Source organism: Arthrobacter sp. NPDC057013 (assembly GCF_042674585.1).
In the GTDB taxonomy this organism is placed as follows: Bacteria; Actinomycetota; Actinomycetes; order Actinomycetales; family Micrococcaceae; genus Arthrobacter.
In genome coordinates this window covers 235080-292750 of the sequence record NZ_JBHUSE010000002.1, presented here as the reverse complement: position 1 = coordinate 292750, position 57671 = coordinate 235080, and the positions used below count along the sequence as shown (strand labels likewise).

At 67.0% G+C, this 57671-nt stretch carries 55 protein-coding genes and 1 tRNA gene (1 of these 56 only partly in view); 40 read left to right on the top strand and 16 right to left on the bottom strand.

Annotation, left to right across the window (positions count from 1 at the left end):
- The 6 genes from ACFTSA_RS05295 to ACFTSA_RS05270 all read left to right on the top strand — a co-directional run.
- Positions 1-527, top strand: partial view of an ABC transporter permease gene (locus ACFTSA_RS05295; protein ID WP_377950154.1) — the 3' portion only. Its footprint begins 307 nt before the window's first position; the window shows 527 of its 834 coding nt (coding positions 308-834); the start codon falls outside the window, past its left edge; its stop codon occupies positions 525-527.
- Positions 528-591: 64 nt separating this feature from the next.
- Positions 592-1155 carry a hypothetical protein gene (locus tag ACFTSA_RS05290; RefSeq protein WP_377950152.1) on the top strand — a complete coding sequence of 188 codons (564 nt, stop codon included), beginning with the start codon at positions 592-594 and terminating at the stop codon, positions 1153-1155.
- 10 nt (positions 1156-1165) lie between these two features.
- A complete protein-coding gene (locus tag ACFTSA_RS05285) occupies positions 1166-1999 on the top strand; it encodes an exodeoxyribonuclease III (RefSeq protein ID WP_377950151.1) in 834 nt (277 codons plus the stop codon).
- 18 nt (positions 2000-2017) lie between these two features.
- Positions 2018-3106: a tryptophan--tRNA ligase gene (gene trpS / locus ACFTSA_RS05280; RefSeq protein WP_377950150.1), complete on the top strand. Its 1089-nt coding sequence runs from the start codon at positions 2018-2020 to the stop codon at positions 3104-3106.
- Positions 3107-3110: 4 nt separating this feature from the next.
- Positions 3111-3719, top strand: coding sequence for a 2'-5' RNA ligase family protein (locus ACFTSA_RS05275; protein ID WP_377950233.1), 609 nt, complete (start codon positions 3111-3113; stop codon positions 3717-3719).
- An 88-nt stretch (positions 3720-3807) separates the two neighbouring features.
- The gene (locus ACFTSA_RS05270; RefSeq protein WP_377950231.1) at positions 3808-4821 is read left to right on the top strand and encodes a YihY/virulence factor BrkB family protein; all 1014 of its coding nucleotides are present in this window, start codon (positions 3808-3810) and stop codon (positions 4819-4821) included.
- On the opposite strand, the gene ACFTSA_RS05265 is transcribed toward ACFTSA_RS05270, so the two are convergent.
- The 5 genes from ACFTSA_RS05265 to sdhC all read right to left on the bottom strand — a co-directional run bounded on the left by ACFTSA_RS05265 (position 4778) and on the right by sdhC (position 9212).
- On the bottom strand, positions 4778-5548 hold the full coding sequence (locus ACFTSA_RS05265) for an alpha/beta hydrolase family protein (protein ID WP_377950148.1): 771 nt from the start codon (positions 5546-5548) through the stop codon (positions 4778-4780). The two genes, ACFTSA_RS05270 and ACFTSA_RS05265, sit on opposite strands and share 44 nt — an antisense overlap.
- A 96-nt stretch (positions 5549-5644) precedes the next feature.
- Positions 5645-6427 carry a succinate dehydrogenase iron-sulfur subunit gene (locus ACFTSA_RS05260; RefSeq protein WP_354261993.1) on the bottom strand — a complete coding sequence of 261 codons (783 nt, stop codon included), beginning with the start codon at positions 6425-6427 and terminating at the stop codon, positions 5645-5647.
- 1 nt (position 6428) lies between these two features.
- A complete protein-coding gene (gene sdhA, locus ACFTSA_RS05255) occupies positions 6429-8231 on the bottom strand; it encodes a succinate dehydrogenase flavoprotein subunit (protein WP_377950147.1) in 1803 nt (600 codons plus the stop codon).
- Between the two features lie 105 nt (positions 8232-8336).
- Positions 8337-8828, bottom strand: coding sequence for a succinate dehydrogenase hydrophobic membrane anchor subunit (locus ACFTSA_RS05250; protein WP_377950146.1), 492 nt, complete (start codon positions 8826-8828; stop codon positions 8337-8339).
- 3 nt (positions 8829-8831) lie between these two features.
- Positions 8832-9212, bottom strand: a complete 381-nt coding sequence (sdhC, locus tag ACFTSA_RS05245; RefSeq protein ID WP_076798412.1) for a succinate dehydrogenase, cytochrome b556 subunit — start codon at positions 9210-9212, stop codon at positions 8832-8834.
- 257 nt (positions 9213-9469) lie between these two features.
- Between sdhC and ACFTSA_RS05240 the strand changes: the two genes are divergently transcribed.
- From ACFTSA_RS05240 to ACFTSA_RS05125, 24 genes are all read left to right on the top strand, one after another.
- On the top strand, positions 9470-10603 hold the full coding sequence (locus ACFTSA_RS05240) for a mannose-1-phosphate guanylyltransferase (RefSeq protein ID WP_377950145.1): 1134 nt from the start codon (positions 9470-9472) through the stop codon (positions 10601-10603).
- A 100-nt stretch (positions 10604-10703) separates the two neighbouring features.
- Entirely contained in the window at positions 10704-11903 is a 1200-nt protein-coding gene (locus ACFTSA_RS05235; protein WP_377950143.1) for an amidohydrolase, read from the top strand.
- A 124-nt stretch (positions 11904-12027) separates the two neighbouring features.
- Positions 12028-12462: a MarR family winged helix-turn-helix transcriptional regulator gene (locus ACFTSA_RS05230; RefSeq protein WP_377950141.1), complete on the top strand. Its 435-nt coding sequence runs from the start codon at positions 12028-12030 to the stop codon at positions 12460-12462.
- 60 nt (positions 12463-12522) lie between these two features.
- A complete protein-coding gene (locus ACFTSA_RS05225) occupies positions 12523-12954 on the top strand; it encodes an organic hydroperoxide resistance protein (protein ID WP_377950140.1) in 432 nt (143 codons plus the stop codon).
- Positions 12951-13979 carry an NADP-dependent oxidoreductase gene (locus ACFTSA_RS05220; RefSeq protein ID WP_377950139.1) on the top strand — a complete coding sequence of 343 codons (1029 nt, stop codon included), beginning with the start codon at positions 12951-12953 and terminating at the stop codon, positions 13977-13979. Before ACFTSA_RS05225 ends, ACFTSA_RS05220 begins: the two co-directional genes overlap by 4 nt.
- A 325-nt stretch (positions 13980-14304) precedes the next feature.
- A complete protein-coding gene (locus ACFTSA_RS05215) occupies positions 14305-15414 on the top strand; it encodes a BMP family protein (protein ID WP_377950230.1) in 1110 nt (369 codons plus the stop codon).
- Between the two features lie 167 nt (positions 15415-15581).
- Positions 15582-17195 carry an ABC transporter ATP-binding protein gene (locus ACFTSA_RS05210; protein WP_377950138.1) on the top strand — a complete coding sequence of 538 codons (1614 nt, stop codon included), beginning with the start codon at positions 15582-15584 and terminating at the stop codon, positions 17193-17195.
- On the top strand, positions 17188-18570 hold the full coding sequence (locus tag ACFTSA_RS05205) for an ABC transporter permease (RefSeq protein ID WP_377950137.1): 1383 nt from the start codon (positions 17188-17190) through the stop codon (positions 18568-18570). The genes ACFTSA_RS05210 and ACFTSA_RS05205 overlap by 8 nt, the downstream gene beginning before the upstream one ends.
- Positions 18567-19910, top strand: a complete 1344-nt coding sequence (locus tag ACFTSA_RS05200) for an ABC transporter permease (RefSeq protein ID WP_377950136.1) — start codon at positions 18567-18569, stop codon at positions 19908-19910. The genes ACFTSA_RS05205 and ACFTSA_RS05200 overlap by 4 nt, the downstream gene beginning before the upstream one ends.
- Positions 19907-20329: a cytidine deaminase gene (locus ACFTSA_RS05195; protein ID WP_377950134.1), complete on the top strand. Its 423-nt coding sequence runs from the start codon at positions 19907-19909 to the stop codon at positions 20327-20329. The genes ACFTSA_RS05200 and ACFTSA_RS05195 overlap by 4 nt, the downstream gene beginning before the upstream one ends.
- On the top strand, positions 20326-21639 hold the full coding sequence (locus ACFTSA_RS05190; RefSeq protein WP_377950132.1) for a thymidine phosphorylase: 1314 nt from the start codon (positions 20326-20328) through the stop codon (positions 21637-21639). Before ACFTSA_RS05195 ends, ACFTSA_RS05190 begins: the two co-directional genes overlap by 4 nt.
- A 2-nt stretch (positions 21640-21641) precedes the next feature.
- The gene (locus ACFTSA_RS05185; RefSeq protein ID WP_377950131.1) at positions 21642-22259 is read left to right on the top strand and encodes a DedA family protein; all 618 of its coding nucleotides are present in this window, start codon (positions 21642-21644) and stop codon (positions 22257-22259) included.
- 102 nt (positions 22260-22361) lie between these two features.
- The gene (locus ACFTSA_RS05180; RefSeq protein WP_377950129.1) at positions 22362-23057 is read left to right on the top strand and encodes a DedA family protein; all 696 of its coding nucleotides are present in this window, start codon (positions 22362-22364) and stop codon (positions 23055-23057) included.
- A gap of 100 nt (positions 23058-23157) precedes the next feature.
- Entirely contained in the window at positions 23158-24303 is a 1146-nt protein-coding gene (locus ACFTSA_RS05175; RefSeq protein WP_377950127.1) for an adenosine deaminase, read from the top strand.
- Positions 24304-24385: 82 nt separating this feature from the next.
- Positions 24386-24976 carry a MazG nucleotide pyrophosphohydrolase domain-containing protein gene (locus ACFTSA_RS05170; protein WP_377950229.1) on the top strand — a complete coding sequence of 197 codons (591 nt, stop codon included), beginning with the start codon at positions 24386-24388 and terminating at the stop codon, positions 24974-24976.
- A 141-nt stretch (positions 24977-25117) separates the two neighbouring features.
- Positions 25118-26398, top strand: coding sequence for a phosphopyruvate hydratase (eno, locus tag ACFTSA_RS05165; protein ID WP_377950126.1), 1281 nt, complete (start codon positions 25118-25120; stop codon positions 26396-26398).
- Positions 26399-26485: 87 nt separating this feature from the next.
- A complete protein-coding gene (locus ACFTSA_RS05160; protein WP_377950124.1) occupies positions 26486-27244 on the top strand; it encodes a septum formation initiator family protein in 759 nt (252 codons plus the stop codon).
- 73 nt (positions 27245-27317) lie between these two features.
- A complete protein-coding gene (locus tag ACFTSA_RS05155; RefSeq protein ID WP_377950123.1) occupies positions 27318-28007 on the top strand; it encodes a DUF501 domain-containing protein in 690 nt (229 codons plus the stop codon).
- Positions 28004-28960: an exopolyphosphatase gene (locus ACFTSA_RS05150; protein WP_377950122.1), complete on the top strand. Its 957-nt coding sequence runs from the start codon at positions 28004-28006 to the stop codon at positions 28958-28960. Before ACFTSA_RS05155 ends, ACFTSA_RS05150 begins: the two co-directional genes overlap by 4 nt.
- An 18-nt stretch (positions 28961-28978) precedes the next feature.
- Entirely contained in the window at positions 28979-30388 is a 1410-nt protein-coding gene (locus ACFTSA_RS05145; protein ID WP_377950120.1) for a S8 family serine peptidase, read from the top strand.
- A 34-nt stretch (positions 30389-30422) separates the two neighbouring features.
- Entirely contained in the window at positions 30423-31889 is a 1467-nt protein-coding gene (locus ACFTSA_RS05140; RefSeq protein ID WP_377950118.1) for an NAD(P)/FAD-dependent oxidoreductase, read from the top strand.
- Positions 31890-32087: 198 nt separating this feature from the next.
- Complete coding sequence (locus ACFTSA_RS05135; protein WP_377950116.1) at positions 32088-33038, top strand: N-acetyltransferase; 951 nt, start codon at positions 32088-32090, stop codon at positions 33036-33038.
- A gap of 20 nt (positions 33039-33058) precedes the next feature.
- Positions 33059-33132, top strand: a tRNA-Leu gene (locus ACFTSA_RS05130).
- A 172-nt stretch (positions 33133-33304) separates the two neighbouring features.
- On the top strand, positions 33305-34654 hold the full coding sequence (locus tag ACFTSA_RS05125; RefSeq protein ID WP_377950114.1) for an ABC transporter substrate-binding protein: 1350 nt from the start codon (positions 33305-33307) through the stop codon (positions 34652-34654).
- Between the two features lie 65 nt (positions 34655-34719).
- On the opposite strand, the gene ACFTSA_RS05120 is transcribed toward ACFTSA_RS05125, so the two are convergent.
- The 4 genes from ACFTSA_RS05120 to ACFTSA_RS05105 are packed head-to-tail and all read right to left on the bottom strand — an operon-like array spanning position 34720 to position 38833.
- A complete protein-coding gene (locus ACFTSA_RS05120) occupies positions 34720-35490 on the bottom strand; it encodes an ABC transporter ATP-binding protein (protein WP_377950113.1) in 771 nt (256 codons plus the stop codon).
- The gene (locus tag ACFTSA_RS05115) at positions 35487-36563 is read right to left on the bottom strand and encodes an ABC transporter ATP-binding protein (RefSeq protein ID WP_377950111.1); all 1077 of its coding nucleotides are present in this window, start codon (positions 36561-36563) and stop codon (positions 35487-35489) included. Before ACFTSA_RS05115 ends, ACFTSA_RS05120 begins: the two co-directional genes overlap by 4 nt.
- Complete coding sequence (locus ACFTSA_RS05110; protein ID WP_377950109.1) at positions 36560-37528, bottom strand: branched-chain amino acid ABC transporter permease; 969 nt, start codon at positions 37526-37528, stop codon at positions 36560-36562. Before ACFTSA_RS05110 ends, ACFTSA_RS05115 begins: the two co-directional genes overlap by 4 nt.
- A 9-nt stretch (positions 37529-37537) precedes the next feature.
- Positions 37538-38833 (bottom strand): branched-chain amino acid ABC transporter permease, encoded by a 1296-nt coding sequence (locus ACFTSA_RS05105; protein WP_377950228.1) that lies wholly within the window; start codon positions 38831-38833, stop codon positions 37538-37540.
- Positions 38834-39182: 349 nt separating this feature from the next.
- On the opposite strand from ACFTSA_RS05105, the gene ACFTSA_RS05100 reads away from it, so the two are divergent.
- A complete protein-coding gene (locus ACFTSA_RS05100; RefSeq protein WP_377950108.1) occupies positions 39183-40133 on the top strand; it encodes a Bax inhibitor-1/YccA family protein in 951 nt (316 codons plus the stop codon).
- A 173-nt stretch (positions 40134-40306) separates the two neighbouring features.
- Here ACFTSA_RS05100 and ACFTSA_RS05095 read toward each other — a convergent pair whose 3' ends face one another.
- The 4 genes from ACFTSA_RS05095 to ACFTSA_RS05080 are packed head-to-tail and all read right to left on the bottom strand — an operon-like array spanning position 40307 to position 44831.
- Positions 40307-41545: an acetyl-CoA C-acetyltransferase gene (locus tag ACFTSA_RS05095; protein ID WP_377950106.1), complete on the bottom strand. Its 1239-nt coding sequence runs from the start codon at positions 41543-41545 to the stop codon at positions 40307-40309.
- 36 nt (positions 41546-41581) lie between these two features.
- Positions 41582-42739: a galactokinase gene (gene galK, locus ACFTSA_RS05090; protein ID WP_377950104.1), complete on the bottom strand. Its 1158-nt coding sequence runs from the start codon at positions 42737-42739 to the stop codon at positions 41582-41584.
- Positions 42736-43914 (bottom strand): galactose-1-phosphate uridylyltransferase, encoded by a 1179-nt coding sequence (gene galT, locus ACFTSA_RS05085; RefSeq protein WP_377950102.1) that lies wholly within the window; start codon positions 43912-43914, stop codon positions 42736-42738. Before galT ends, galK begins: the two co-directional genes overlap by 4 nt.
- Positions 43911-44831 (bottom strand): DeoR/GlpR family DNA-binding transcription regulator, encoded by a 921-nt coding sequence (locus ACFTSA_RS05080; RefSeq protein WP_377950100.1) that lies wholly within the window; start codon positions 44829-44831, stop codon positions 43911-43913. The genes galT and ACFTSA_RS05080 overlap by 4 nt, the downstream gene beginning before the upstream one ends.
- 231 nt (positions 44832-45062) lie before the next feature.
- Here ACFTSA_RS05080 and ACFTSA_RS05075 point away from each other — a divergent pair, with 231 nt between their 5' ends.
- Genes ACFTSA_RS05075 through ACFTSA_RS05060 form a run of 4 tightly spaced genes read left to right on the top strand, consistent with a single transcriptional unit; the run spans position 45063 to position 49351 of the window.
- Positions 45063-46016 (top strand): aldose 1-epimerase family protein, encoded by a 954-nt coding sequence (locus ACFTSA_RS05075; protein ID WP_377950098.1) that lies wholly within the window; start codon positions 45063-45065, stop codon positions 46014-46016.
- Between the two features lie 51 nt (positions 46017-46067).
- Complete coding sequence (locus tag ACFTSA_RS05070; RefSeq protein WP_377950096.1) at positions 46068-47471, top strand: AI-2E family transporter; 1404 nt, start codon at positions 46068-46070, stop codon at positions 47469-47471.
- Positions 47472-47474: 3 nt separating this feature from the next.
- The gene (gene ilvA / locus ACFTSA_RS05065) at positions 47475-48713 is read left to right on the top strand and encodes a threonine ammonia-lyase (RefSeq protein ID WP_377950094.1); all 1239 of its coding nucleotides are present in this window, start codon (positions 47475-47477) and stop codon (positions 48711-48713) included.
- An 8-nt stretch (positions 48714-48721) separates the two neighbouring features.
- Complete coding sequence (locus ACFTSA_RS05060; protein WP_377950092.1) at positions 48722-49351, top strand: rhomboid family intramembrane serine protease; 630 nt, start codon at positions 48722-48724, stop codon at positions 49349-49351.
- Positions 49352-49440: 89 nt separating this feature from the next.
- Here the strand turns inward: ACFTSA_RS05060 and greA are convergent, their stop codons facing one another.
- Both greA and ACFTSA_RS05050 read right to left on the bottom strand, forming a co-directional pair.
- A complete protein-coding gene (greA, locus tag ACFTSA_RS05055; protein ID WP_377950090.1) occupies positions 49441-49935 on the bottom strand; it encodes a transcription elongation factor GreA in 495 nt (164 codons plus the stop codon).
- Positions 49936-50140: 205 nt separating this feature from the next.
- Entirely contained in the window at positions 50141-50614 is a 474-nt protein-coding gene (locus tag ACFTSA_RS05050) for a DUF4307 domain-containing protein (protein ID WP_377950088.1), read from the bottom strand.
- Positions 50615-50695: 81 nt separating this feature from the next.
- Between ACFTSA_RS05050 and mca the strand changes: the two genes are divergently transcribed.
- The 3 genes from mca to ACFTSA_RS05035 all read left to right on the top strand — a co-directional run bounded on the left by mca (position 50696) and on the right by ACFTSA_RS05035 (position 54210).
- Positions 50696-51601 carry a mycothiol conjugate amidase Mca gene (gene mca, locus ACFTSA_RS05045; protein WP_377950086.1) on the top strand — a complete coding sequence of 302 codons (906 nt, stop codon included), beginning with the start codon at positions 50696-50698 and terminating at the stop codon, positions 51599-51601.
- 154 nt (positions 51602-51755) lie between these two features.
- Positions 51756-52034: a hypothetical protein gene (locus ACFTSA_RS05040; RefSeq protein WP_377950084.1), complete on the top strand. Its 279-nt coding sequence runs from the start codon at positions 51756-51758 to the stop codon at positions 52032-52034.
- Positions 51997-54210 (top strand): thioredoxin domain-containing protein, encoded by a 2214-nt coding sequence (locus ACFTSA_RS05035; RefSeq protein WP_377950227.1) that lies wholly within the window; start codon positions 51997-51999, stop codon positions 54208-54210. The genes ACFTSA_RS05040 and ACFTSA_RS05035 overlap by 38 nt, the downstream gene beginning before the upstream one ends.
- On the opposite strand, the gene ACFTSA_RS05030 is transcribed toward ACFTSA_RS05035, so the two are convergent.
- A complete protein-coding gene (locus ACFTSA_RS05030) occupies positions 54191-54832 on the bottom strand; it encodes a hemolysin III family protein (protein ID WP_377950226.1) in 642 nt (213 codons plus the stop codon). The genes ACFTSA_RS05035 and ACFTSA_RS05030 overlap by 20 nt on opposite strands.
- A 262-nt stretch (positions 54833-55094) precedes the next feature.
- Here ACFTSA_RS05030 and ACFTSA_RS05025 point away from each other — a divergent pair, with 262 nt between their 5' ends.
- Entirely contained in the window at positions 55095-55856 is a 762-nt protein-coding gene (locus ACFTSA_RS05025; protein ID WP_306926727.1) for an isoprenyl transferase, read from the top strand.
- A 270-nt stretch (positions 55857-56126) separates the two neighbouring features.
- The gene (locus ACFTSA_RS05020) at positions 56127-57563 is read left to right on the top strand and encodes a PhoH family protein (protein WP_377950083.1); all 1437 of its coding nucleotides are present in this window, start codon (positions 56127-56129) and stop codon (positions 57561-57563) included.
- Positions 57564-57671: the final 108 nt, after the last annotated feature.

Genomic DNA, 57671 nt, shown 5'->3' with positions numbered 1-57671 from the left:
CCTGGAACGTCTTCTTCAAAATGAACTTCGCCAGGCTCTACCAGGGGATGCTGTACACCTCGCTCGGGCCGCTGGACGTGGCCATCGGAGAGATCTTCCTGGCTCTGCTGCGCGGACTGCTCTACGCCACCGGGTTCACGGCGGTCATGGGCGTGATGGGCCTGATCACCACCCCGTGGGCGCTGCTGATGATCCCGGCCTCGGTGCTGATCGCGTTCGGATTCGCCAGCTTCGGCATGGGCATCACCAGCTTCATGAAGACCTTCCAGCAGATGGACTGGGTGAACTTCATCATGCTGCCGATGTTCCTCTTCAGCGCCACGTTCTATCCGCTGAGCGTCTACCCCGAGTACATGCAGTGGCTGATCCAGGCCATGCCGCTGTGGCACGGCGTGGAGCTGTTGCGGCAGATCAGCGCCGCGTCCTTCACTCCGGCCACGGCCATCCACGTGGGCTACTACCTGGTGATGATCGTGCTCGGCCTCATGCTCACCACAGGCAGGCTGCGGAGCCTGTTCCTGAAGTAAGCGCTGCTGTTCGCCGCCGGTGGAAGCGTCCTGGGGCGCTCCGGGGATTTGAGAGAATAGCTTCATGCAATCTCTGGGCAGCTCCAAGTCGTCATCCACGCCGGGCCGGGGTGGATTCTCTCTGTTCCGCATCAGCGGCCCGGGCCTGCTGGTCCTGGTCACCGCGTTCCTGGTGGCTGTGATCTTCGCCGCCAACCAGAACGACGTCGTCGGCTGGGTTGTTGCCGTCATCGCGCTGTTCTGGCTGGCGCTGGCCTCCTTCGTGGTCTTCAGCATCCAGCGGGCGGCCAAGAAGGCCGGCGCCAAGATCAACGAGGCGCACAACGCGTTCAACGCCGCCACCGGCCGTGCGCCCTCCACCGTTTCCGCCGACCATGGCGGAACCCGGCTGGTCCGCGAACGCGGCGAGGCGGAGGAGCTCCGCGACATGAAGCTGGATCACTCGTTCAAGATCGTGCAGGTACAGGTGCGCGTGGTGGAGCAGGAGCGGGCCAAGGGTGCAGCCGCGGACCAGGACACCATCCGCCGTGCCCTCGAGACCATTGAGATCACCGCCACCAACGCCCGTGACATGATCAAGTCGTCCGGCGGCTCCGGCGAGCCCGTGACCGGAACCATCATCGACTAGAGTGGAACGGGTGAGCTCGGCATTGAAGAAGGACCACCTTCGCATCGCAACAGTCAACGTCAACGGCCTCCGCGCTGCCTACAAAAAAGGCATGTCGGAGTGGCTCGCGACCCGCGAAGTGGACATCCTGACCCTGCAGGAAGTGCGTGCACCTGACGCGATCGTCCGCCAGCTCATCGGTGAAGGCTGGCACATCCTGCACGCCGAGGCAGAGGCCAAGGGCCGCGCCGGCGTCGCCATCGCCTCCCGCGAGGAGCCCCTGGTCACCCGCGACCACATCGGCGACGACTACTTCGCCACGGCCGGCCGCTGGGTGGAGGCGGACTTTCGGGTCCGCGACGCCGAAGGCAACGCGTCCCAGCTGACCGTCGTGAGCGCTTACGTGCACTCCGGTGAGGCGGGCACCCCCAAGCAGGAGGACAAGTACCGCTTCCTGGACCTCATGAGCACGCGCCTGCCCGAGCTCACCAAGCACAGTGACCACGCCCTGGTCACCGGTGACCTGAATGTCGGCCACACGGAGCTGGACATCAAAAACTGGAAGGGCAACGTCAAGCGTGCCGGCTTCCTGCCGGAGGAGCGTGCCTACTTTGACCGCTTCTTTGGCGAGGAAATCGGCTGGAAGGATGTTCACAGGGGCCTGGCGGGCAACGTCAACGGCCCCTACACCTGGTGGTCGCAGCGCGGCCAGGCGTTCGACAACGACACCGGCTGGCGCATCGACTACCACCTGGCCACCCCCGACCTCGCGGCCGCCGCAGTGCAGGCCGTCGTGGACCGGGCGCCGTCGTGGGACACCCGCTTCTCTGACCATGCCCCGCTGGTAGTCGACTACCGGCTCTAGTTCCAAAGGCTCCGACGAATGACTTCCACTTCCACCGTGTCCGACACCGCAGCTGCGCAGCCTGAGGCAGCCAACGGAACCCAGCCGGCTGCCGGGATCCGGCACCGCATCCTGTCCGGGATGCAGCCGTCCGCCGACTCGCTGCACCTTGGCAACTACCTCGGCGCCCTCGTGAACTGGGTGCGCATGCAGGATGAGTACGACGCCATCTTCTTCATCCCGGACCTGCACGCGATCACCGTTCCCCAGGACCCCGCCGAGCTGGCCCGCCGGACACGCGTCACCGCTGCCCAGTACATCGCCGGCGGCGTGGACGTGGACAAGTGCACGCTGTTCGTCCAGTCCCAGGTGCCCGAACACGCCCAGCTGGCCTGGGTCCTGAACTGCATCACTGGCTTCGGCGAGGCCTCCCGCATGACCCAGTTCAAGGACAAGTCGCTCCGGCAGGGCTCGGACGCTGCCAGCGTCGGCCTGTTCACGTACCCGATCCTGCAGGCCGCAGACATCCTGCTCTACCAGCCGCACGGCGTACCGGTGGGCGAGGACCAGCGCCAGCACGTTGAGCTCAGCCGCGACCTCGCCGCCCGGTTCAACACCCGGTTCGGCAAGACGTTCACTGTTCCCGAGCCCTTCATCCAGAAGGAATCGGCGAAGATCTACGATCTGCAGCTTCCCACGGCCAAGATGTCCAAGTCCGCGGAGTCGCCCAACGGGCTGATCAACCTGCTCGACGACCCCAAGGTCATCGCCAAACGGATCAAGTCCGCCGTGACCGACGCCGAGACGGAGATCCGGTTCGACCGGGAGACAAAGCCCGGCGTGTCGAACCTCCTCACCATCTACTCGGCCATCACGGGGCAGACGGTCGACCAGCTGGTCAAAGCCTACGAGGGCAAGATGTACGGTCATCTCAAGGTGGACCTCGCCGAAGTGGTGACCGAGCGGCTGACGCCGATCCGCGACCGCGCCAACGAACTGCTGGCAGACCCCGCGGAGCTGGACCGGCTGCTGGCCCACGGCGCCGACAAGGCCCGCGCGATCGCCTCCGCCACCCTCCAGGATGTCTATGCCAAGACTGGCTTCCTGCCGTATGCCGGAGCCCGCTAGCGAGATGCCGGCCCCCAAACCCGCCAACAGCGGAGCCAGCAACGGAATGAGCCTCGGGGTCATTCTCGGCTTCCCGCCTGAAATCGCCGAGGAACTGCAGCGGTGGCGGGCATCTTTCGGGGACCCCATGGCCACCGTCATTCCGGCGCACATCACCCTCGTCACCACCACACCCACGCAGGACTGGGAAGCGGCCCGCGACCACGTGCGGCAGGTCGCCCGGACGCAGGCCCCGTTCATGGTGACCATCTCCGGAACGGGGTCCTTCCGGCCCGTCTCCCCGGTGGTCTTCATCAACGTGGAGGACGGCTTCCAGGAGTGCGTCGACCTGCACGAAAAGCTCCAGACCGGACCGCTCGCACGTGAGCTGCCCTTTGCCTACCACCCGCATGTGACCATTGCCCACGACGTCGCCCCCGAAAGCCTTGATGAGGCCGAAACGGTGCTGAAAGACTACAGGGCGACCTTCCCGGTGGTTAGCATGGGACTTTACGAGCACGACACCGGCGGTATTTGGCAGCTACGGGAAGAGCTTGACTTTGGTACCGAACCAGACGATGAACGGGACGCCCTCCGAGCACCAAACGCCAACGGAGCCACCGCTCCCCACTGAGCGGGCACAACTCAAGCTTGAGGTCATCCGCAAGCAGGTGGAGTTGGGCAAGGTCCGCCGGTCCGGGAAGGGGGCGTTTCCCCAGTTCATGGCCCTGGTCCAGTGGCTGCAGGCCAGGCTGAACGCCTTCCGCCCGATGCGGGCCTGGCAGCATTACACGCGGCAACACGGCCCCCTGATGAGCGCGGGCACCGGCTTCAACATGTTCTTCTCCATCACCGGCCTGCTGACCACCGGGTTCTCCATCGCGGGGCTGGCGCTCCGCGGCCAGCCCGCACTCCTGGACCGGATCGTTGCCAGCGTGGCGGAAAGCGCCCCGGGCCTGCTGAAGGTCGACGGCGGCGACGGGCTGGTGGATCCGAAGGACCTCCTGAACCCCGACGGTCTCGGCTGGACGGCAGTGATTGCCGCCGTGGTCACCGTCATCACGTCCCTGGGCTGGATCGCCGGCCTCCGGGAGGGACTCCGCGGTGTGATGATGCTGGGGCCGCTCAAGCTCAACCCCGTGGTCATGAAACTGCACGACGCCGGAACACTGCTGCTGCTCGGCGTCGCCCTGGTCATCAGCTCGGGTGCGTCCCTGGTGTTCGGCACCGCCGCTGGCTGGGCGATGGAGCAGCTCCGTCTGGACGCGGCCGTGGGAGGGCCGGTGGCGGCGCTGATCAAGATCGCCGTGCCGCTGGTCCTGAACTGGATCACGGCGCTCATCATGTTCCGTCTGGCCGGCGGCCTCAAACTTTCCAGGCAGGCGCTGCTGGAAGGAACCATCCTCGCCGGCGTGGGCACTACCGTCCTGCAGGTCTTCAGCACCGAACTGCTGGCCGGCGCCGGGCGCAACCCCATCCTGGCGCCCTTCGCCATCATCATCGGGCTGCTGATCTGGTTCAACCTGGTCAGCCAGGTCTACCTCGTTTCGGCGGCCTGGTCGGCCATCCGCGAGGAGGACCTGAGGACCGCTCCGGCGGCCAAAACCACCGGCTGGGGGTCACGGCAGGTGCAGCCCGGAAAGACTCCGGTGGAGCGGAACCACCCGGCCGAGCGTCCGCGCCCCCCGGGCGTCAGTGTCCGGCATCGAGGTACTGGTCGGCCCACGCCGCGATAATCTTCGCGGCCCGCGCAGCCTGCCCCTTGCCTGTCAGCAGGTGGTCGCTGCCCTCCAGCGAGACGAAGCTCCGCGGATGGCGGGCGGTCTGGAAGATCGTGCTGGCATTCTCGATGCCCACAGTGTTGTCCGTGGGGGAGTGCAGCACCATCAGGGGCTTGTGCAGCCGCCGGATGCAGTCCGTGAGGTCCGCGTTCTCCAGGTCCTCCACGAAGTGCCGGCGGATTTCCACGCGCTTGCCGCCGAGGTCCACTTCGGCGCTGCCCTCGCTCAGGATCCTGTCCAGGGCGGCATCGAAAACATGGGCGACGTGCTTGGGGGAGAAGGGTGCCCCAACGGTCGCAACGGCGTCGACTTCAGCGATTTCGGACGCAGCCGCGAGCACGGCGGCGCCGCCGAAGGAATGCCCCACCAGCAGCGAAATAGCCCGGCCCCCGGCCCTCATGTACTCCGCGGCCCGGACCGTGTCCGCCACCTTGTGGCTGAAGGACCCCGCCGACCACTGGCCCGCGGAGCCGCCGAGGCCCACGTTGTCGAAGCGGAGCATGCCGATCCCGTTGTCCGCCAGCGCCTTGCACATCCGCGACGCCGCGGGGCTGTCCTTGCCCAGGGTGAAGCCATGCGAAAAGACGCCCCAGCCCTTCACCGGGCCTTCCGGCACATCAAGGATCCCGGACAGCAGTTCGCCGGTGGTGCCTTCGAACGAGACTTTTTCGGAGCGGTGCATCTTTTCCTACCTCGGTGGTCGAATACGACGACGGCGCCGCTCACCGTACGTTTCCCGTACGTGGTGAGCGACGCCGTCGTCCGTTACTAAGCGGTGTCAGATCTTGCGGGCCAGGATGGCCTGCTTGACCTCTGCGATGGCCTGCGTGACCTGGATGCCGCGGGGGCATGCCTCCGAGCAGTTGAAGGTGGTGCGGCAGCGCCACACGCCTTCCTTGTCGTTGAGGATCTCCAGGCGCATATCGCCGGCGTCATCACGGGAGTCGAAGATGAACCGGTGGGCGTTCACGATCGCTGCCGGGCCGAAATACTGGCCGTCGGTCCAGAACACGGGGCAGGACGACGTGCACGCGGCGCACAGGATGCACTTGGTGGTGTCGTCGAAGCGCTCACGGTCCTCGGCGGACTGCAGGCGTTCCTTGGTGGGCTCGTGGCCCTTGTTGATGAGGAACGGCATGACCTCGCGGAAGGACTGGAAGAACGGCTCCATGTCCACGATCAGGTCCTTCTCCACCGGCAGGCCCTTGATGGGCTCGACCGTGATGGGCTTGGACGTGTCCAGGTCCTTCAGCAGGGTCTTGCAGGCCAGGCGGTTGCGGCCGTTGATGCGCATGGCATCTGAGCCGCAGACGCCATGGGCACAGGAACGGCGGAACGAGACGCTGCCGTCAATGTCCCACTTGATCTTGTGCAGGGCGTCCAGCACGCGGTCCGTGCCGTACATGGTCAGCTTGAAGTCGTCCCAGCGGGCTTCGGCGGAAACCTCGGGGTCGTAGCGGCGGACGCGCAGCGTGATGTCGAACGTCGGGATTTCCCCGCCGCCGCCAACACCGGCGGGAAGTTCGATCTTGGAGGCTGGTTCAGCAAGTTCAGCGGACATATTAGTACTTCCTCACCATCGGCTCGTAGCGCGTAAAGACAACCGGCTTGGTGGCAAGCCGGACACCGGCGATTGCCTCCTCCGCGGAACCGTCGGCCGGTGCGTGGTCTTCTTTGTACGCCATGGAGTGCTTCATGAATTTTTCGTCGTCACGGTCCGGGAAGTCCTCGCGGAAGTGGCCGCCGCGGGATTCCTCGCGGTGCAGGGCAGCAACCGTCATGACCCGGGCCAGTTCCAGCAGGAATCCGAGCTCAACGGCCTCCAGCAGGTCAAGGTTGAAGCGCTTGCCCTTGTCCTGGACGTTGATGCGCGTGTACCGCTCCTCGAAGGACTCGATGTCCTTCAGAACCTGGTTCAGCGTGTCTGCCGTGCGGAACACCTGCATGTTGGCGTCCATGGTGTCCTGCAGTTCCTTGCGGATAGCGGAGACCTTCTCGGTGCCGTTCGCGTTGCGGGCCACATCCAGCAGCTGGATGGTGAACGCTTCCGGGTTGTCCGGCAGCTCCACGAAGTCAGCCGTCTTGGCGTACTCGGCGGCGGCGATGCCGGCGCGCTTGCCGAACACGTTGATGTCCAGCAGGGAGTTGGTGCCCAGGCGGTTGGAGCCGTGCACGGAAACGCAGGCCACCTCGCCGGCGGCGTAGAGGCCCGGAACCACCGTGTCGTTGTCCTGCAGGACCTCGGTGGTGATGTTCGTCGGGATGCCGCCCATGGCGTAGTGCGCCGTCGGGAAGACGGGGACCGGCTCCGTGTAGGGCTCAACGCCGAGGTAGGTGCGGGCGAATTCGGTGATGTCCGGCAGCTTGGCGTCGATGTGGGCCGGCTCGAGGTGCGTGAGGTCAAGGAGCACGTAGTCCTTGTTCGGTCCGCAGCCGCGGCCTTCGCGGACCTCGTTGGCCATGGAGCGGGCCACGATGTCACGCGGGGCAAGGTCCTTGATGGTGGGGGCGTAGCGCTCCATGAAGCGTTCACCCTCGGAGTTACGCAGGATGGCGCCTTCACCGCGTGCGGCTTCGGACAGCAGGATGCCGAGGCCGGCGAGGCCGGTCGGGTGGAACTGGAAGAACTCCATGTCCTCCAGGGGGATGCCGCGGCGGAACGCGATGCCCATGCCGTCACCGGTCAGGGTGTGGGCGTTGGAGGTGGTCTTGAAGACCTTGCCGGCGCCGCCGGAGGCGAACACCACGGACTTGGCCTGGAAGACGTGCAGCTCGCCGGAGGCGAGGTCGTAGGACACGACGCCGGCGACGCGCTTCTGCTTGAACGGCGTGCCGTCCTCGCGCACGGCGTCTTCCTCGACGGTCAGGAGGTCCAGGACGTAGTACTCGTTGTAGAACTCAACGTTGTGCTTGACGCAGTTTTGGTACAGGGTCTGGAGGATCATGTGGCCCGTGCGGTCGGCGGCGTAGCAGGCACGGCGCACCGGAGCCTTGCCGTGGTCACGGGTGTGGCCGCCGAAGCGGCGCTGGTCGATGCGGCCCTCGGGCGTGCGGTTGAACGGCAGGCCCATCTTCTCGAGGTCCAGCACCGCGTCGATGGCCTCTTTGGCCATGACCTCAGCGGCGTCCTGGTCAACCAGGTAGTCGCCGCCCTTGATGGTGTCGAAGGTGTGCCATTCCCAGTTGTCTTCCTCGACATTGGCCAGGGCTGCACACATGCCGCCCTGCGCCGCACCCGTGTGGGAGCGGGTGGGGTACAGCTTGGTCAGTACTGCTGTTCGCGCACGCTGACCGGACTCGATCGCGGCGCGCATCCCGGCGCCACCGGCACCGACGATGACTACGTCGTACTTATGGACCTGCATACCAGACGCTCTTTCTCTCAAAATTCGCAATAAAACAGCGGGCGGTCAAAGCCGTCTCCGCACAAAATTGCGGCCCGCCAATGGATGGCGGGCCGCCACGGGATGCTACGCGGGGCAGAAGCCGCCGGGCAGCTGGACGCCGTCCACCACAGGGCACGGGTTGAAGGTGAAGATCACCAGGGTGCCGAGGATGATGATGACGGCGGAGGCTGCGTAGAGGACCATCTTGAGCCAGAAGCGGGTGGAGTCCTTCTCGGCGTAGTCGTTGATGATGGTGCGCACACCGTTGGTGCCGTGCAGCATGGCCAGCCACAGCATGGCCAGGTCCCAGAACTGCCAGAATGGATCTGCCCACTTGCCGGCAACGAAGCCGAAGTCGATGGCGTGGATGCCCTCGCCCACCAGGAGGTTCACGATGAGGTGGCCGAAGATCAGCACAACGAGGACCACGCCGGAGAGGCGCATGAACAGCCAGGCCAGCATTTCGAAGTTGCCGCGCGAACTGCCGTTGCGGCGGTACTTCGCGGCGATCTTGCCGGACTCGGGCTTGCCGGCGATCTGTCCACTGCGCGGGGGCTGGATCTCAGTTGCAGACATGGCTTAGTGACCTCCGAGCGCGAGGGACAGGTGGCGGATGGCGAAGGCAACCATGGTGACGACCCACAGGCCCAGCACCACCCAGAGCATCTGGCGCTGGTACTTGGCGCCCTTCTTCCAGAAGTCGACGGCGATGATCCGCAGGCCGTTGAAGGCGTGGAACACGATCGCTGCGACGAGGCCCGTTTCACCCAGGGCCATCAGCGGGTTCTTGTAGGCACCGATTACGGCGGTGTAGGCCTCAGGCGACACCCTCACCAGCGAGGTGTCAAGCACATGGACCAACAAGAAGAAAAAGATCACTACACCCGTAATGCGGTGTCCAACCCAGGACCACATGCCTTCACGGCCGCGGTACAAGGTGCCAGCTGGTTTCGTCGGCACTGAATAAACCTCCCTGAACACAGCGGCGCTGGCGCGGGATCCACGCCGGGGGAAACGCCTGCTGCGAGAGCACTCGTAGCTCAGGCCTAAATCTAGGCTTCGCTCACAGCTTATTCAATTCAGGTGTTCCTTGCCCGCCAGCTACTGTACGGATTTTCGGTTATTTTGAGACGAAGACCACATCCGTTGCCACTGTATCGGCATGCCGGCCGCCGGCGGAAGGCCGTCCTGAGGTGCGTCGGCTAAAGTAGGGCCTGATGAGTAACGACAAAGTGACAAGCCAGGATTCACCTCTCAGCCGTTTTATCGCTGTGATTCCTGCAGGCGGTGTGGGGACCCGCCTCTGGCCTCTGTCACGTGCAGCAGCTCCCAAGTTCCTTCACGACCTGACCGGTTCTGGCAGCACGCTTCTGCGTGCCACCTACGACCGCCTCGAACCGCTGGCCGGAAACCGCGTCCTCGTGGTCACCGGCGTGGCGCACCGCAACGCCGTGTGCAGCCAGCTTCCCGAGGTTGAGGACGGCGACCTTGTGCTCGAGAGCGAGCCCAAGGACTCCGGCGCCGCCATCGGCCTGGCCGCAGCCATCCTGCACCAGCGCGATCCCGACGTCATTATGGGTTCCTTCGCCGCGGACCATGTGATCAGCCCCGACGGGCTCTTCCAGGACACTGTCCGCGAGGCCATCCACACAGCCGCGGCCGGCAAGATCGTGACCATCGGCATCAAGCCGACGCACCCCTCCACGGGGTTTGGCTACATCCGCTCCGGAGGCTCGCTGCGCATTCCAGGAGCCCCCAACGCCCAGGCTGTGGTGGAGTTCGTGGAGAAGCCGGACGAGGACGTTGCCCAGCAGTACGTGGACAGCGGCGACTATGTCTGGAACGCCGGCATGTTCGTGGCGCCCGTCTCCCTCATGCTCAAGCACCTGGAGGCGAACCAGCCTGAGCTGTTCAACGGCCTGCAGGAAATCGCCCAGGCGTGGGACACCCCGCAGCGCGATGAAGTCACCGCCCGGGTCTGGCCCACCCTGCCCAAGATTGCCATTGATTACGCAGTCGCCGAGCCCGCAGCGGCAGCCGGGGACGTCGCCGTCGTACCTGGCTCGTTCCGCTGGGACGACGTCGGTGACTTCGCCTCCGTGGGGCGGCTGAACAGTGCCAAGGAAGTGGACGAGGTGACCGTCCTCGGCGAGGGCGCCCGCGTTTTCACCGAAAACGCCAGCGGCGTGGTGGTCTCGGACACCAAGCGCGTGATCGCGCTGATCGGGATCAAGGACGTCGTCATCGTGGACACCCCGGATGCGCTGCTGGTCACCACCAAGCAGCACTCGCAGCGGGTGAAGCAGGCCGTCGACGCACTGAAGGCGAGCGGCGACACCGACGTCCTCTAGCGGACACCCCTCTTCCAGCGCTGCGCAAACCGGAGACGGCGAACACGTAACGCGGAGAAGGCGATGCCGCTAATTTTTCCGGCCTCGCTAGAGTTGAGGTGTGCGCAATTACACTACTGAAGCTGAGCCCACTGCCCTGGTGGGGCCGTGGCTCGAGCCCCTGCTGCCGGAACTGATCGATTTTCGCCGTGACCTGCATGCGCACCCCGAATTGTCCTTCAGGGAATTTCGGACGACGGACAAGCTGGCCGAGCGGCTCGAGGCTGCCGGCCTCAAGCCCCGCCGGCTCGAGGGCACCGGCCTGACTGTCGACGTCGGCGAGGGGCCGATCGCGACGGCGCTCCGCGGTGACATCGATGCCCTGCCGATCATCGAGGAAACGGGACTCCCGTTCGCCTCGAAGAACCACGGCGTCACCCACGCCTGCGGCCACGACGTGCACACCACCACCATGCTGGGCATCGCCCTGGTGCTGCACCGGATGCACCAGGAGTCCCCGCTGGGCGGGACAGTGCGCATCATCTTCCAGCCCGCCGAGGAAACCATGCCCGGCGGGGCCCACTCCTGCATCGAGCAAGGCGTCCTGGAGGGCGTGCCCCGGATCCTGGCGCTGCACTGCGACCCGCGCATCGAAGTGGGCAAGATCGGCACGCGCATCGGCGCCATCACCTCGGCGTCGGACACCATCCGGATTGAACTCTCCGGCCGCGGCGGGCACACCTCGCGCCCGCACCTGACCGAGGATCTTGTTTTCGCGCTGGCGCAGATTGCCGTGAACGTGCCGGCCGTCCTGTCCCGCCGGGTGGATGTCCGCAGCGGTGTCTCGGTGGTGTGGGGGCACATCTCCGCCGGGTCGGCGCCCAACGCGATCCCCGGCACCGGATACATGGCCGGAACCATGCGCTGCCTGGACCGTGACGCGTGGCACAGCGCCGGCGAACTGCTGGATGAAGTGGTGCACCAGGTAGCCGCTCCCTACGGCGTGGACGTGCGGCTGGAGCACACCCGCGGCGTACCTCCCGTGGTTAACTCGGAGCACGAGACGGCACTGATCGAGGCTGCTGCCCGAGCCGAAATCGGCGAAAGTTCGGTGGTGCTGACGCCGCAGTCCATGGGCGGGGAAGACTTCGCCTGGTTCCTGGCCGAGCTGCCGGGGGCCATGATGCGCCTCGGCACCAAGACCCCCGGCGGGGAAGAGTACGACCTGCACCGCGGCGACTACATCCTGGACGAGCGGGCCCTCGGCTACGGCATCCAGGTCCTCACCGCCGCAGCCCTCCGCACCATCCGGGACCTCTAGGCAACAGCGCGAACCGGCAGCTAATGCCCTCAAATTCCAGGTCTGAGGGCATTACCTGCCAGTTCGCGCTTTCTTTTAGGGCGGTAAGTTGTGCACAATTGAATTGCGCGTTACCGTTGTGCTCATGCCCGATGCTCCCCGTCTTGACCGCCAGGTGTGCTTTGCCCTCTACTCCGCGTCGCGGGCTGCCACCGCCGTCTACCGCCCGCTCCTGGACGACCTCGGCCTCACGTACCCGCAGTACCTCGTCATGCTGGTGCTCTGGGAAAACGAGCCGCGCGGCGTCCGGGAACTTGGGGAGGAGCTTGGGCTGGACTCCGGCACCCTCTCGCCCCTCCTGAAGCGGCTCGAGGCGCTGGGGCTCGTCGAGCGGCGGCGCTCCGCCGAGGACGAGCGCCGGGTTGCCGTGCACCTGACCGATGCCGGCAGCGCCCTCAGCCGCAAGGCCTCCGGCGTGCCGCAGCACCTCGCTGCCGCCGCGGGCCTGAGTCCCGGCGAGCTTGACCAGCTTCGCGAGACCCTCGGCAAGCTCACGGCTGCCCTGCACGATTCGCTCTGAGCAGCGCCCCCCGAACAACCAGACCCAAGCCCGCAGACCTCCCAACCGGAAGGAAATCCATTGAAGACCCTCTACACCGCCGAGGCCCTCGCGTCCGGTGAAGGCCGCGACGGTTCCGCGCGGACCAAGGACGGCAAGCTCGACGTCAACCTCGCCAGCCCGGTGGAGCTGGGCGGCAACGGCGAGGGCACCAACCCGGAACAGCTGTTCGCCGCCGGCTATGCGGCGTGCTTCCACTCAGCCCTCCGCGTGGTGGGCCGGCAGGCCAAGGCCGATCTCACGGACTCCGCCGTCGCAGCCAAGATCCACTTCGGCGCCCTCGAGGACCGCGCCGGCTACGGCCTGGCCGCCGAGCTGGAAATCGCCCTTCCCGCACTGGACCGCAGCACTGCCGAGGCGCTTATGGCCAAGGCGCACACCATATGCCCGTACTCCAACGTGACGCGCGGCAACATGGACGTCGCCCTCACGCTCGTGGAGTTCGCAGCGTGAGCGCCGGGGCAGCAGCCACGTTGCCGGCGACCACCCGGGAGATCCAGCTGGCCTCCCGGCCGCAAGGGCGGCCGGTCCCGGAAAATTTCCGGCTCGCTGAGACGCCCGTCCCGGCCCTCAACGAGGGCCAGGTCCTGGTCCGGAACATGTTCATTTCGGTGGACCCCTACATGCGCGGCCGCATGAATGACGCCAAGTCCTATTCAGCGCCGTTTGCGCTGGACAAAGCGCTCGACGGCGGTGCGGTGGGTGAGGTGATCGCGTCCCGGTCCGATGAACGCAAGGTGGGGGACGTCGTCGTACATCAGCTCGGCTGGCGGGAGCATGCGGTGGTGGACGCGGAGCGGACCACCCCCGCAGACACCAGCCTGGCCCCGGTGTCGGCGTTCCTGGGTGCCTTGGGCATGACCGGACTCACCGCGTACGCCGGCCTGCTGAAGGTCGCGGAGTTCAAGCCCGGGGACGCGGTGTTCGTCTCCGGTGCCGCCGGTGCGGTGGGCTCGCTCGTGGGGCAGATTGCCAAAGCGATGGGGGCCTCAAGGGTGATTGGCAGCGCGGGTACGCCGGAGAAAGTTGCCCGGCTGCTGGACTTGGGCTTTGACGCGGCGTTCAACTACCGTGACGCGCCGGTCGTGGACCAGCTGAAGGCTGCGGCGGGCAGCAACGGCATCGACGTGTACTTCGACAACGTCGGCGGGGACCACCTCGAAGCGGCGCTGTCCGTGCTGAACGTTGGCGGCCGCGTGGCCATGTGCGGCGCCATCGCCCAGTACAACTCGACCGAGCCGCCGGCAGCGCCGCGCAACCTGGCCGTGGCGATCGGCAAGCAGCTCACCCTGCGCGGGTTCCTGGTGGGCGGCCAGCGGCAGCATGCCGCCGAGTTCGCCGGGCGGATGGCCGGCTGGCTGGCCGACGGCACCGTCCGGTACGACGAGACGGTGGTCGACGGCCTGGAGAACGCTCCGCAGGCCTTCATGGACATGCTCGACGGCGGCAACACCGGAAAGATGCTCGTCCGTCTTTAGTGCGTACCGGCAACTCCTGAGCGCGAACTGGCAGCTAATGCCCCGAAATTGCACATTTGAGGGGATTAGCTGCCAGTTCGCGCTGTGCATGGAGGGGCGAGGCTACCCGTAGGTAACAGGTTCTCAACAATCTTCGTTTTCGACGCCGTTGTGTTATTCCGAAGTGGCGCAGGACACTACAGTGGCCTCATAAGCGCGCTTCGGCGCAGTGCTGCGAACCCATCAGTGAAAACAGAATTTCGGTGTGGAGCATTTGAAACAGACACTCATTGAATCTCCTTCGTGGCGCCCTTCTCTTTCATCTGGAGGAAATTTGAAGAACTCAATGCTTGCCAACATCAAGCGCGGTTCGCTTAAGCGTGGTTCGCTGGCCGGCGTGGCTGCCGTCGGGGCAGCTACCCTGGTTCTGACAGGCTGCGGCCCGGCGCCGGAATCCGGCAGCCCCACCGCCACGGCCAGCGACTACACGGGCTGCATCGTGTCCGACTCCGGCGGCTTTGATGACCAGTCATTCAACCAGTCCTCATATGAGGGCCTGAAGAAGACCGAAAAGGACCTTGGCATCAAGGTCAACCAGGTGGAGTCCAAGACCAACAACGACTTCGAGCCGAACCTGCGGGCCATGGTTTCCGCCGGCTGCAACCTGACCATCACCGTCGGATTCCTCCTCGGCGATGCCACGAAGGCCCAGGCCACCGCGAACCCGGACAAGCATTTCGCCATCATTGACTTCGGCTATGACAAGCCGATCGCGAACGTCAAGCCGATCATCTACGACACGGCGCAGGCCGCGTTCATGGCCGGTTACCTCGCCGCCGGCACCACGAAGACCGGCACCGTGGCCACCTTCGGCGGCATCAAGATCCCCACCGTCACCATCTTCATGGACGGCTTTGCCGACGGCGTGAAGTACTACAACGAGAAGAAGGGCAAGAACGTCAAGCTCCTCGGCTGGGACAAGGCCAAGCAGGACGGCAGCTTCACCGGCGACTTCGAGAAGCAGGACAAGGGCAAGCAGCTCACGCAGAACTTCCTCGACCAGGGCGCGGACATCGTGATGCCCGTGGCCGGTCCCGTCGGCAAGGGCGCCGGGGCTGCGCTGAAGGACGCCAAGGCCGCTGGCAAGGACGTCAAGCTCATCTGGGTTGACTCGGACGGATTCCTCACGGCGCCGGACTACAAGAACATCATGCTCTCCTCCGTCATGAAACAGATGGGTGCCGCAGTTGAAACCGTGGTCACGGACGACAAGGACGGCAAATTCACCAGCGACCCCTACGTTGGCACCCTCGCCAACGACGGCGTCCAACTGGCGCCGTTCCATGACTTCGATTCCGCTGTCCCGGCAGAGCTGAAGTCCGAGCTGGACCAGATCAAGAAGGACATTGTCGACGGCAAGCTGAAGGTCGAGTCCGCGGCGAGCCCCAAGGCGTAAGCCGCTCCGCAAGGCGCCACCACCCGGTTGGTCACTGACTGCACGGGAGGTGGCGCTTTTCGTTGGGCCGCTTCGGCTCGTCCCACGGCTGCAGGCACTAGGCTGGTCCTGCAGCCACATATCCTGTCTGGCTATCGCTGCCGGACGCATCGAGATTGGTCAGAGTTTTGAAACTTGAACTCAAGGGGATCACCAAGCGCTTCGGCTCCCTGCTCGCCAATGATCACATAGACGTGGTTGTTGAACCCGGACAAATCCATTGCCTGTTGGGCGAAAACGGTGCCGGCAAGTCCACCCTGATGAATGTCCTTTACGGACTGTACGAGCCCACCGAGGGCGAAATTCTTATCGACGACCAACCTGTGGGCTTCCGCGGTCCCGGCGACGCCATGGCTGCGGGGATCGGCATGGTGCACCAGCACTTCATGCTGGTGCCCGTGTTCACGGTGGCCGAGAACGTAGCGCTGGGGGCCGAGCCAACCAAGGCCGGCGGCTTCCTGAATCTGGATGACACCCGCCGAAAGATCAAGGAGATGTCGGACAAGTACGGGTTCGACGTCGATCCCGACGCCCTCGTCGAGGACCTGCCCGTGGGGGTCCAGCAGCGGGTGGAAATCATCAAGGCACTGGTGCGGGACGCCAGAGTGCTGATCCTGGATGAGCCGACGGCGGTGCTGACGCCGCAGGAGACGGATGAGTTGCTGGACATCATGCGGCAGCTGAAGGCCGGCGGCACATCCATCGTGTTCATTTCGCACAAGCTGCGGGAGGTCAAGGCCGTCTCGGACACCATCACGGTGATCCGCCGCGGCAAGGTGGTGGGGAGCGCCGATCCCGGCGCCTCGACCACCGAACTCGCCTCGATGATGGTGGGCCGGGCCGTGAGCCTGACCCTTGACAAGGCACCCGCGCAGCCGCAAGAGACCACGTTCGAAGTGAAGGACCTCACGGTCATCGCCCCGAGCGGCCACCACACCGTTGACGGCATCAGTTTCAGCATCGCCCGCGGCGAGATTCTCGCGGTCGCCGGTGTACAGGGCAACGGCCAGACCGAGCTCACCGAAGCCATCCTCGGGCTGCAGGAGCGGGTCAGCGGCTCCATCCGGCTGGACGGGAAGGAACTGCTTGGCCGCAGCGTCAAGGAAGTGCTGCAGGCCGGCGTCGGCTTTGTCCCCGAGGACCGCAAGGTAGACGGGCTGGTGGGGACGTTCTCCGTGGCGGAAAACCTGGTGCTCGACCTCTACGACAAGGCCCCCTTCGCCAAGGGGATCAGCATGAGTCCGGCCAGGATCCTGGAGAACGCCAGTTCCCGGATCGGCGAGTTCGACGTCCGCACACCCTCGGCCTTGGCGGCTGCCGGAACCCTCTCCGGCGGCAACCAGCAGAAAGTGGTGATGGCACGGGAACTCTCCCGGCCGCTCCGCCTGTTCATCGCCTCGCAGCCTACCCGCGGCGTGGATGTCGGATCCATCGAGTTCCTGCACCGGCGCATCGTTGCCGAGCGGGACCAGGGCACACCAGTCATGATCATCTCCACCGAACTGGACGAGGTGATGGAACTCGCTGACAGGATCGCTGTGCTCTACAAGGGCAAGCTCGTGGGAATCGTTCCTGCGGGCACCGGGAGGGACGTCCTGGGCCTCATGATGGCGGGCCTCTCTCCCGATGAGGCCGCCACGGACGCGGCTCATGCCGGCCACACACAGCCAGGCGTAGCCACCGCCCGCGCCGACACCGCCCACATCGACACCGCCAGCGCCGCAGGAGGGGACCATGCCTGACCAGGAACACCACGACGGCAAAACCACCGTCGACCACAAGGCCACAGTCCACAAGCCGCACACCCCGAAACCGGCAGACGAGGAAACCGCCGCCGTCGCGTCGCTGGACACCGCAGGCGGGGTCATGGAGCCTTCTGCGGTTCCAGCCTCGGCCCAGAGCGGCAAAATCCCCGGCGGTCCGGAAAGCGTCGCACGACGGATCTTTGCCGGCAGCGGCATGGTGTCCGTTCTTGCCGTGCTGCTGGCCCTCATCCTTGGCGGTTTGCTGATCGCCCTCACCGACAAGCAGGTAGCGACCACCGCCACCTACTTGCTGGCCCGCCCCACCGACTTCCTGTCCGCGGTGTGGAGCGCCGCCACCCGCTCCTACTTGGCCCTGTTCCAGGGCTCAGTCTTCAATCCGCGCGGTTCAGGCCTGGCCGGGCAGTTCGCGCCGCTGATGGAGACACTGACCATCGCCACCCCCCTCATCACCGCGGGCCTCGGCGTGGCCATCGCGTTCCGCGCGGGGCTGTTCAACATCGGCGCCCAGGGCCAGATCATCGTAGCGGGCATCCTCGCCGCGTGGGTCGGATTCGCCCTGCACCTCCCCGTCGGCCTGCACCTGCTCCTCGTGCTCGTGGCTGGCATAATCGGCGGCGCATTTTGGGGCGGCCTGGTGGGGTACCTCAAGGCTCGCACCGGCGCCCACGAGGTCATCATCACCATCATGTTCAACTACATCGCGCTGTACTTCCTGCAGTACCTGCTGAACACCCCGGCCTTCCAGCGGCCCGGGGAGACCAACCCGATCTCCCCCATCCTGGACCCCAACGCCGCCTACCCGCAGATCTTCGGCAGCCAGTACCGCCTCCACCTCGGGTTCCTGCTGGCCATCGCCACCACGGTCTTCGTGTGGTGGCTGCTGAGCCGCTCCACGGTTGGCTTTGAATTCCGCGCGGTGGGCGCCAACCCCAAGGCGGCACAAACCGCCGGCATCAACGTTTCCCGCGCCACGATCCTGGTGATGGCCATCGCCGGCGGCCTCGCCGGCATGTCAGGCGTAGCCCAGGTGGCCGGCACCGAGAAAGTCCTCACCGACGGCGTAGCCGCAACGTACGGGTTCGACGCCATCACTGTGGCGCTGCTGGGACGCTCGACGCCGTGGGGGACTTTCGCGGCAGGCCTGCTGTTTGGCGCCTTCCGCGCCGGGGCCGTGCAGATGCAGATCCAGACCGGCACCCCGATCGATATAGTCCTCGTGGTTCAGTCGCTGATCGTGCTGTTCATTGCGGCCCCGCCGCTGGTACGCGCCGTCTTCGGGCTGAACCCGCGGCGCCGCAAGGCGGCACCCGCCAAGGCCAGGACGGCAGCCACCACCGGAGGCGCAGCATGAGCATCACAGCAACCTCGCCCCAGCCGGGCAAACCCCAGCCTGGCAAGTCTGGGGCGCGAGCCGCGCGGCCGGGAACGGAACGGCGGACTGATATCTCGGAAAAGCCCGTGACGTGGAAGGTCCCGGTCCTGTTGTCCGCCCTGGGCATCGTGGCGTTCATCTTCTTCGGCCTTTTGGGACCCAACCAGACCGCAAGCTTCGGGCTGTCCTCCGGCGGGGACCTGTTCCAGCTGCCGGCCGTCCAGGTGCCCGCGTTCCTGGGCGGCATCATCCTGTCAGTCCTGATGCTCGGACTCGCAGGGTATGCCGTATACCTCAAGGCGAAGGACCGGCCCGCGCCGCGCTGGCTTCCGGTGACCTTCACGGTGCTGTTCCTGGCCGCCTTCCTGATCTGGGTGGTGGGTGGTGCCCGCACACCCAGCATCTCCCTCGCCGGCCTTATCGCAGGCTCGGTGACGCTCGCGGTGCCGCTGGTCTTCGGCTCCCTGTCGGGTGTGTTGTGCGAACGCGTGGGCGTCGTGAACATCGCCATTGAGGGCCAGCTGCTCGGCGGCGCCTTCACCGCGGCACTGGTCGCGTCCATGACCAGAAACCCCTTTGTCGGGTTGCTGGCCGCCGCGGCCGCTGGCGCGCTGGTCTCCATGGTGCTGGCGCTGTTCAGCATCAAGTACCTCGTCAACCAGATCATCGTCGGTGTCGTCCTGAACGTGCTGGTCTCGGGGCTGACCGGCTTCCTGTTCAACACGGTGATGCAGGCCAACAAGGCGCAGTTCAATTCGCCGCCCGGCCTGGACAACATCGACATCCCGGTGCTGTCCAGCATCCCCATCATCGGGCCCGTCCTCTTCAAGCAGTCTGTGGTGGGATATCTGATGTACATCGCGGTCATCGTGGTGTGGGTCGGCCTGTTCAAGACGAAGTGGGGCCTGCGGGTCCGCGCCGTCGGCGAGCACCCGCAAGCAGCCGACACCATGGGCATCAAGGTGAACACCACCCGGTTCTGGAATGTCACCCTGGGCGGGGCCATCGCCGGCATCGGCGGATCGTTCTTCACCCTGGTGGCCATCGACAGCTTCACGGAGGAGATCTCCGGCGGACGCGGCTTCATCGCCCTGGCAGCGCTCATCTTCGGCCGCTGGAACCCGGTCGGCGCTTTCTTCGCAGCCCTGCTGTTCGGTTTCGCGGACAACCTGCAGAGCATCGTGACCATCATCGGCACGCCTGTGCCCAGCCAGTTCATGGCCATGCTGCCGTACCTCGTGACCGTCCTGGCAGTGGCGGGGCTCGTGGGCAGATCCCGGCCGCCGGCGGCCAGCGGCATCCCGTACGTCAAGGGGTGACGCCGTTGCACAGCGACGCCACAGGCATCATCGACTGGAAGGCCCTGGAAGCAGCCGCCGTCGACGCGATGAAGAAAGCCTACGCGCCCTACTCCAAGTTCCCGGTGGGGGCCGCAGCCCTCACCGCTGACGGCAGGATAGTGAGTGGCTGCAACGTGGAAAACGCCAGCTACGGCCTGACGCTGTGCGCTGAATGCGCACTCGTGGGCAACCTGCAGATGACAGGCGGCGGCCTGCTCCGCGCCTTTTACTGCGTGGATGGCGCCGGCAACGTGCTCATGCCCTGCGGACGCTGCCGGCAATTGCTGTACGAGTTCCGGGCGCCCGGCATGGAGCTTATGACCACGCAGGGTATCAAGACCATGGACCAGGTGCTGCCCGACGCATTTGGCCCCGAACACCTGGAGGAAACCCGGTGACCCAGACGACCGAGGCGTTTGACGCCGTCGACATCATCCGCACCAAGCGGGACAGGGGCACGCTGAGCCCCCAGCAGATTGACTGGACCATCGACGCGTACACGCGCGGCGTCATCGCGGACGAGCAGATGGCCGCGCTGAACATGGCCATCCTGCTCAACGGCATGGACCGCGCCGAGATTTCCCGGTGGACCGCGGCCATGATCAACTCGGGGGAGCGGATGGACTTCTCCGGCCTCCGGCGGCCCGACGGCGGTGTGAAAACTACCACCGACAAGCACTCCACGGGCGGGGTGGGGGACAAGATCACCCTGCCGCTGGCGCCGCTCGTCGCCGTATTCGGCGTGGCGGTGCCTCAGCTGTCCGGCCGGGGACTGGGCCACACCGGCGGCACCCTGGACAAACTGGAATCCATTCCGGGCTGGCGGGCGGCGTTGAGCAACGACGAGATGATGGCCCAGCTTCAGGACGTGGGCGCCGTCATCTGCGCCGCCGGTGCCGGGCTCGCCCCCGCGGACAAGAAGCTCTACGCGCTCCGCGATGTCACCGGCACGGTGGAGGCCATCCCGCTGATTGCCTCGTCGATCATGAGCAAGAAGATCGCCGAGGGCACCGGATCACTCGTGCTGGACGTGAAGGTGGGCAGCGGGGCGTTCATGAAGGACGAGGCCGGCGCACGCGAACTGGCCGAGACCATGGTGGCCCTCGGCAAGGATGCCGGGGTGGAAACCGTGGCCCTGCTGACCAACATGGGCACCCCGCTCGGGCTCACCGCGGGCAACGCCATCGAGGTGGCCGAATCCGTTGAGGTCCTCGCCGGCGGCGGCCCGGAGGACGTCGTTGAGCTGACGGTGCGGCTGGCCGAGGAGATGCTGCACTGCGCCGGTGTTTCCGACGCCGACCCCGCCGCCGCGCTCAAGGACGGCCGGGCGATGGACGTCTGGAACCGGATGATCGCGGCGCAGGGCGGCGACCCCCGCGCCAAGCTGCCAGCGGCTAAGGAATCGGAAACCATCTACGTGCCCGCCGATGGGGTCCTCGTGGAGCTCGACGCGTTCGCCGTGGGCGTCGCGGCCTGGCGCCTCGGCGCCGGCCGGGCCCGGAAGGAAGATCCGGTGCAGGCAGGTGCGGGCGTCCGACTGCACGCCAAGCCGGGAGCCACCGTGCGTGCCGGCGAGCCGCTAATGACCCTGCTGACGGACAGCCCGGAGAAGTTTGCCCGGGCCAAGGAGGCGCTGGAGCACGCCGTCACCATCGCGCCGGAGGGTTCCAGGCCCGCGCAGCAGCTCATCATCGACCGCATCGCCTGACCGTGCAGGCCATCAATGACTTTATCCTGGCTGCCGCCGGCCAGCCGTGGGTCCTGTTCATAGTCCTCGCCTGCTGCGTCATCGATGGCTTCTTCCCGCCCATCCCCAGCGAATCGGTGGTGGTGGGCCTGGCCGCCGTCGCCGCGACGGCGGACGTTCCCAACCCGTGGCTGCTCGCGGCAGTGGCCGGCCTGGGCGCCTTCACCGGCGACAATGCCGCCTATCTCATCGGGCGCGGTGTGGGCACGCAGCGCTGGGGGTGGATGCGCGGGCCGCGGATGCAGCGGGCCTTCCGATGGGCGGGACGCGAGCTGCGCAAGCGGCCGGCGTCGCTGATCCTCGTGGCGCGGTTCGTCCCCATCGGCAGGGTGGCAGTCAACCTGACCGCGGGAGCCACGCATTATTCGCACGCGCGCTTCATCGGGCTGACTGTGCTTTCCGCCACCCTCTGGGCCTCTTATTCCGTAGCCATCGGGCTGTTCTTCGGCCAGTGGTTCGAGCAGAACCACCTGCTGGGGGCCGTGATTGCCATTGTTTGCGCCATTGTGCTGGGCATACTGGTGGACCTCGGCATCAACAGGCTCCGGGGCCGCCTTCAGGATCCGTTGGAGGAACGTTGACTTTCCATTCAAGGCGTAGCGGACTATCCTCCCGCCATGCGACACTAAAGAGCGATTTGCGTCACTTCCCGTCTTGTTATAGTCCCTAGGAGCAACCCCCGCGTGGAGTTTATTAATGAGGCCGTGCTCCATGCAGCGGGTCAGTGGTGGATTTATCCCGTTCTGCTCATGTTCTTCTTCGTTGACGGGTTCGCCATGGTGGTCCCCAGCGAGACGCTCATCGTTGCGCTCGCGGCCTTCTCCCGGCACAGCGGCGAGCCCAACCTCTGGATCCTGGGCCTGACTGCCCTCACCGGCGCCATGGCCGGCGACAACATGGCCTACATGCTGGGCCGGAAGATTGGCCTGGAGCGCTGGAAGTGGATGCGCCGGCCCAGGGTGCAGAAGGTCTTCGGCTGGGCGCGGTACGAACTGGAGAAGCGCGGGGCGGTGCTGATCTTCACGGCGCGCTACATCCCGTGGGGGCGCGTGGCGGTGAACTACGTCGCCGGCACCACCGGATACCCGCACCGCAGGTTCTTCCTGCTGGATGCCTTCGCCTGCTTCACATGGGTCGGTTATTCGCTCGGCATCGGCCTCGTGGCGAGCTCCTTCCCGTGGCTGCACCACAATCCGCTGCTGGGCGCCGGCATCGCGGTCGTGTTCGCCATCATCCTGGGCATCATCATCGACCACGCCCTCCGCTGGTGGCATAAGCGGCTCGGCCGCAACGATGCCGCGCCGGCGGCCAGCGCGCCGGACAGCAGCCCGGCGCCGGAAACCGGCGACGTTCCGGAACAGCGTAGTCGGGTAGCTTAGCGCTGCGGCCCGCCACGGGCACTGGGCGGCCTTCCCGACCGCCCGTCGCCACGCAGCGCGCTCGTTGGCATTGCCGCCGGTCCAACCCTAGAGTTGGTACGTGACTGAGCCAATCGTTGACGCCGCCCCTGCCCTTGACTTCGACCTGAAGAGCCTGCCCAAGGTATCCCTTCACGACCACCTGGACGGCGGCCTGCGCCCGGCCACCATCATCGAGCTGGCGGAGGCCGTGGGACACACCCTCCCGTCGACCGACCCGACCGCACTGGGCGAATGGTTCCGCGAATCCGCCGACTCCGGCTCGCTGGTCCGCTACCTTGAGACGTTCGACCACACGGTCGCGGTCATGCAAACCAAGGAAGGGCTGTTCCGCGTCGCCAAGGAGTTCGTGGAGGACCTGGCGGACGACGGCGTGGTGTACGGCGAAGTGCGCTGGGCACCTGAGCAGCACCTCCAGAAGGGGCTGACGCTGGACGAGGTTGTCGAGGCAGTCCAGGAAGGCCTCGAAGCCGGCGTGGAGGCTGTGGCCGAGACCGGCCGCGAAATCCAGGTGGGCCAGCTGATCACGGCCATGCGCCACGCCGACCGCGGCCAGGAAATCGCCGAACTCGCCGTCCGGCACCGCGACAAGGGCGCCGTGGGGTTCGACATCGCCGGCGCCGAAGACGGCTTCCTGCCCTCGCGCTTCCGGGACGCCTTCACCTACCTGGCCGAAAACAACTTCCCCGCCACCGTGCACGCCGGCGAAGCCGCGGGACTGGACAGCATCCAGTCCGCCCTCGTTGACGGCCGCGCGCTGCGGCTGGGCCACGGCGTCCGGATCGCCGAGGACATCATGGTGGAATTCGACGAGGACGACGCCGACGACGAGGACAGCGACAACATCGGCCTGGTCACCCTGGGCAACCTCTCCAGCTGGATCCGTGACCGCGGCATCGCCCTGGAAATCTGCCCGTCCTCGAACCTGCAGACCGGCGCCATTGCCGGCTTCGGCGAGGGCATCGAAAGCCACCCGCTGGACATGCTCTACCAGCTGGGTTTCAACGTCACCATCAACACAGACAACCGCCTCATGAGCGGCGTGACCCTCACCGACGAGTTCGAGCTGCTGGTGGAAACCTTCGACTACGACCTCGACGACCTGCTGGAGCTCACGCTCAACGCCGCCGAGGCGTCCTTCCTGCCGCTGGAAGAGAAGGAAGCCCTGGTGGAGTACATCAACGACGCATACGGCGACCTTGGCTGAAACCGTCCGCCCGCCTGACCCCACACCTGAGGTGGGGGAGCTGCTGGGGGTGATAGCGGCGCTCCAAGAGCACTGCCCGTGGATGGGAGCGCTCACCCACGAGTCGCTGGTGGAGTACCTGCTGGAGGAGGCCTACGAAGTGGCCGAAACCATCGAGACGGGTGCGGATGAGGCCGAACTGAAAGGCGAGCTGGGCGATGTGCTGCTTCAGGTGGTGCTGCACGCCCGGCTCGCCGAGGAACGCGGCGTGTTTACCTTCGGCGACGTCGCGCGCGGCCTCACCGGGAAGATGATCCGCCGCAACCCCCACGTTTTCCGGCCTGACGGTTCCCTCCAGGACTCCTTTCCGGCCACGGTGGAGGAGATCGTGCTCAAGTGGGATGCCGTGAAGAAGGCCGAAAGCCCGGAGCGCAGCACGCCCTTCGAGGGCATCCCCGTGGCTCTGCCCGCGCTGGCCCAGGCCCAGAAAACCCTGGACCGGGCCGGGCGGGCCGGGCTGCCTGTGGCTGAGCCCGTCCAGACCCCGGCGGTTGAACTCGCCGACACGATGGAAACCGAAGCCGAACTCGGTGAGCTGCTGCTCGCCGTCGTCCGTTCTGCCAGGAACAGGGGGTTCGACGCCGAGCGCGCCCTCCGCGGGGCCGTCCGGCGCTACCAGAACCGCCACAGGTGAAACTTCCGCGCCCGGACCATGACGTCCGGGTTCTGGATAGGTTTCCGTAACGTGCACCACTCTCGACTACGCTAGTCCCTGACGAGGACGTCGAGATTTTTCCCCTAAGTCCCCAGTAAATCGCCCACAAGGAGCACATCCATGGCGCTTATCGATGCCATCCACGCCCGCGAGATCCTCGATTCCCGTGGCAACCCCACCGTCGAAGTTGAAGTTCTCCTCTCCGACGGCCAGATCGGCCGCGCTGCCGTTCCGTCCGGTGCATCCACCGGCGAGCACGAAGCCGTTGAACTGCGCGACGGCGACAAGGACCGCTACCTCGGCAAGGGTGTCCAGAAGGCCGTTGACGCCGTCATCGACCAGATCGCACCGGCCCTGACCGGCTTTGACGCCACCGACCAGCGCAGCATCGACCAGGCCATGATCGACCTGGACGGCACCGCCAACAAGGGCAAGCTGGGCGCCAACGCCATCCTCGGCGTCTCCCTGGCCGTCGCCAACGCCGCAGCAGCCTCCGCTGACCTGCCGCTGTACAAGTACCTGGGCGGCCCGAACGCCCACGTCCTGCCCGTTCCGCTGATGAACATCCTCAACGGCGGCTCGCACGCGGATTCCGACGTCGACATCCAGGAATTCATGATCGCCCCGATCGGCGCCGAGACCTTCTCCGAGGGCCTGCGCTGGGGCGTTGAGGTCTACCACAACCTCAAGTCCGTGCTGCAGCAGAAGGGCCTCTCCACCGGTCTCGGCGACGAGGGCGGCTTCGCTCCGAACCTGCCGTCCAACCGCGCTGCCCTGGACCTGATCCAGGAAGCCATCCAGAACGCCGGCTACACCCCGGGCACCGACATTGCCCTGGCCCTGGACGTCGCCTCCTCCGAGTTCTTCAAGGACGGTGCCTACCAGTTCGAGGGCAAGTCCTTGAGCGCCGCCGAGATGAGCGCCTACTACGCCGAACTCGTTGCCGACTACCCGCTGGTTTCCATCGAGGACCCGCTGGACGAGAACGACTGGGACGGCTGGAAGATCCTCACCGATACCATCGGTGACAAGGTCCAGCTGGTGGGCGACGACCTGTTCGTCACCAACCCCGAGCGCCTGCAGCAGGGCATCGACGCCGCCACGGCCAACTCCCTGCTGGTCAAGGTCAACCAGATCGGCTCGCTGACCGAAACCCTGGACGCCGTATCCCTGGCCCAGCGCTCCGGCTACACCACCATCACCTCGCACCGCTCCGGCGAAACCGAAGACACCACGATCGCCGACATCGCGGTTGCCACCAACGCCGGACAGATCAAGACCGGTGCTCCGGCCCGCTCCGAGCGCGTTGCCAAGTACAACCAGCTGCTGCGCATCGAAGAGGAACTCGACGACGCCGCACGCTACGCCGGCCGCAGCGCGTTCCCGCGTTTCAAGGCCTAGTAGCCAAGCAAACAGCTGACCGGTGGCTATGGTGGAAAGACCATAGCCACCGGTTTTGTTTTTGGCGCCACACGTTACAGGAGTGTCATGGCTACCCGCCGTCCCAAAGTTCCCAGGGTGACCCCACCAGCACAGCAGTCCGCCGCCGGATCGGCCGGGGGAGACGTCATCCAGGCTGACTTTGGCGGCCCGCGTCCGGCGCCGGCAACCCATGACGCCGGAACGGGCACGGCACACGGACACGGGGGCGCCGCGAAGGCAGCAGGCAGCGTCGGCGCTGCGAAGCCTGGCGCCCGGGCCCAGTCCGGTCCGGGGAACAAAACCGGACCGGGCACCAAAACCGGGCCTGTTACGAAGGCCGGGGCCGGCACCAGGACTGGCGCCGGAAGGGCAGGCAGCGGCCGCGGGAAGGCCGGATCGTCGGCCGTCACCGGCGAGGAGGGGAACCTCGACCCCGTTCCTGCCAAGGCGTTTTCCGGCCGCATGCTGGCGCTGGCCGTAGTGATGGTTGCCATCACCATCATGCTGGCCCCCACGGTGAAGATCTTCATCGACAAGCGGGCCGAAATCGCGGCCCTGCAGTCGGACATCGCGGACAGCAAGGCCGACCAGGACAACCTCAAGCGGCAGGTCTCGCGCTGGCAGGATCCCAACTACGTCAAGCAGCAGGCCCGGGACCGCATTAACATGGTTATGCCGGGAGAGACCGGATACTGGGTATTCGGCAGCGACGTGCCGGCCGGCGCAGCAGGCAGCCAGCCCAGTGCAGCAGAAACACAAGACCCCGCCGACGTGCCCTGGGTGGATTCCCTCTGGAAGTCCATCAGGCGGTCGGCAACAGACTAGGAGCGGCGCCCGCCGCGGGACTGAACCGGATTTTCGGGGCAGCCAGATCCGGGCAGGAAGGACGGCCACGCCAGTGGACGACAACACGGCAACCGCTCCCGAATCCAGGCAGCCATCAGCGCATGACCTCGATGTGCTCAGCCGCCAGCTGGGGAGGCCGGTGCGCGACGTTGTGGAAATTCCGGCGCGCTGCGTCTGCGGCAACCCGCTCGTGGCGGCAACATCACCGCGTCTCAGCAACGGGACTCCCTTTCCCACCACGTTCTACCTGACCCACCCCGTCATCACCTCTGCGGTCTCCCGCCTTGAGGCGGCCGGCCTCATGAACGACATGAACGACCGGCTTGTTGCCGATGAGTCGCTGGCTGCCTCCTACCGGGCCGCGCACGAGGCCTACCTCGCTGCCCGCGCAGACATCGGGGCCCGCTCGGGGATAGACGGCGTTCCGGAGATCGACGGCGTCTCTGCCGGCGGCATGCCCACCCGCGTCAAGTGCCTGCACGTCCTGGTGGGACACTCGCTGGCCGCGGGCCCGGGTGTGAACCCGCTGGGCGACGAAGCCATCGCAGCCATCAGCGAATGGTGGACTGCCGACCGCTGCTACTGCGAGGGTGCCTGGGACACGGCCGGTGAAGCGCCGTCCCGGGACCTCAGCCGCCACGGCCCGCAGGGCCTGCCGGAGATTGTGGGCCGACCGGCGCCGGTTCGTAAATCCACGACCGCTGCTGCAACAGACGCAACCACCACGGAGGCAGGCGCATGACCCGGGTGGCCGCCATCGACTGCGGAACCAACTCCATCCGCCTGCTCATCGCCGACATTGACCGCAGCAACGGCGCCACGAAGCTCACCGACGTCGTGCGGGAAATGCGCGTGGTGCGGCTGGGCCAGGGCGTGGACGCCACCGGCGAGCTGGCGCGCGAGGCGCTCGAGCGCACCTTCGCGGCCACCGCGGACTACGCCGCGTTGATCCGGGAGTACCAGGCGCAGAAAGTGCGCTTCGTGGCCACCTCGGCCAGCCGGGACGCTCGTAACCGCCAGGTTTTCGTTGACGGCATCCGGAACCTCCTTGGCGTGGAGCCCGAGGTGATCAGCGGCCATGAGGAAGCCTCGCTGTCCTTCGCCGGGGCCAGCAGCGTGCTGCCCATCTCGGCAGAGGACAAAGTCCTGGTGGTGGACCTGGGCGGCGGCAGCACCGAGTTCGTGCTCGGCGACGCCAACGGGGTGATCGCCGCGAAGTCCGTGGACATCGGCTGTGTCCGGCTGACCGAGCGCCACCTCACGTCGGATCCGCCCACGGCCGAACAGATCGCCGCCGCAGAGGCCGACGTCGACGCCGCCATCGCCGAAGCGAAACTGGACGTTCCGCTGGAACGCAGCACCGCCGTCGTCGGGGTTGCCGGCTCAATCACCACCATCACGGCGCACGCGCTCAAGCTCCCCGAATACCTCCCGGCAGCCATCCACGGCGCCGAACTGTCCATCTCCGCCGTGCAGGCGGCGGCCACCGAACTGCTGCAGATGCCGCGGACGCAGCGGGCCGAACTGCCCTACATGCACCCCGGCCGCGTGGACGTCATCGGCGCCGGCGCACTGGTGTGGCGGCGCATCCTCACCCGCATGGGCGAGCTCAGCGGCGGCCGCATAATTACGGCCACCGCCAGCGAGCACGATATTCTGGACGGAATTGCCCTGAGTGCCGAGGCACCGAAGTAACCGAGTATTGGATCCTGAATGACCAGCGCAACAGCCCGGCTTGGCCGGACGGTCTCGGCCCTTCTGTCCGCGGTGCTTGCAGGCGGCATCGCCGCGTCCGCCGTCGCCACCGCACCCGCCGCACAGGCAGACTCCTGGCGGGACAAGGAGTACTGGCTCAAGGAAGCCGGCATCACCAAGGCCTGGGAGGTCTCCAAGGGCGCCAACGTGAAGGTCGCTGTGATCGACAGCGGCGTGGACGGAAGCCATCCCGACCTTAAGGGCGTGGTGGCCGGCGGCCATGACGTTTCCGGCGCCGGCGACCCCGACGGCGAGAAGAGCATCGGCGCCAAGCCCGAGCACGGCACGCTGGTGGCCACCATGCTTGCGGGCCGCGGGCACCAGCCGCCAAAGAAACCCGCGGCCAGTGCCAAGGCTTCCCCCAGGGCCACCGCAACGCCGTCCAGCGCCAGGCCGGACGGCATCATGGGCGTGGCACCCGAGGCGCAGGTCCTCTCCGTTTCCACCTGGCTGGGATCGGACAACCCCGGCGGCAAGAGCGACCAGGACCAGATCCCCGAAGCCGTGCGCTGGGCCGTGGACAACGGCGCCAAGGTCATCAACATTTCGCTGGGCAGCACCTCGCCGGAGTGGCCGCAAAGCTGGGACGCCGCCTTCCTCTACGCCGAGCAGAAGGACGTGGTCATCGTGGCCGCGGCCGGTAACCGGGTGGGCGGCAACGTCCAGGTGGGGGCACCGGCCACCATCCCCGGCGTGCTCACAGTCGCGGGCCTGGACCGCAGCGGGCGGGCGAGCACCGATTCCTCCTCGCAGGGCATCAGCATCGGCGTGGCGGCGCCGGCGGAGAAGCTCGCCGGTGGACTGCCCGGCGGCAGTTATGCAGAGTGGGCCGGCACATCTGGAGCCACCCCCATCGTTTCCGGTGTTGCGGCGCTGATCCGCTCCAAGTGGCCCGAGATGAGCGCCAAGCAGGTCATCAACAGGATCGTCTCCACCGCCAAGGACGAGGGCGCCCCGGGCAAGGACCCGCTGTACGGGTTCGGCGTCCTCAACGCCGAGGCGGCGCTCAAGGACGACGTGGCCGAAACGAAGACCAACCCGCTGGGGTCCATCGCGGACTGGATCCGCGTCCACCGGCGCGGGAACCTCGCAACACCCGCCCCGGAGCCGACAACGGAGGCGCCCACCGCGCAGGCCACGTTGCCGAAGGCGACCGTGCCGGTCGCGGTGCCGCCGTCGCAGCTGGACAGCGCGCTGCCGGCGGCTGTGGTCATCGGGTTCGGTGCACTCTTCCTGGCCATCATTGCGGCCGGGGCAGTGCAGCTCCGGCGGGCGTACCGGGCGTCCGGAGGGGCCTCCGGCGGGGGAGTGGAGGAGCCGGAAACCGGTGCCGTGACGAGGGTGGATCCGGCGGACCGGCCAAGTTAGTGAAGATTTTCACAAAGTACTGTACTCTGGAGTTATGGCAACCACCCCACAGCTCCAGGATCGTCCGCGTGTGCTCGTCGTCGGCGGCGGGTACGTCGGCCTCTACGTAGCACTCAAACTGCAGAAGAAGATCGCGAACGCAGGCGGCATCGTCACCGTCGTTGATCCGCTGCCCTACATGACCTACCAGCCCTTCCTGCCGGAAGTTGCCGGTGGAAACATCGAGGCCCGCCACGCAGTGGTCTCGCACCGCCAGCACCTCAAGCAGAGCGAGCTCATCCAAGGCCGCGTCGTCTCCATCGACCACGCCAACCGCACGGCCGTGGTTGCCCCGGCTGACGGCGGAGACAACTTCGAGATTCCCTACTTCGACGTCGTGCTTTCCGCCGGCGCCATCACCCGCACCTTCCCCATCAAGGGTCTGGCGGACAAGGGCATCGGCCTGAAGACCATCGAGGAAGCCGTTGCACTGCGCAACAAGGTGCTCGACCGCATCGAGCGCGGTTCCACCATGACCGACCCCGCGAAGCGCGCCCGCGCACTGACCTTCGTGGTGGTGGGTGGCGGCTTCGCCGGCATCGAGTGCATCACCGAGATGGAAGACCTCGCCCGCGCTGCCGTCCGCAATAACCCGCGCGTCAAGCAGGAGGAAGTCCGCTTCGTCCTCGTCGAGGCCATGGGCCGCATCATGCCCGAGGTCACCGCGCAGCAGGCCGAATGGGTCGTGGAGCACCTCCGCAGCCGCGGCATCGAGGTCCTGCTGAACACCTCGCTGGACAACGCCGAAGGCGCCCTGAAGCTCATCAACCTGCCGGACAAGACCCTGGCCCAGGAGTTCGAGTCCGACACCCTCGTGTGGACCGCCGGTGTCCAGGCCAACCCCATGGTCCGCTCCACCGACTTCCCGCTGGAACCCCGCGGCCGCGTCCGCGTGCTGCCGGACCTGCGCATCGCGGGCGACGAAGGCATCATCGACAACGCCTGGGCCGCCGGTGACATCGCCGCGGTTCCCGACCTGTCGGGCGGAGGCCTGCCGGACGGCACCTGCGTTCCCAACGCCCAGCACGCGCTGCGCCAGGCCAAGCGCCTCGCCAAGAACCTGTGGGCCTCCCGCTGGAACAAGCCGCTGGTGGACTACAAGCACAAGAACCTCGGTGCCGTGGCCGGCTTCGGTGAGTGGAAGGGTGTTGCCAACATCAACCTGCTCGGCCGCATCGGGCTCAAGGGCCCCCTCGCGTGGCTGGCACACCGCGGCTACCACGGCATGGCCATGCCGACGTTCGAGCGCAAGTTCCGCGTTGTCTTCAACTGGATCCTGAGCTTCTTCGCGGGCCGTGACACCACCCAGCTGCTGGATCTGGACAACCCGCGCGGCGCCTTCGTGGCCGCCGCCACCCCGGCGCCCAAGCCCGCCGCTCCGGCACCGGCCACTCCGGCCGAGAAGGCCGATGCCCCTGCCCAGGCCGGGGCCAAGGATGCTGTGACGGCTGAGGCCAAGTAGATCCCCACCGCCTCCCTAACTTCGCTTCGCTCAGCCGGGAACCCTCGGCGGCGTGGCACCTCTAATAACGACGGCGGCCGTTCCCTTTCGGGGGAACGGCCGCTTTCGCGTTTCCCCGGGTACGCCGTCCCGCGGGTGCGGTGCAGTTTCGCTGTGCACCCTCCCGGGAGCGGCGGGGTGCACACATAGACTGGCTGCATGACGGGTGAAAAGAACCTCCAGACTCTCCTTGCCTCGATGCGTCCGGTGCTCCGGGAAGGGGAGTACGTCTACGTTCTCTGGCCGCACGGCAGGCCGCTGGCGGGGCACGTTGAAGCCGCAGTCCGGGAAGCCGAGGGGCTCACGGTGGTCCTGCCACGGACCGAAGCGGACGCGCTGGACCTGCCCTACGATTTCGTGGCGGCCTGGATCACCCTGGAGGTTCACTCGGCCCTGGAGGCCGTGGGGCTGACGGCGGCAGTCAGCAGGGCGCTGACCCAGGCCCGGATCAGCTGCAACGTTCTGGCCGGGTTCCACCACGACCACCTGCTGATACCTGTGGCCGACTCGGCGCGGGCGCTCGAAGTCCTCGCCGAGCTCTCCGCCGCCAACGCCCCCGAACCGGAGCCGGTCCGGGAAGTGGTGCTGCGCAGCGAGCAGCCCGGGGACCGCGACGCCTTACTTGCCCTGACGGCCGAAGCGTTCGCCGTTTCCCCGGTCACCGGCCTGCCGGTGGAGGGGGAAGCTGTTGAGGTCAAGGTGCTCCGCGAGCTGTTCGACGCCGAGGAGTACCTGCCGGAGTTCAGCATCGTTGCGGAACTCGACGGCGAAATCGTCGGCCACGTGATCAGCACCCGGGCCTGGGTGGAGGACCTCGAGCTGCTGGGCCTCGGGCCCATCGGCGTCACGCCCCGCCTCCAGCGCCACGGCATCGGCACTGCACTGATGCGCGAAACCGTGGTCCGTGCCAACGCCGCGGGGGAGAAGGGCATCGCGCTGCTCGGAAGCACCGAGTACTACCCGCGGTTCGGCTTCGTCCCGGCGTCATCACTCGGCGTCGAGGCGCCGGACAAAAAATGGGGCGACCACTTCCAGCTGCTGCCCCTCGCCCTGTGGCCGGGCGGGGTCCATGGAACGTTCCGGTATGCCGGGCCCCTGGCCGCCGTCTGAGGCGATACGATTGACCGGGCGCCCCAGTAGCCCAATTGGCAGAGGCAGCGGACTTAAAATCCGCGTGTTGTGGGTTCGAGTCCCACCTGGGGTACTACTTTTCTCCTCCGCGTCGCCGGTGTTCCAATATGCAACGAGTGTTATGAGGATGTGACCTTAGTCACTTATGTTCACGCTCGAATTGGATTAGCTTGAACTTAGCTCAGGAACCCCTGACCAAAATCGCATCAAAGGCCGTTCGCACCTTTCGATCGAGGAGACTCTAAATGATTTCACTCCCCCAGACGGCGCCAAGGGTCGCTAAGCTCACTGTGCTTAGCATCGGCGTCGCCCTTCTGGCCACGGCTTGTGGTGGCGGTTCCACCCCAAGCGCGACCGAATCCTCCGCAGGGGCGTCAGGCGGCATATCCTGCCCCGCGCCCAGTGCCACGGCCGGGGCAACCAGCACCGCCACCGAGACCGGCAACGTGCCCGCAGCTACATCCACCACGCCCACGCCCCTGAAAATTGGATCGCTGCTGCCGACGACGGGGTCGCTGGCGTTCCTCGGCCCGCCCGAAATCGCCGGAGTTAACCTCGGCATCAAGGAAGTCAATGCCGCCGGCGGCGTGCTCGGCAAGCCGGTCCAGGTGGTCCACCGCGACTCCGGTGACACCAAGACGGACATCGCCACGCAGTCCACCACGGCACTCCTCGGCCAGGGCGTCAGCGCCATCATCGGTGCCGCGTCCTCGGGTGTGTCCAAGACCGTGATCAACCAGATCACCGGCGCCGGCGTCATCCAGTTCTCGCCCGCGAACACGTCCCCGGACTTCACCACCTGGGATGACAAGGGCCTGTACTGGCGGACGGCTCCGTCCGACGTGCTGCAGGGCAAGGTGCTGGGCAACTATATGGCCACCTGTGGCGCCCAGACGGTGGGCATGATCGTCCTCAACGATGCCTACGGCACGGGCCTGGCGAAGAACGTGAAGGCCGCCTTTGAGGCAGCCGGCGGCCAGGTCGTGGCCGAGGAACTCTTCAACGAGGGCGACTCGCAGTTCAGCAGTCAGGTGGACAAGGTCATCGCGGCCAAGCCGGACGCCATTGCCCTGATCACCTTCGACCAGGCCAAGAGCATCGTTCCGCTGATCACCGGCAAGGGCATCAAGGCCACGCAGCTGTTCATGGTGGACGGCAACACGTCCGACTACAGCAAGGACTTCAAGCCAGGCACGCTGAAGGGTGCGCAGGGAACCATCCCCGGTACCTTCGCCAAGGATGACTTCAAGAAGAAGCTCCTCGCCATCGACCCGGCCCTGAAGGACTACAGCTACGCCGGCGAATCCTACGATGCCGTCAACCTGATCTCGCTGGCAGCCGAGGCCGCCAAGAGCACCAAGGGCACGGAGATCGCCAAGCAGCTCAAGGCAGTCTCCGAAGGCGGCGAGAAGTGCACCGACTTCCCGTCCTGCGTCACGCTGCTCCGCAACGGCAAGGACATCGACTACGACGGCGAGTCCGGTCCGGTGACCTTCTCCGACGCCGGCGACCCGACTGAGGCCTCCATCGGCATCTACGAGTACCAGGACGACAACACCTACAAGCCGTCCCACGAAGAAACCGGCAAGCTGTAAGCCGCCTCCCGCAACACACACAGAAAACCCCCGTCCGGCAGGACGGGGGTTTTCTGTTGTTCGGCCTAGTTCTCGTCGGCCAGCGTGCCGAGGTACAGCTGGATGACCTTGGGGTCCTTCATGAGCTCACGGCCGGTGCCGGTGTACGCATCCCTGCCCTGGTCCAGGACGTAGCCGCGGTCGCAGATCTGCAGGCAGCGGCGGGCGTTCTGTTCCACCATGATGACGGACACGCCGGCACGGTTGATCTCGTGCACCCGCAGGAAGGTCTCGTCCTGCTTGACGGGGGAGAGACCGGCCGAGGGTTCGTCCAGCAGCAGCACTGCCGGTTCCATCATCAGGGCCCGCCCCATCGCCACCATCTGCCGCTCGCCGCCGGACAGGGAACCGGCACGCTGCGCCCTGCGTTTCCCGAGTTCCGGGAACAGGCTGGTGACGAACTCGAAGCGCTCGGCGAAGTTCTTGGGCCGCTGGAACATGCCCATCTGCATGTTCTCCTCGATGGTGAGCGTGGCGAAGACGTTGTTGGTCTGCGGCACGAAACCGACGCCCTGGGTCACCAGCTTGTTGGCCTTGAGCCCGGTCAGGTCCTTGCCCCGGACCATCACGGATCCGGAGTGCACCTTCACCAGCCCGAACATGGCCTTCAGCAGGGTGGATTTGCCGGCCCCGTTCGGTCCGATGATGCCGATCAGTTCGCCCTTCCGGGCCTCGATGCTGCATCCGTTGAGGATGTTCACACCGGGGAGGTAGCCGGCCACCAGGTCGGTGACTTTGACGACGACGCCGTCCTCGGCTGCGCTGCTTGCGGCCGGGGCCGCGCTCGTGGCACTCATGCGTTGTCCTTGTCTGTGCGGCCGCTGTCTGTGCGTCCGGCGTCCATGCGCGAGGCGTCGGTGCGCGAGGCGTCGGGGCCGGCTTCGGTGATCGTGGGTACCGTGGCGTCCAGCGCGATTATGCCTGCGTCCTCAGTGCCGACGATCGATTCCTCATCCGCCGCGAGTTCCTGCTCCAGTTCCCTGATGCCCTCGGTGTCGCCGAGGTCGACGTCGTGGTGGGCGCCCAGGTAGGCGTCGATGACGGCGGGGTCCTTCATGACTTCGCCCGGGGGTCCCTCGGCCACGATCTTTCCTTCGGCCATGACCACCACCCAGTCCGCAATGTGCCGGACCATGTGCATGTCGTGTTCCACGAAGAGGACCGTCATGCCCTCGGACTTGAGGTTCTTGATGTGGTCCAGCAGCGACTGCGTCAGCGCCGGGTTCACCCCTGCCATGGGTTCGTCCAGCATCACCAGCTTGGGCCGGACCATCAGGGAGCGAGCCATTTCCAGCAGCTTGCGCTGGCCGCCGGACAGGGATGCCGCGTAGTCGTCCTTCTTGGTGTCCAGCTTGAACTTTTCCAGCAGCACGTTGGCGTGCTCGGTGATTTCCTTCTCGCGGCCGCCCCAGATGTTCTTGAACAGGGCCTTGGACAGCCTCTCGCCGGGCTGGTTGGATGCGCCGAGCCGCATGTTTTCCATGACCGTCAGCTTGCCCATGACCTTGGTCAGCTGGAACGTGCGAACCATGCCCATCCGCGCCACCTTGTAGGAGGACACCCCGGCGATGCTCTGGCCCTCGAACTGCCACTTGCCTGAGTTCGGCGTGTCAAAGCCGGTGAGCAGGTTGAAGAGGGTGGTCTTGCCGGCCCCGTTGGGGCCGATCAGGGCGGTGATTTTGTGCCGCGGGATTTCCAGGTAGTCGACGTCGACGGCGTTGATGCCGCCGAAGCTGCGGGTGACGTTTTCGGCGACGACGATCGGGTCCCGCTTCTTGCAGCCGGGGGTGTTGTCCCCGACGGCGATCGGCCGGGCATCCGTCATGTAGTCGACGCCCTCTTCCATTGCTTCTTCGCTGTGCTTGCTCATGCGAACGCCAGCTCCTTCTTGTTGCCAAAGACACCCTGCGGCCTGAAGATCATCAGCAGCATCAGGGCAATGCCCACCAGGATGTAGCGCAGCTGGCCGGCTTGGACCGTGGTCAGCCAGGTCACCGCGCCCGATTCGATGAGTCCGTACAGGACACCTTGCGTGAGGGACAGGACCACCCAGAAGATCATGGCGCCGATGACGGGCCCGAGGACGGTGGCCATGCCGCCCAGCAGCAGGCAGGTCCAGAGGAAGAACGTCAGCTCGGTCCCGTAGTTGGCGGGCTGCACGGCGCCGCGGGGGAGGGTGAAGATCATCCCGGCCAGCGCACCGAAGATGCCGCCGATCACCAGCGACTGCATCTTGTGGGCATAGACGTTCTTGCCGAGCGAGCGCACCGCGTTCTCGTCCTCGCGGATGCCCTTTAGCACCCGGCCCCAGGGGCTCCGCATCAGGAGCCAGACGAGGACGCAGCCGACGGCCACGAGGCCCCAGCCCACCACCCTGATGAAGAAGTCGCGGTTGTTCATGCCGAAGTAGGAGCCCTCGGGGAACGGGTTCATCGAATAGAAACCGCCCTCGAAGGCGGCGAGCCCGTTGGCAGAACCGGTCACGGAGGTGAGCTGGTTGGTGGTGACGACGTAGCGGACGATTTCCGCCGCCGCGATGGTGACGATAGCCAGGTAGTCCGCCCGGAGGCGGAGCGTGGGAATGCCCAGCACCAGTGCAAAGAGCACAGAACAGACGACGGCGATAAGCAGTCCCACGAAGAACGGCACCCGGAAGGTGAGCGTCGAGATGGCGAAGCCGTAGGCACCCACCGCCATGAAGCCCGCCTGGCCGAAGTTCAGCAGGCCTGAATAGCCGAAGTGAACGGCGAGGCCGAGCGCCGCGAGGGCGTAGGCCGCCGTCGTCGGGCTGAAAAGTTCGCCAGCCGCGCTGGCAAGGATAAATCCGAAGTCCATGCCTGTCTCCTAACCCACGCGCTCGCGACGGCCCAGGATGCCCTGGGGCCGGAACAAGAGGACAACGATCATGATGAAGAGTGCTCCCACGTATTTGAGGTCGGCCGCGAGGCCGAACACGGTGGTCAGTTCGACGAAGATGCCGACAATGATTGATCCGACCAGGGCGCCGAATACTGTGCCCAGGCCGCCGAGGGTGACGCCGGCGAAGATGAGCAGCAGGATCTGCGAGCCCATGTCGAAGGTGACGCCGGGGCGGTAGTAGGCCCAGAGGATGCCTCCCAGCGAAGCCAGCACCCCGCCCACGATCCAGACCAGGCGGATGACGCCGTCGACGTCGATTCCGGAGGCGGCGGCCAGCGCGGGGTTGTCCGCCACCGCGCGGGTGGCCTTGCCGAGCCTGGTCTTCAGCAGCACGACGCCGATGAGGGCGATCACGACCGCGCTGATGACCAGGGACCACAGGTTGTTGGGGGAGATGGAGACCGGACCGATCTGGATTTCGTTGCTCTGCGCAAACGGCAGCTGCTGCGTGGCGCCGCCGAAGTAGAACTGGATGATGTAGCGGATGGCCAGGGCAAGGCCGATGCTGACGATCATCATGGGGACCAGGCCGGTGCCGCGGCGGCGCAGCGGCCGCCAAAGCCCGGCGTCCTGCGCGTAGCCGAACAGTCCGCCGCCAAGCAGGGCCAGGATGATGGCCAGCCAGAAGGGCAGGTTCATGGCACTGAAACCGAAGACCAGCACGGCCCCGAGGGTCACCATCTCGCCGTGCGCGAAGTTGGTGAGCCCGGTGGTGCCGAAGATCAGGGACAGCCCCACTGAGGCCAGCGCCAGCAGCAGGCCGAAGCTCAGCCCGGCCACGAGCCTGTTCAGCAGGTTCTGGCCGAAGTCCTGCTGCTGGACCACGATGCCCTTGCCGAAGGCGAAGATGACCGAGAGGTTTGATGTCTGGCTGAAGGTGACTGTCCGGGGGTTCGACTGGCCTTCGGCGAGCTTGATTCCTTGCGGCAGCGTGGACTCGTCCAGCTTGATCTCGTAGGTGCCTTGCTGGGGAACACCAATGCTCCATGCCCCGTTGGCGCCTGACTTGGCCTCGCCGGTGAAGGTTCCGCTCTTGGCGGTGATCTTGACGCCTTCGAGCGGGCGCCGTGAATCGTCGCGGAGGAAGCCGCTGATGGTGTCCTGGAACTGCTGGTTCGACGGGGGTGGTGTCGGAGCTGGAGTAGCGGCCTGCGATGCCGGCGCTGCGACAAGCAAAAGCGCCACAACGGCGGAGGCAACGGCCCCCCATACCTTCAGCAGCCCGGCCGGCCGCCGGATGGGCAGGCCTCTCGGTGTGCGTCTCAAAATTAAAACCTCCACGTGGGGGTGGTTGCGGCCGCGTCATTGCAGCCGCTGCGAACGGAAGGATGGCGAATATCGGGGCTGGTGAAGCGGGTATTGACTTGCTGTGATATTCGTCACCCTGACCCGCTTATCGTACAGCGCGAGCAGTACAAAGCGTGTGGGCGAAGCTGACCATCAGATAGCGATCCGGTAACAACTCAAATGCCCCGTCACCAGCAGGAACTTTCCGCGCCGCTGGTCCGTGGAAATTGATAGCGTGACCCGTAGATTCATCACTCAACCCCACACATGGAGGACACCCGCAATGGCACTTGGCGGAAACCCGATCTTCAACGGAAAGAATTTCCGTGGAGCCACCCAGGCACCGCCTGTCCCGCAGGCGTACGGCCACAATAACTACGGTCAGAACCAGTTCGGCCAGACGGGTTATGGGCAGCCCGGTTACGGCCAGGGCCGCACCCCCGGTCAGGTCATGGACGGCCAGTCTGGCTGGATGTCACAGCAGCAGAACATGACCAACGACCAGTTGCAGCAGATGTACAACCGGCCTGCGGCCGGACCGTCCGAGACCGGGCGGATGACCTTCGACGACGTCATCGTCAAGACCGGCATCTGCCTCGCGGCGGTGGTGGTTGGCGCTGCCGTCACGCTGACTGTGAGCCTGTCGCTCGCCAGCATGCTCATGATCGTCGGCGCGTTGGGCGGCTTTGTGCTGGCCCTCGTCAACACGTTCAAGAAGCAGCCCTCGCCGGCCCTTATCCTTGCCTACGCGGCCCTCGAGGGATTCTTCCTCGGCGGCCTGACCCGCATCCTTGACGGGCTGTACCCGGGCGTCGGCCTGCAGGCGGTCATCGGCACGCTGTCGGTCTTCGCCGTCACTCTGGTGCTCTTCAAGAGCGGCAAGGTCCGCGCCACCCCCAAGGCGATGCGCTTCTTCATGATCGCCACCATCGGCTACGCGGTCTTCGCCCTGATCAACATGGTCATGATGTGGACCGGCGCCGTGGATTCCCCCTTCGGCCTGCGCAGCAGCGTGCACATTGCCGGCATCCCGCTGGGCGTCTTCATCGGCCTGCTCGCGATCGGCCTCGCCGCCTTCTCGCTGATCATGGACTTCACCAGCATCGAGGCAGGCGTCCGCGCCGGGGCGCCGGAGCGCTTCTCCTGGACCGCCGCCTTCGGTCTCACCGTCACCCTCGTGTGGCTGTACGTGGAAATCATCCGTCTGCTGGCCATCCTCCGCGGCGACGACTAGACGCACCGCCCCAAGGCAACGCACCGCCGTCGTAATTTAAAAAGTGAGCAAGGGTGGGCCCCGCCAACCGGCGGGGCCCACCCGCGCTTTAAAGACTGGAGTTTTTGTCCACATATCGTGACTTCGGGGGCCCTAAAGTCGCGACAAGTGGACAAAAACTCCAATGGACGAGGCTAGGTTAGGCGCTCCAGCACCACGGCCATGCCCTGCCCGCCGCCGACGCACAGGGTGGCCAGGCCCAGCGTTCCGTCCGTCTCGCGCAGGCCGTTGAGCAGCGTGGTGGTCATCCGGGCGCCGGTCATGCCGAACGGATGGCCCAGCGCGATGGCTCCTCCGTGCATGTTGAGTTTCGCGGGGTCGATCTTCAGTTCGCGGGCGCTGGCTACCACCTGGACGGCAAAGGCCTCGTTGAGCTCCACGAGGTCGATGTCGTTCATGTCCAGGCGGGCACGGGCCAGGGCCTGCCGGGAGGCTTCCACAGGGCCCATCCCCATCAGTTCGGGGGACAGGGCGGTGGCCGCGGTGGAGACGATCTTGGCCAGCGGTTCCAGCCCCAGGTCCCGGGCGAGGTCGTAGCTCATGACCACCAGGGCGGCCGCGCCGTCGTTGAGCGGGCACGCATTGCCTGCCGTAACGGTGCCCTCCCGGCGGAAAACCGGCTGCAGGGCGCTGACGGCGTCCAGGGTCACGCCCGGCCGCGGCGAATCGTCCCGGTCCACCACCGTGCCGTCGCGGCGCTCGTAGGGCGTGATTTCACGCGCGTAGAAACCGGAGGCGATTGCGGCTTCGGCCCGGTTCTGGCTCAGCACGGCCCACTCGTCCTGGTCCGCGCGGCTGATCCCATAGGACGTCGCCACATTCTCGGCCGTCTGGCCCATGGCGATGTAGATGTCCGGCATCCGGTCACCCAGCCGCGGATCCGTCCACGGTGTGTTCGACTCGGCACGCGAAGCCGTGCGCTGGCGGGCCGGCTCGAACAGCGGGTTGTGGTTCCGGGCCCCAGTCTCGCCCGCGCCGACCCAGTCCTGGTAGCGCGACACCGCTTCGACGCCGGCCGCCACGAAGGCCTGCCCTTCACCGGCGCGGATGGCGTGGAACGCCATCCGCAGGGTCTGCAGGCTGGAGGCGCAGAACCTGTTGACGGTGGCGGCGGGCACGGTGTCCAGTCCGGTGAGGATGGTGACCACGCGGGCCATGTTGGAGCCCGCCTCGCCGCACGGTTCGGCGCAGCCGAGGTACAGGTCGTCCAGGCCCGGTCCAGCGTCTCCGGTGGGGTCGAACGCCGGCAGTTTGGCCAGCGCCGCCCGGACCATTGCCGCCGCCAGATCGTCCGGCCGCTCGTCCTTCAGTGACCCCTTGAAGGCGCGGCCGATCGGGCTCCGGGCGGTTGAAACAATGACTGCTTCAGACATGCGACCAGCCTACGCCCGTAGCTGGTGTGTTAACAGCTACGCCAGCCGCATTGCCCCGGCCGCCGGGGTGACGGTGAAGATGTCCGGTGCCGTGTACCCCGCCTCCGCGAAGGCACGTACGACGGCGGTACGCACCTGCTGCTCTTCGCTCACCGGAGTCAGGGCGATGGCGGCCCCGCCAAAACCTCCGCCGGTCATCCGGGCGCCGATGGCGCCGCTGGCCCGGGAGGTGTCGACGGCGAGGTCCAGTTCGGCGCAGGAGATCTCAAAGTCGTCGCGCATGGACGCATGGCTGGCGTCGAGCAGGGCGCCGATGGCCGAGGGGCCCTGCTGCCCCAGGACTTCGACGGTCTGCAGCACCCGGTCGTTCTCGGTCACGATGTGCCTGACGCGGCGGAACGTGACCTCGTCCAGCAGCCCGCTCGCCTCGTCCAGATCGCCCGGCGTCACGTCCCGAAGCGCTTTGACGCCCAGGACCTCGGCGCCGAGCTCGCAGGAGGCCCGGCGGGAGGCGTAGCCGCCGTCGGCGTGGGAATGGGACACCTTGGTGTCGATGACCAGCAGGACCAGGCCTGCTGCCTCGGCCTCGAAGGGGACCAGCTCCACGCTCTGGTCGCGGCAGTCCAGGAACACGGCATGGCCCTTCGAACCGCGCAGCGAGGCGGACTGGTCCATGATGCCCGTGGGGGCGCCGACGAAATCATTCTCCGCGCGCTGGGTGGCCAGCACCATGTCCTCCGGGCCCAGGCCTGCCCCCGTGAGGTCGTTGAGTGCGGAGATCACGGCGCATTCAATGGCGTGCGAGGAAGACAGGCCGGCGCCGAGCGGCACGTCCGAGTCCAGCAGCAGGTCCAGGCCCGGGACGTCGATGCCGCGCTGCTGCAGCGACCAGACGACACCCAGCGGGTACTTGGTCCAGCCTTTGGCCTTCCCGCCCTCCAGCGCCGCGGTGTCCGCCGTTGTGACTCCCTGGTCCCCGTAGGTCGAAAGCATCCGGATGGTGGAGTCCGGCCGGACCCCCACAGCCACGCGGGCGGTCCTGTCGATCGCGAACGGCAACACGAACCCCTCGTTGTAGTCCGTGTGTTCGCCGATCAGGTTGACCCGGCCGGGAGCCTGCCATACGCCGTCAGGCCGGCGGCCGAACGCAGCGGTGAACCGGGCCACAAGGTCGGCGGTGGCGGGGGCGGTCATGCGCGGGCTCCTTCTGTGAGGCCGTGTTCGATCAGGCCGGGCGCAGCCGGAGCGAGCGCCTCGGCGGGGGATGCCGGGACGGTGACCGAGCGGATCCGCTCCGCCACCTGTTCCGGCGTGGTGTCGTTGATGAAGGCGCCCATGGCCGCCTCGGAACCGGCCAGGAACTTGAGCTTGTCCGCAGCGCGGCGCGGGGAGGTCAGCTGCAGGTGCAGGTAGCTGGCGGGGCGCAGCAGGTCATCCACCGGGGCCTGGTGCCAGGCCGAAATGTAGGGCGTGGGAGTGGGGTAGAGGGCGTCGAGGCGCTTGAGCAGGTCGAGGTAGACGTGGGCCAGCTCGTCCTTCTCCTCCCCGGTGAGCCCGGCCAGGTCGGGGACCTGGCGGTGCGGAACGAGGTGGATCTCCAGCGGCCACCGGGCAGCGAACGGAACGTACGCGCTGAAGCTGTCGCTTTCCAGCACCATCCGGCTGCCGTCCTCCCGTTCGGAACGGAGGAGTGAGCCCGTCAGCGTCTGCTGCCCCCCGGCGTCGTCATAAAACCTGCGCGCGGCGGCTCCCATGACGGCGGCGCGCGGCGTGACGTAAGGGTAGGCGTAGATCTGGCCGTGCGGGTGGTGCAGGGTGACGCCGATGTCCGCGCCGCGGTTCTCGAACGGAAAAACCTGCTTGATGCCGGGCAGCGCGCTGAGGGCCGCCGTCCGGTGTGCCCACGCCTCCACCACGGTGCGGGCGCGGGTCTCGCTCAGGCCGCTGAAGGATCCCGTGTGCTCCGGGGTGAAGGTGACAACCTCGCACCGTCCGAAAGCCGGTCCCGTGGTGCCCCAGCCGGGGTTGGCGGGGACCGGGCCCAGGGCCGGGCCGAGGGAGGGGAAGCGGTTTTCGAACACCACGACGTCGTAGTCCGGCGCGGGAATCTCGGACGGGTTGGCGTCGGTGGTGGGGCAGATGGGGCACTGGTCCGCGGGCGGCAGGTGGGTGCGGGTCTGGCGGTGCGCGGCCACGGCCACCCACTCGCCGGTCAGCGCGTCGTACCGGACTTCGCCGGGCTCGCCGCGGGGCGGAAGGTCCCTGCGGTCCTGGGCCTCTTCGACGGACCGCGCACGGGTTGAGCCGGCGTCGTCGAAGTAGAGCAATTCGCGGCCGTCGGCGAGCTGGGTGCTGGTGATACGGGTCATGCGTCGTGTCCTTTGAATGCTGTGGCCGACGGCGGCTGGCCGTCCGGGAGGCTGGGAGGGTGGGGAGTTAACCGGGCTGGTGTTGAGATATGCGGTGTTGCGGGGTCTTGCTTCATGCGTGCCAGCCGCAGCTCGCCGACGCACTGCCGGAGCAGCTCCTCGGCGAGGGGGCCGGCCGGGCCTGTACCGATCCTGTCGTCGGTGATGAGGACGCCGACGGCGGACAGCGGGGCAATCCCGGCAAGCGCGACGGTTCGGTACTTGGTGGCGTCGGCGAGCACAGCGAGCCTGTCCGACGCCGCGATCATGGCGGCGTTGACCTCGGACTCGAGGAGGTTCGGCGAGGTGATGCCGGCCTTCGGGTCGAAGCCGTGCACGCCCATGAAGCACAGGTCGGCGTGCAGTCTGTCCAGGGCGTGCACCGTCACCGGACCCACCAGAGCCTCGGACGGCGTGCGCTGACCGCCGAGGACCACGGTGCGGATGCCGCCGTCCGTGCCGGTGCCGCCCTCACCATCCGGCGCCAGCACGCTGGCCACCATGAGGGAGTTGGTGGCCACCGTGAGCCCAAGATCCCGGGGGAGCACCCGCGCGAGCTCGTGGGTGGTGGTGCCGCCCGAAACCAGCAGGGTCATGCCGGGGCGGAGCAGCGTCAGCGCTTCTTCGGCGATGGCCCGCTTGGCATCGGCTTCGCGGGCGGACTTCGCGCCGAACCCCGGTTCGACGGCGCCGAAGGCGGCGGGGCGGGTGGCGCCGCCGTGGACCCGCAGCAGCAGGCCTTCGGCATCGAGCGCATCGATGTCGCGCCGGACTGTCATTTCGGACACGCGGAGCAGGTCCGCGAGTTCGGCCACCCGGACGGTGCCTTCGGCGTCGAGCTCCTGGAGGATGAGGTGCTGCCGCTGTGTTGCGAGCACGTGCTCCTCCTTTCCTGTTGGCTCTGCCGCCAAGGTCTCGGCCTCGAGGGGACCGGCTGCCTGCCGGCTCAGGTGCCCGTGTGGGGCTGGTCACGATTTGTACCTGTTCCCATTGTGGCACAAAACGATCAAAAACAAATAGTTTCTAACAAAACGCAACAAGCGCTGCCTCTGGCAGGTCGCGCGTGCAGGCCACGCGTGCAGGTGCCGCGTGCGTTGTACGGTAGGTCCATGACTTCCGGTGCGGCCTCCGAAACCAGCGATTCCCCTCCCACCCAGCGGCGCTACGCCACGGGCAGGCAGTACGAGCTCCGGCGGGGCGACGCGCTCGCCGTGGTCACCGAGTTGGCCGCGGGGCTGCGGTGGTACAGCCGCGGGGATGTCCAGCTGACGGAGTCCTACGGGGACTCCGACATTCCGCCCGGCGCCACGGGCATCACCCTGGCGCCCTGGGCGAACAGGGTGGAGGATGGCGTCTGGCACCTGAACGGGAAGAAGCAGCAGCTGGACATCACCGAGGTTTCCAAGAACAACGCAAGCCACGGGCTCCTGCGCAATGCGTCGTACTCCCTGGTCGCCGAGTCCGAGTTCGCCGTGACCCTCGAGGCGCCGGTGTTCCCCCAGCACGGCTACCCGTTCCTGGTGCGGCACCGCGTGGAGTACTCCCTGGCCGAGGACCTCGGCCTGGAGGTGCGGCAAACGCTGGTCAACGACTCCGGGGCCGAGGCGCCATTCGTGCTGGGCGCGCACCCATACCTCCGGATCGGCGACGTCCCCTCCGAGGAGCTCACGCTGACGGTGGACGCCGCGACGCGGCTGGTGGCCGACGAACGACTCATCCCGCGCAGCGCCGAACCCGTGTCCGCGGACAGCGACCTGCGGCAGGGAAGGACGGTGGGGGAGCTGGATCTCGACGCCGCCCTGACGGATCTGGCGTTCGACGGCGGGATCGCCCGCCACACGCTGACCGCCCCGGATGGCCGCAGTGTCAGCCTGTGGCAGGACGAGACCTGCCCGTTCGTCCACGTGTTTGTCAGCCGCATCTACCCGGGCCGGCCCGCGGCTGTGGCGCTGGAACCCATGACGGGGCCGGCGAATGCCTTCAACTCCGGGGACAGCCTCCGCTGGCTGGCGCCCGGGGACTCATTCACCATCACGTGGGGCATCCGCGCCGACCTGGGCTAGGACGGGCGAGCCCTGTTTCCCATAGCCCGGCGGCTAGGGAAGTATTGGGCTATGACGCCAGAAAAGGACGCCACACCAGAGGACGCCGCCAACACCAGTGCCAGTGCGACGGGCAGCGCCCGCGCAGCCACGGCGAGTGCCAGCGCCACAGGCAGGGCGAGCACCACAAGCCCTCCCCGGCCCTTCGGCCGGCTGGAGCCGCGGCGCCCCCGGACCGACCGCGACCTGGAACAGGACATTCCGTACGGCGTGCGCATTGCGGCGGCCTGGGCGTGGCGGCTGGGGCTGATCCTGCTGATCACCGGCGCCCTGGTCTGGCTGCTGGCCAAAGTCAGTTTCCTCATCATTCCCGTCATGGTGGCGGCGCTGCTGGCCGGCCTGCTGAGCCCGGTGGTGCGCTGGCTGCGTAGGTCGCGCATCCCCAACGGGGCCGCCGTCGCCATCACGGTCCTGGGCTTCATCGGACTCATCGCCGGATCCCTGGCCCTTGTGGGCCGGCAGCTGGCGCTCGGTTTCCAGGAGCTGTGGAGCGAGGCTCTGACCGGCGTCCAGCAGGTCCAGGACTGGCTGGCCGAGGGCCCGCTGCACCTGACCGCGGCCCAGATCGACCAGTACATCCAGGAGGCCACGGCCGCGCTGCAGAACAACAGCAGCAGCATCCTTAGCGGCGCCCTGTCCTTCGGGAGCACCGCCGGCCACTTCGCGGCCGGGCTGGTCCTGGCACTGTTCATCCTGATCTTCTTCCTCCTGGAAGGCAACCGCATCTGGTCCTTCCTGGTCCGGCTCCTGCCGCGGCAGGCGCGGATTCCCGCCGACGGCGCCGGCCGGCGCGGCTGGACGTCCATGGTCAGCTATGCGCGGATCCAGCTGTTCGTGGCCTTCGTGGATGCCGTCGGCATCGGCGCCGGCGCCGCGATCATCGGCGTCCCGCTGGCACTGCCGCTGGGCGTGCTGGTGTTCATCGGTTCCTTCATCCCCGTGGTGGGTGCCCTCGTGACGGGCGTCATCGCGGTGCTGCTCGCCCTGGTGGCCAACGGTCCGGTCAACGCGTTGATCATGCTGGGCATCGTCCTACTGGTACAGCAGTTGGAAAGCCACATCCTGCAGCCGCTGGTCATGGGCAAGGCCGTCGCCCTGCACCCGGTGGCCGTGATCCTGTCCGTTGCCGCCGGTTCCTACCTCGCCGGCATCCCCGGCGCGCTGTTCTCGGTGCCCATCCTGGCCGTAGCAAACTCGGCGATTCGGTATATTGCTGCCAGAACGTGGGAACATGAACTTGTGCCGGCTGCCGCGGGTACCGCAGACCTGGCCTCTGCCGATGAGGACAACACCTTCAGGGAAGTCCGGCTGCCGGGCTCGCATTCCAGCCACGGCAACCCTGCCGGCACTGCACACGGCGCCCCGGGCGGCAACGCCGCCCCCGGTGCCGACGTCGAATCACCCAAAGGAGAATAGTTCGTGAACACCCCCGAAAGCCTTCCCGTCACGCTGGACGATGTCCTTGAGGCGCAGAAGCTGCTGGACGGGATTATTGCGCGGACCCCGGTCGAATCATCCCGGGCCCTGGGCGGCATGGTGGGCGGCGAGGTCTTCTTCAAGTGCGAGAACCTGCAGCGCGCCGGCTCCTTCAAAGTGCGCGGCGCCTACGTTCGGATGGCCCGACTCTCCGAATCGGACAAGAAACGCGGCGTGGTGGCCGCCTCCGCCGGCAACCATGCGCAAGGCGTGGCCGTCGCCGCCAAGAGCCTGGGCATCAACGCCCGGATCTACATGCCGCTCGGCGTCGCGCTGCCCAAACTCGCCGCCACCCGCAGCCACGGCGCCGAGGTGGTCCTGCACGGGCACAACGTGGATGAGGCCCTCGCCGAGGCCCAGCGTTACGCCGACGACACGGGCGCCGTCTTCGTCCACCCCTTCGACAACGTGGACGTCGTGGCCGGCCAGGGCACCCTGGGCCTGGAGATCCTGGAACAGGTGCCCAACGTTGACACCATCCTGATGGGAGTCGGCGGCGGCGGCCTCCTGGCCGGCGTCGCTGTGGCCGTCAAGGCCCGCGCCAAGGAACTTGGCCGCGAAATCCGCATCATCGGCGTGCAGGCCGAAAACGCAGCCGCCTACCCGCCGTCGCTGGCAGCTGACGCCCTGGTGCCGCTCAAGAAGGTGTCCACCATGGCCGACGGCATCGCCGTGGGCCGGCCGGGGCAACTGCCCTTCAGCATCATCCGCGAACTGGTGGACGATGTGGTCACCGTCAGCGAGGACTCCCTGGCTCGGGCACTGATCTTCCTGCTGGAACGGGCCAAGATGGTGGTGGAGCCCGCCGGGGCGGTGGGCGTTGCTGCCCTCATGGACGGCAAGATCGAGAACCCGGGGACCACCGCCGTCGTCCTCTCCGGCGGCAACATCGACCCCATGCTGATGCTCAAGGTGATCCAGCGCGGCCTCTCTGCCGCCGGCCGGTACATGACCGTGCGGATGATGCTCGACGACCGCCCTGGCTCGCTGGCCACCATCGCGCGCATCATCGCCGAGAATGACGCCAACGTGACCGGCCTCGACCACACCCGCGTCGGCGGCTCCATCAGCATGGGCGACGTCTCGATCACGGTGAACCTTGAAACCAAGGGCCACGAGCACGGCGAACAGGTCCTCGGCGCCCTGCGCGCGGAGGGCTTTCAGCCGATCGTGGTGCACTAGGAGCCGAGATGCTGGACAGCCCGGGGGAGGCGCCCGCCACCAGGGAAACGGCCGCCGCCCGCGCCAAGGCCGGACTGCTGGTGGTGGGATCCTTCGTGCTGCTGCTGTTCGCCATTGAGCTGGTCAACACGGTGCTGCTGCACTCGCTGAACGGCGTCTTCGGGCTCAGGCCCAGAAGCGCCGACGGCATCCTGGACGTATTCACCTTCCCGCTGCTGCACGCCAACCTCAACCACGTGCTGTCCAATGCGCTGCCCCTGATCATCTTCGGGTTCCTGGTGTTCCTGTCCGGCATCCGAGTGTTCCTCACGGCCGTGGCCTGCAGCTGGCTGGGCTCCGGGCTGGCCGTCTGGCTGTTTGGCGCCGGCGGGGTCACCGTGGGCTCGTCCGGCCTGGTCTTCGGCCTGTTCGCGTTCCTCCTGGTGCGCGGGTTCTTCAACCGCAGCTGGTGGCAGATCCTGCTCTCGGTGGTGCTGTTCCTGGCCTACGGCAGCATCCTGTTTGGCATCATTCCGAACGTGGCGGGATACGTGTCCTGGCAGGCCCACCTCGGCGGCGCGGCAGGCGGCGTTCTGGCCGCCGTCGTGCTGCGGGCACGGGCCTCCCGCCGCTCAGCGGCGCTTGGCCGTGAAGGATAACCTCAGCTGGTTAAAGCACGACGCCGGCCGTCCCCGGAAGTGGGGAGGCCGGCGTCGTGCGTTTGCTGGGACCGCGGACGGAAGCGGTGTTAGCCCGAGTAGGGCTTGGCGGAGATGATCTCCACTGAGATGTCCTTGCCGTTGGGGGCGGTGTAGCTGAGCTTGTCGCCCTCCTTGTGGCCCATGATCGCGGCACCGAGCGGGGACTTCTCGCTGAAGACGTCCAGGTCGGAGTCGCCGGCGATTTCGCGGGAGCCGAGCAGGAAGGTCTCCTCGTCACCGGCGATGCGGGCCACGACGATCATGCCGGGCTCAACGATTCCGTCGTCGGCCGGTGCCTCGCCGACGTGGGCGTCGCGGAGCAGGACGGTCAGCTGCCGGATGCGGGCCTCGATCTTGCCCTGCTCTTCCTTCGCAGCGTGGTAACCGCCGTTCTCCTTGAGGTCTCCCTCCTGACGGGCAGCGTCGATCTTCTGGACGATTTCCGCACGGCCGGGGCCGGAAAGGTGGTCCAGCTCTGCCTTCAGGCGGTCAAAAGCTTCCTGGGTAAGCCAAGCTGCAGGCGCGCTGTTAGTGGTAGACACGGACTTCTCCTCTAGTGGGTGTACAAGCGGTCATACAAACAAAGACCCCGCCACGGTGGCCACCTGTGGAACTCAGTAACCATCTCAGCGGGGTAAAGGTATTGATCCATTGTAGTCAATCCTGTGGAGTAAACCCAATAACCAAGCGGCGTGGGTCACACGCGTTCTTTCTGCCGCCCGTTTTGCTGCGGGCGTTGGGCGGGTCCTAGGAGGCCGCGGGCTTCGGGATCCAGCAGTTGTCCACGACGCCCGAGACGGCCTGGGATTCGGTGCGCAGGACCACCCGCTGGGCGAGGGTGCGCCCGCCGTCGGCGCTCTGGCCCTGGTCCTCCTGCTCCACCGGCGGAATGTTGACGACTTTCCAGCCGACCACGGCGAACTTGGAATCCAGCGCCTTGATGGCGCACTGGACCACCGTGCCGGGTTCCCTCGTCACTTGGAAGTCCACCTCGGCCTGGGTGGCATCCGTGGTCCGGTAGCCGATGTCCTTGTACGACACCGACGCCATGGAATTCGATGTGGAAACCCAGGCCAGGAAGCCCATTCCGATTGCGAGGGCCACGATGACCGCCCAGCGCCGGGCCTTTCCGGACAGCCTGCGCTTTGGACGGCCATAGCGATTGGCTAGGCTAATGTCTGCAGGCTGGGAAGTGCCCGACTTGTCCTCGGTAGTCACCATTCCAGTTTAGTGGCGATTGCCCGGGGAATTATCCGGCGCCAGCACTGCAGCCATTCCCAGGAGAAAGAGGAGCAGTCCCAGATGACAGCGTCCCCCAGCCAGTCGTCCCCGCTTCGCCTGCTGGCAGTCCACGCCCACCCGGATGACGAATCCAGCAAGGGCGCAGCCACCATGGCCATGTATGCCGCGGCCGGTGTGGACGTTATGGTCGCGACCTGCACGGACGGCTCCCGCGGCGACATCCAGAACCCGGCCATGGAGTCCGCACCCCATCCGAAGCGCGACATGGCCGGCGCCCGCCGGCTCGAGATGAACGAGGCCGCCCGGCTGCTGGGCATCCGGCAGCGCTGGCTGGGCTTCGTGGACTCTGGCCTGCCCGAGGGCGATCCGCTCCCGCCGCTGCCGGCCGGGTGCTTCGCCCTGCAGCCGCTGGAACGGGCAGCGGCCCCCCTGGTCCGGCTGGTCCGGGACTTCAAGCCGCACGTCATGGTCAGCTATGACGAAAACGGTGGCTACCCGCACCCTGACCACATCATGGCCCACCGGGTAGCGGCGGAAGCCTTCGACGCCGCCGGCGACCCTGCGCGGTATCCGGGCACCGGGGAGGCCTGGGAGCCGAGCAAGCTCTACTACGACCGTGCCTTCAGCCCGGAACGCTTCCGCGCACTGCATTTTGCGCTGGAGGAGGCAGGGCTCCAGTCGCCTTACGCCCAGCGCCTCGCGGCCTGGCTGGAGGCCGACGCCGAAGGGCACACCCCGCCGCCGCCCACGCACGAAACCACCACCCAGGTGGACTGCGGTGCCTTCTTCGAAACCCGCGACAACGCCCTCCGCGCCCACAGGACGCAGGTGGACCCGCTCGGCTTCTTCTTCGCCGTATCGGCGGAGATGCAGGCGCGCGTCTGGCCCTGGGAGGACTACACGCTGATCCGGTCCAGGGTGTCCTCCGAGCTGCCGGAAAAGGACCTGTTCGCGGGGCTAAGATAGAGACAAGAGACATTTTCTATCCCGTGTAGAAAATGCCCTGCAGAAAACCCGCGCAGTAGGCCGGCGGCCGAAACGGCGGCGGCCGCGCGGACCAACGGACCGGACGTCAGCCCACGCGGCGGACGGCGGCCCCAGCCTTGAGAAGGTTTGAACAGTGCACCATTTGCTCATCGCCCTGGCGACGTCCCCGGCACCCTCCCCGTCGCTGCGCCCCGGCCTGTCCCAGGACCAGGTCACCCCGGGCCTGCTGGGCTTCCTGCTGACCGCCTTCATCGTGGTGCTGACCGCGCTGCTCATCGTGGACATGGTGCGCCGCATCCGCCGGGTGCGGTACCGCGCCCAGGTGGAGGAGGAACGCCAGGCTGCGGCCGAGGCGGCCGATATTGCCCGTGACGATGCCGCCAACGGCAATGCAGGCCGCACCGACACCTGATCCCGGGACGGGGGAGCCCCCAGCCGGGCAGCCGAAGCCGGGGGAGCGCAACACCCTCGCCGCGGAACACTCTGCCTACCTGCGCCAGCACGCCGGCAATCCGGTGCACTGGCAGCCGTTCGGGGACGCAGCCTTTGCGGGGGCCGCGTCCAGGGACGTCCCCGTGTTCCTGTCCATCGGCTACGCCGCCTGCCACTGGTGCCACGTCATGGCCCGCGAATCCTTCGAGGACCAGGCCACCGCTGACTACCTGAACAGCCATTTCGTGGCGGTCAAGGTGGACCGCGAGGAACGTCCCGACGTCGATTCCGTCTACATGGCCGCCACGCAGGCCATCAGCGGCGAGGGCGGCTGGCCCATGTCCGTCTTCCTGACCCCCGAGGGCCTGGCCTTCCACGCCGGGACCTACTTCCCGCCCCGGCCCCTGCCGGGCCGTCCTTCCTTCCGCCAGGTCCTCGAGGCCGTGCACGAGGCGTGGACTGAACGGCGCGATGCTGTGGAGGAGAATGCCCGTTCCCTGGCGCAGAACATGGGCCAGGTCCAGCTCGCCGCTGCCGTGGACGTGTCGCGTCCGCCAGACGTGCTCGACGCCGGGCTGTTGCCCGCCGCCGTCCGCTCCCTGGCCGGGTCGGAAGACCCCGACGACGGCGGGTTCGGCACCGCCCCCAAGTTCCCGCCGTCGGCCGTCCTGGAGTTCCTGGTTCGGCACGCGGCCGTGCCGTCGGACACCGCCGACGCGGCCAGGGACATGGCCCGACGAACGCTCGCGGCGATGGCCCGCTCGGCTCTTTTTGACCAGCTCGACGGCGGCTTCGCCCGGTATTCGGTGACGCGCGACTGGTCGGTTCCGCACTTCGAGAAGATGCTCTACGACAACGCCCAGCTGCTGCGCGTCTACGTGCACTGGATCCGGCTGGGCGGGACGCCGGGGTTCCCGGCAGCCGAGGCGGCGGACATCGCGGCCCGGACCGCTGACTGGATGCTCGCCGCGCTGGGGCTCCCGGATGGTGGACTGGCATCATCGTTGGATGCCGACTCCGTGGTGGACGGGGAGCACCACGAAGGGGCCAGCTACCTCTGGACCCCCGACGATCTGACGCAGGTGCTCGGGGCGGAGGACGCCGCCGCCGTCGCCTCGATGATGAACGTCGGCGCCCGCGGAACCGTCTCGGAGTTGGGGTCGCCGCTGCACCCGGGCCGGGCGCTGGATGGCGACGAGGCGCGGCTCTGGCAGGAGGTGAGGCCCCGCCTTCAGGAAGCCAGGGCACGCAGGCCGCAGCCCGAGCGGGACGAGAAGGTGGTGGCGGGCTGGAACGGGCTGGCCATTGCGGCGCTCGCTGAGGCCGGGGCAGTCCTGGACCGGCCTGATCTGGTGGCGGCAGCTGGCCGGATCGCCGGCTATTTGGAACGGGTCCACTGGCGGCCAGTGCTGGGGGCGGCGGCACCGGGTGAACCGGCGACGGGCGAACTGGTCCGGGTTTCGCATGGCGGCGCGGCGCGCGGAATCGGCGGCCTGCTGGAGGATTATGCGTTCTGTGCGGACGGCTTCCTGGCGCTGTACTCGGCCACCGGCGATCCCCGCTGGTACACCCTTGCCGAGGCGCTGATCCAGGCGGCGTGCACGCGGTTCGTGGACGGCGGACGGCTCGCCGACTCCGCCGGCGAGTCGGAGCAGGTGGTCAGCGCCCAGGGCGGAAGGCCGGGCCTGGACCCCTTCGACAACGCCACGCCCAGCGGCGCGGCCGCTTTTGCCGGCGTCCTGCTGGGCTACGCCACCCTGTCAGGCTCCACGGACCACCGGATCATGGCCGGTAACATCCTGGCCCTGGTGCCGCCGCTCGCAACGCGGGCACCGCGCGTGGCGGGATGGCTGCTGGCCACAGCGCAGGCCGCGCTGGCGGGGCCGCTGGAGGCCGCCGTCGTCGGATCCCCCGGTCCCGAGCGGGACGCCCTGCACCGCGCGCTGCTGCAGTCCCCAAGTCCGGGGCTGGCAATTGCGGTGGGTGCGGCAGAGGCGGACGACGGCGGGGAGCCGGCCGAGGTGCCGCTGCTGCGGCAGAGGCCGGCAGGACGGGGCGGTGCGCCGCTCGTGTACGTGTGCCGCGGTATGGTCTGCGACCGGCCCGTGGCGACCGTGGCGGAGGTGCTGGAACGCGTCAGCTCAGCACAGCGATGAGGATGGCCGCGAAGTGCGCGGCAAAGGCCAGCACGGTGAAGGCGTGGAACAGTTCGTGGAAGCCGAAATGCTCGTAGCTGAAGTTGGGTTTCTTGAGGGCGTAGAACACGGCCCCGGCGATGTACAGGGCGCCACCGATGCAGATGAGCAGGGCCGCCGGGACGCTCGCCGCGAAGAAGGCGGGCAGGTAGAAGAGGGAGCCGCAGCCGAGGCCGATATAGATGGGCACGTACAGCCAGCGTGGCGCGTCGGTCCAGAGCAGCCGGAAGAGGACACCCAGGATCGCGGCGGACCAGATCAGCCAGAGGAGGAACTCCGCCGTCGGCCTCTCCAGCAGGCTCCACGCAAGGGGAGTGTAACTGCCGGCGATCACCAGCATGATGTTGGTGTGGTCCAGCCGCTTGAGGACGCGCTTGACGCCGGGGGACCAGTTCCCGCGGTGGTACACCGCGCTGACGCCGAACAGCAGCACGCCGGTGAGCGCGTAGATGGCGGACGTGATCTTGCGGTCCGCGGTGGGAGCCACCGCAACGAGAACGATCCCGGCAGCCAGGGCGAACGGCGCGGTGACCGTGTGGATCCAACCCCGCCATTTGGGCTTGATGGTCAGCAGTTCCGCGATGCGCGTCGCGGCGTCGTCCACCGCGCCGGGTTCAGCCTTCGACGGCTCCGGTCCGCCGGAAGCTCCGTCCGGGGCGTTGCTTTTCATGTCATCCAGAATAACCTACGGGTCAGTAAGTTACTCGCCGGTAGGGGCGCCGCGGTTGATGCTGGTAGCTCCGCGAGCGGGGCCGCCGGCGGCCCCGTGCACCCGGCCGCGGCCTCCGGGCGGTAGCCTAGAACTTGCACAAAAGTCGTACAGAGGAAGTCAGGTGAGTCTCCGGATGGAATGGCCCGGGTTCCTCTACGGCTTCTATGAGCGCAAGCTCCTGCGCTCCCTGGAGCCGGAACGGATCCCCCGGCACATCGGCGTCATGGTGGACGGCAACCGGCGCTGGGCACGGCAGTTCAATGCCCCTACCAGCCAGGGCCATCAGGCCGGCGCGGACAAGATCCATGAGTTCCTCGGCTGGTGCCAGGAGCTGGGCGTCCGCGTGGTCACGCTCTACATGCTTTCCACGGACAACATGAGCCGCTCCGGCGAGGAGCTCGACCTGCTCATGGGCATCATCGCCAACACGCTGGACCGGCTCGACGAGGACGCCGACATTTCGGTCCACGCCATGGGCGCCCCGGAGCTGCTGCCCGACTACCTGGCGGAGCGGCTGACCAAGCTTACGGCCCGGACGCCGGTCCGCGAGAAACTCCACGTGAACGTGGCCGTCGGCTACGGCGGCCGGCGCGAGATTGTGGACGCGGTGCGCGAGCTGCTGCACGACGCCGTGGCGCACAAGGCGGACATCAGCGAGCTGGCCGACTCCCTGAGCGTGGAGGACATCTCCCGCTTCCTTTACACCCGCGGCCAGCCCGATCCGGACCTGGTGATCCGGACCTCCGGCGAGCAGCGGCTCTCGGGCTTTCTGATGTGGCAGAGCGCCTACAGCGAGTTCTACTTCTGCGAGGCCCTCTGGCCGGCCTTCCGGAAGGTGGATTTCCTTCGCGCCCTGCGTGATTACGCCGGCAGGCAGCGGCGCTTCGGTTCCTAGCCATTTCGGCGCCTGTTGGCAGCCTTTTGGGCCGCCGCCGTTCACTCCGAATTCACATGACGGCAACAGGAATCGCCGGAAGAAGACGTTGGAAATTAGTTCGGGGCGATTTACGTTAAACCCATCAGCAGGCAAACCGCCGGCTGATCGGGGAGGCCAGTACATGGAGCGATTCTTCGCACCGGTTGTATGGGAGGCCGGATCCGGCCTCGTGGCCGAGCCGCCTCACCAATAACAATTCCGGGCATGTGCCCCGGGGCTGGAGTCGATGTGGCTATTTCTGAACGACTGCCCGAAGTCATCACGGACAAGGGTGAGAAGGCTACCTCTCGCGCCAAGCGAGCCATTTCAAAGACCGGTGCGGACACGAAAGACGCCGCAGCCGGTCTTGCTGTTTCCGGCCCAATGACTGAAATCCAGCCGTCAGTCTCCACTTTCGTCATCGATACCTCCGTGCTGCTGTCCGACCCCCGCGCGCTGCTGCGCTTCGCGGAGCACGAGGTCATTGTGCCGATCGTGGTGATCACCGAACTTGAAGGGAAGCGGCACGACCCCGAACTAGGCTACTTCGCACGGAAGGCGCTCCGGCTCCTTGATGACCTCCGCATCCAGCACGGCGGGCTGAACCGGCCCGTTCCGCTGGGTGACACGGGCGGTACGCTCATGATCGAGCTGAACCACATCTCGGCCGAAGTCCTGCCGGCCGGATTCCGCGCCGGGGACAATGACAGCCGCATCCTGGCCGTCGCAAAGAACCTCTCCAATGAGGGGCGCAACGTCACCGTGGTGTCCAAGGACCTCCCGATGCGGGTCAAGGCCTCGGCCATGGGCCTGCTGGCCGACGAATACCGCAACGAGCTCGTCAAGGATTCCGGGTGGACCGGCGTCGCCGAGATCGATGCCAGCGACGAGGAGATCTCCACGCTGTACGGCCACGAACCGGTCTACATCCCGGCGGCTGCCGAGATGCCGGTCAACACCGGCCTGGTGGTGCTCAGCAGCCGCGGTTCGGCCCTCGGCCGCGTCGGTGCCGACAAGCAGGTCCGGCTGGTCAAGGGCGACCGCGACGTTTTCGGTCTCCATGGGCGCTCCGCGGAGCAGCGGCTCGCCATCGACCTGCTGATGGACCCGTCGGTGGGCATCGTCTCCATGGGCGGCCGCGCGGGCACCGGCAAATCGGCCCTTGCCCTGTGCGCCGGCCTGGAAGCGGTATTGGAACGCCGCGAGCACCGCAAAGTGATCGTGTTCCGCCCGCTGTTCGCCGTCGGCGGCCAGGAGCTCGGCTACCTGCCGGGCTCGGAGCAGGAAAAGATGAACCCCTGGGCGCAGGCGGTCTTCGACACCCTCGGTGCCCTGGTGAGCCAGGAAGTCGTGGAGGAAGTCATGGACCGCGGCATGCTGGAGGTCATGCCGCTGACCCACATCCGCGGACGCTCCCTGCACGACGCCTTCGTGATCGTGGACGAGGCCCAGTCGCTCGAAAAGAACGTCCTGCTCACGGTCATGAGCCGGATCGGGCAGAACTCGAAGATCGTCCTCACCCACGACGTTGCCCAGCGCGACAACCTCCGGGTCGGACGGCACGACGGCATCGCAGCCGTGGTCGAAACCCTGAAGGGCCACCCGCTCTTCGGCCACATCACCCTCACCCGGTCCGAACGCTCGCCCATTGCGGCGCTCGTCACGGACCTCCTCGAAGGGGCGTAGGACTGGGTCGGGTGGCGCGGGCGCGGGGGGCCGTGCCGGCCCCACCCACCCCCAAGGCCAAAAATGGGCGGGATGAAAGACCCCAACCCCCCAAAATTGTTTAAACGC

Coding starts and splice junctions, on each gene's coding strand:
- ACFTSA_RS05290 (WP_377950152.1), top strand. CDS start 592: ATGCAATCTCTGGGCAGCTCCAAGTCGTCATCCACGCCGGGCCGGGGT.
- trpS (WP_377950150.1), top strand. CDS start 2,018: ATGACTTCCACTTCCACCGTGTCCGACACCGCAGCTGCGCAGCCTGAG.
- ACFTSA_RS05275 (WP_377950233.1), top strand. CDS start 3,111: ATGCCGGCCCCCAAACCCGCCAACAGCGGAGCCAGCAACGGAATGAGC.
- ACFTSA_RS05270 (WP_377950231.1), top strand. CDS start 3,808: ATGGCCCTGGTCCAGTGGCTGCAGGCCAGGCTGAACGCCTTCCGCCCG.
- ACFTSA_RS05265 (WP_377950148.1), bottom strand. CDS start 5,548: ATGCACCGCTCCGAAAAAGTCTCGTTCGAAGGCACCACCGGCGAACTG.
- ACFTSA_RS05260 (WP_354261993.1), bottom strand. CDS start 6,427: ATGTCCGCTGAACTTGCTGAACCAGCCTCCAAGATCGAACTTCCCGCC.
- sdhA (WP_377950147.1), bottom strand. CDS start 8,231: ATGCAGGTCCATAAGTACGACGTAGTCATCGTCGGTGCCGGTGGCGCC.
- ACFTSA_RS05250 (WP_377950146.1), bottom strand. CDS start 8,828: ATGTCTGCAACTGAGATCCAGCCCCCGCGCAGTGGACAGATCGCCGGC.
- ACFTSA_RS05240 (WP_377950145.1), top strand. CDS start 9,470: ATGAGTAACGACAAAGTGACAAGCCAGGATTCACCTCTCAGCCGTTTT.
- ACFTSA_RS05230 (WP_377950141.1), top strand. CDS start 12,028: ATGCCCGATGCTCCCCGTCTTGACCGCCAGGTGTGCTTTGCCCTCTAC.
- ACFTSA_RS05215 (WP_377950230.1), top strand. CDS start 14,305: ATGCTTGCCAACATCAAGCGCGGTTCGCTTAAGCGTGGTTCGCTGGCC.
- ACFTSA_RS05205 (WP_377950137.1), top strand. CDS start 17,188: ATGCCTGACCAGGAACACCACGACGGCAAAACCACCGTCGACCACAAG.
- ACFTSA_RS05200 (WP_377950136.1), top strand. CDS start 18,567: ATGAGCATCACAGCAACCTCGCCCCAGCCGGGCAAACCCCAGCCTGGC.
- ACFTSA_RS05170 (WP_377950229.1), top strand. CDS start 24,386: ATGGGAGCGCTCACCCACGAGTCGCTGGTGGAGTACCTGCTGGAGGAG.
- eno (WP_377950126.1), top strand. CDS start 25,118: ATGGCGCTTATCGATGCCATCCACGCCCGCGAGATCCTCGATTCCCGT.
- ACFTSA_RS05160 (WP_377950124.1), top strand. CDS start 26,486: ATGGCTACCCGCCGTCCCAAAGTTCCCAGGGTGACCCCACCAGCACAG.
- ACFTSA_RS05150 (WP_377950122.1), top strand. CDS start 28,004: ATGACCCGGGTGGCCGCCATCGACTGCGGAACCAACTCCATCCGCCTG.
- ACFTSA_RS05145 (WP_377950120.1), top strand. CDS start 28,979: ATGACCAGCGCAACAGCCCGGCTTGGCCGGACGGTCTCGGCCCTTCTG.
- ACFTSA_RS05140 (WP_377950118.1), top strand. CDS start 30,423: ATGGCAACCACCCCACAGCTCCAGGATCGTCCGCGTGTGCTCGTCGTC.
- ACFTSA_RS05135 (WP_377950116.1), top strand. CDS start 32,088: ATGACGGGTGAAAAGAACCTCCAGACTCTCCTTGCCTCGATGCGTCCG.
- ACFTSA_RS05125 (WP_377950114.1), top strand. CDS start 33,305: ATGATTTCACTCCCCCAGACGGCGCCAAGGGTCGCTAAGCTCACTGTG.
- ACFTSA_RS05120 (WP_377950113.1), bottom strand. CDS start 35,490: ATGAGTGCCACGAGCGCGGCCCCGGCCGCAAGCAGCGCAGCCGAGGAC.
- ACFTSA_RS05115 (WP_377950111.1), bottom strand. CDS start 36,563: ATGAGCAAGCACAGCGAAGAAGCAATGGAAGAGGGCGTCGACTACATG.
- ACFTSA_RS05110 (WP_377950109.1), bottom strand. CDS start 37,528: ATGGACTTCGGATTTATCCTTGCCAGCGCGGCTGGCGAACTTTTCAGC.
- ACFTSA_RS05100 (WP_377950108.1), top strand. CDS start 39,183: ATGGCACTTGGCGGAAACCCGATCTTCAACGGAAAGAATTTCCGTGGA.
- ACFTSA_RS05095 (WP_377950106.1), bottom strand. CDS start 41,545: ATGTCTGAAGCAGTCATTGTTTCAACCGCCCGGAGCCCGATCGGCCGC.
- galK (WP_377950104.1), bottom strand. CDS start 42,739: ATGACCGCCCCCGCCACCGCCGACCTTGTGGCCCGGTTCACCGCTGCG.
- galT (WP_377950102.1), bottom strand. CDS start 43,914: ATGACCCGTATCACCAGCACCCAGCTCGCCGACGGCCGCGAATTGCTC.
- ACFTSA_RS05075 (WP_377950098.1), top strand. CDS start 45,063: ATGACTTCCGGTGCGGCCTCCGAAACCAGCGATTCCCCTCCCACCCAG.
- ACFTSA_RS05070 (WP_377950096.1), top strand. CDS start 46,068: ATGACGCCAGAAAAGGACGCCACACCAGAGGACGCCGCCAACACCAGT.
- ACFTSA_RS05060 (WP_377950092.1), top strand. CDS start 48,722: ATGCTGGACAGCCCGGGGGAGGCGCCCGCCACCAGGGAAACGGCCGCC.
- ACFTSA_RS05050 (WP_377950088.1), bottom strand. CDS start 50,614: ATGGTGACTACCGAGGACAAGTCGGGCACTTCCCAGCCTGCAGACATT.
- mca (WP_377950086.1), top strand. CDS start 50,696: ATGACAGCGTCCCCCAGCCAGTCGTCCCCGCTTCGCCTGCTGGCAGTC.
- ACFTSA_RS05035 (WP_377950227.1), top strand. CDS start 51,997: ATGCCGCCAACGGCAATGCAGGCCGCACCGACACCTGATCCCGGGACG.
- ACFTSA_RS05025 (WP_306926727.1), top strand. CDS start 55,095: ATGGAATGGCCCGGGTTCCTCTACGGCTTCTATGAGCGCAAGCTCCTG.